This window comes from Vagococcus sp. WN89Y (assembly GCF_052220145.1).
In the GTDB taxonomy this organism is placed as follows: domain Bacteria; phylum Pseudomonadota; class Gammaproteobacteria; order Enterobacterales; family Enterobacteriaceae; genus Kosakonia.
On sequence record NZ_JBQPOM010000059.1, the window covers coordinates 1 to 55049 of the forward strand.

Sequence of the window (55049 nt, forward strand, 5' to 3'; positions counted from 1 at the left end):
ATTACATCGAAATGTTTTATAACAGTAAGCGTCGGCATGGTTCGAGTGATCAGATGCCACCGACGGAATATGAAAATCAATATTATCAACGGCTCGGAAGTGTCTAGATTATCCGTGGCGATTCAATTTCGATTTTTATACTAGTTTTCCTTTGTAGCATACTCAGAACCTTTAGTACTTGGGGTGCATACTTCTGTCCACGTTCAAAAACAATACTCAGATATTCGCGAATGGTGGGGTTCGCAGAAAAGCATTCCACTCTTTTTGCTTCAAGACCAACGCTGTCGCATTCATCTATGAAGCTTTGCTTAATTCCTTCGGAAATAAAGAATTCAAGCGAAGAATACCTGGATTGACTTTGAGATGCCACAGAAATGGTTCCTTATATGTACAGCACAAAGCGCTGTCGCCATTATGTCGCCAAAGGCTACGCAGTGTATGCGTAACCTCATGATTTATATGACCAATAATAACAGGCAATAAAAAACCCATCAACCTTGAACCAAAATGGCGGGGTTGATGGGCTCCACAAAATGGGGACATCAAAGAAAAGCAGTGGCACTAGTTATGACTGATACGTTTGAAAAAAGTTCTGTCATAAGTGAAATAATTTTCAGCTTCAGATTTATCCTGGCTAAGGCCAGATAATAATGATCAATGTACCCGCCAGTGTCAGTAAAACGTTAGCAATCGCATAGGTGCCCGCATAGCCCAGCGCCGGAATATTACTGCGCGCGGTATCGCTGATGATCTCCATTGCAGGTGCGCAGGTGCGCGCGCCCATCATTGCGCCAAACAGTAACGCACGATTCATTTTCAGCACATAAGCGCCGAAAAGAAAACAGATCAGTACCGGCACCAGACTGACCAGCAAACCGGCGATCAGCATCTGCCCGCCGATAGCGCCAAGACCATTACCAAGACCGCTACCCGCGCTCAACCCGACGCCCGCCATAAACACCATCAGACCAAACTCTTTCACCATCATCAGCGCGCCCTGGGGGATATAGCCGAAGGTAGGATGGTTGGCGCGCAGGAAGCCGAGCATAATCCCGGCAAACAGCAGCCCGGCTGCGTTACCGATACCAAAACTGAATGTGCTGAACTGGAAGGTGATCATGCCGATCATCAGGCCGACAATAAAGAAAGCGCAGAAGGCAAGTAAATCAGTAACCTGGCTATGAATAGAGATAAAGCCGATACGATCGGCGATGGTTTTTACCCGGCGGGCATCGCCGCTTACCTGCAACACATCTCCTTTATTCAGCACAATATTGTCGTCGATCGGCATCTCAATCTGGCTGCGGATCACGCGGTTCAAAAAGCAGCCGTGATCGGTCAACTTTAATTGTGCGAGGCGGCGGCCCACGACGTTATGGTTTTTCACCACCACCTCTTCGGTGACGATGCGCATGTCCAGGAGATCGCGGTCGAACACCTCTTTCCCGTTACGGAAACTGGGGTCAAGGCGTGCATGTGCGTCGGGATAGCCCACCAGCGAGATCTCATCGCCCATTTGCAGCACCGCATCGCCATCGGGGCTGGCAAGAATACCGTTACGGCGGATCCGCTCGATATAACAACCCGTCTGGCGATAAATCCCCAGCTCGCGCAGATTTTTGCCATCGGCCCAGGCCACCAGCTCCGGCCCCACGCGATAGGCGCGGATAACCGGCAGATAGACCTTACGATGTGCATCGGTATCCAGACCACGCTCGCGGGCGATTTGCTGGGCGCTGGTCTGCAAGTCCTGGTGCTGGAGCTTTGGCAAATAGCGTGCGCCGAAAATCAGGCTCACCAGACCAATCAGGTAGGTCAATGCATAACCGAGGCTGAGGTTGTCCAGGGCGCTGTTAAGCTTGCCGCTTTCCATACCCAAATGCCGCAGCGTATCGCCTGCGCCGACCAACACCGGTGTCGATGTCATGGAGCCTGCCAGCATCCCGGCCGTCAGGCCGATATCCCAGCCGAATAATTTGCCCAGCCCCAGGGCAATCAACAGCGCGCTACCGACCAATACCAGCGCCAGCATCAGATAATTTTTGCCATCACGAAAAAAAATGGAAAAAAAGTTGGGACCGGCTTCAACACCGACACAGAAAATAAACAGCATAAAGCCCAGATTCAGCGCATCAGTGTTTATGCTGAAGTGCTGCTGGCCCAATAATAAAGAAACCACCAAAACGCCAATGGAATTACCGAGTTGTACTGAGCCCAGGCGTAATTTACCAAGACAGAGTCCAAGAGCCAGGACGACAAACAATAACAGTATGTAATTCCCGTTTAACAAATCTGCGACGTTTATATTCACGGAGTCTAACTTCTTGTTTACTTGTAAGCTGTTGAAAGAAAGAGTGATTTGAGCTAGTGTTTTGCTTAGGTGAAGACCGCTGAAAAAAGTGTTGCCACCCCTGAAATTCCACACAAAACAAAAACAGGCCGTTAGTTTAATCGTATCAGATTATAACGGCTAGTGAGAATCGCGTATTAACGCGGGTGTTTTATCGGCAAGGATTGCTGCAACGCTTTATCTGTCCGGACATTCTTTTGAACGAATGAGTTGTACTTCAGGAAAAGTCAGGAGGATTGTTTGAAGAGCAGACGAAGTTGGATGGGTGTAATTTGCTGCTGTTTACTATTTGTTGCTATTTGTTTTGCTCTGGTTATCGATAAAAAGTGTGTTTTCCATGCGCACTCGCATCCGCAATTCGGTTTGCTGCTGTTTGTTCTGCCCGGTGTGATAAGTAGCCTGATGCTACAACAACGACAGGTTGTTTTATCACTCGCGGGAGCCGTGCTGGCTTTACCATTCTGTTATCTGCTGATTCATCTGTGCATTACGCCGTTGCGGCCGTTCTGGCAGGAGGTAGCATGGTTGTTCAGCGCCGTGTTCTGGTGTGGGATTGGCGCGCTTGCCTGCCTGTTTGTGCGTAATTTGCTGCGTTTACCGCGGGCTGCGCAAAGAATAAAACGCCCTCGCAGTTGAGGGCGCTGTTTTCAGGCGAAAAGGCCGAGATGCGCTTTGGCGTACGCTTCAAAATCAGTAAAACCACCGATATGCTTTTGGTCGAGAAAAATCTGCGGCACGGTTTCAACCGGTTTACCCACGGTCTTTTCCAGATCGGCCTTGGTTATCCCTTCCGCGTGAATATCAACATAGCGATAGCTAAAATCATCACGCTCTTTAGACAATTTGTCGGCAAGCTCTTTAGCGCGGACACAATAAGGGCAACCAGGACGACCAAAAATAACAGCAAACATATTTCTCTCCTTAACCTTTAAGAATCTACTGATATCCTGGCAATAACGTTAGGCAATGAAAAGCAGGTTATGCCTGTTGGTTTAATCTTTGTTACCTTTCAGCGCAACGAGGGGTAATTTTCTAATGGCAGGTTGACTTATACTGCTGTTCTTGTTTTCCAGGGGAATATTCAACATGACACCAACGATTGAATTGCTGTGCGCCCACCGTTCCATTCGCCACTTCACCGACGAGCCGATTACCAAAGAGCAGCGCGAGGCGATCATTGCCAGCGCGCAAGCGACATCCAGTTCCAGTTTTTTGCAGTGCAGCTCAATAATACGAGTGACGGATCCTGCGATGCGCGAGCAGCTGGTAACCTTAACTGGCGGGCAGAAACATGTGGCGCAGGCGGCAGAATTCTGGGTATTTTGCGCAGATTTTAATCGTAACCTGCAAATTTGCCCGGATGCGCAATTGGGGCTTGCGGAGCAATTATTGCTGGGCGTGGTTGACACCGCGCTGATGGCGCAAAATGCCTTTACCGCTGCCGAATCGCTCGGCCTGGGCGGTGTCTATATTGGCGGTATACGTAATAATATCGAAGCGGTGGGTGAGCTGCTGCAGGTGCCAAAATATGTGTTGCCGCTGTTTGGCTTGTGCCTCGGCTGGCCGGCGGATAAACCGGATTTGAAACCACGGCTGCCTGCTGAACTGGTGGTGCACGAAAATCATTACCAGCCGGTCGATAACGCGTTGCTCGAAAAGTATGACGAACAAATCGCGAATTATTACCTCTCGCGTGACAGCAACACGCGCCGCGATACATGGACTGACCATATCCGCCGCACGATCATTAAAGAGAATCGACCGTTTATTCTCGACTATTTGCACAAACAAGGGTGGGCAACACGCTAATTCCCGTTCATCCTGCACGTCGCTGCGTGTATGATACGCGGGCGTTGACTGGTCTTGTCAGAGAGGTGCAGGGTGAAAATAGCCATATTGTCCCGGGATGGAACGCTCTATTCATGTAAGCGGCTGCGGGAAGCGGCGATGCAGCGGGGCCATCTGGTTGAAATCCTTGACCCGTTGTCCTGTTATATGAATATCACCCAGGCGGCCTCGTCGATGCATTATAAAGGCCGCCAGCTTCCTCATTTTGACGCGGTGATCCCGCGGATAGGTTCGGCTATCACCTTTTATGGCACCGCAGTGCTGCGCCAGTTCGAAATCCTTGGCAGTTATCCCCTCAATGAATCCGTCGCTATTACGCGCGCGCGTGACAAGCTGCGCTCGTTGCAACTGCTTGTACGCCAGGAGATAGACTTGCCTGTCACCGGGATAGCGCATTCGCCCGACGATACCAGCGATCTTATCGATATGGTTGGCGGCGCGCCGCTGGTGGTGAAACTGGTGGAAGGCACGCAGGGTATTGGCGTGGTGCTTGCAGAAACGCGCCAGGCGGCGGAGAGCGTGATTGATGCGTTTCGTGGGCTAAACGCCCATATCCTGGTGCAGGAGTATATAAAAGAAGCGAAAGGCTGCGATATTCGCTGCCTGGTGGTGGGCAACGAAGTGGTGGCGGCCATTGAGCGGCGGGCGAAGCCGGGGGATTTTCGCTCCAACCTGCACCGTGGCGGCGTCGCGGTTATTGCGAATATCACGCCGCGTGAGCGGGAGATTGCTGTTTCCGCTGCGCAAACGCTGGGTCTGGATGTTGCCGGGGTGGATATTTTACGCGCAAATCGCGGCCCGCTGGTTATGGAAGTGAACGCTTCGCCAGGGCTGGAAGGTATTGAAAAAACCACCGGTATCGATATCGCCGGGCGCATGATCCAGTGGATTGAGCGTCATGCGACGCCGGGATTTAGCCTGAAAACCGGCGGCTAGGGCGAATTTCACCGCTATTAATGGTACCGTGCCGCCTTTTTGCGTAAGCTAGGGGCAATTTTTTTCTGTCAGAGAGTCGTGTTTTATGGATTCACTCGTCGTTCCTGTGCTGGACACGCTTCGTCAATGGCTCGACGAACTGGGTATCAACTTTTTTGAGTGTGATAACTGCCAGGCCTTGCATCTGCCGCATATGCAAAACTTTGATGGTGTGTTCGATGCAAAAATAGACCTGGTCAATGACATCGTACTGTTTACCGCGATGGCGGAAATCCGGCCCACGGCGTTGCTGGCGCTCGCTGCCGATCTTTCTGCGATCAACGCCAGCTCATTAACGGTGAAAGCATTCATTGATATTCAGGATGATAATTTACCGAAGCTGGTGGTGTGCCAGTCGTTTGCGGCCGGAGCCGGGCTGTCATTTAATCAGTTCGCGTGGTTTATGCGCCAAAGCGAGGAGCAGATTTCGATGGTTATCCTCGAAGCGAGCGCGCACCAACTGTTGATCTCTCCCGGCGAGGAAGAGCAGGCAATTGTTGAAGAAGCGCACAATTTTCTTCACTGACTCCCCCGCAGCATCAGCGCAGTCGCTGCCAGCGCGACTGCATAATAAATGTTTTTATGCTGCAATTAACCTTTCTTTAAAGAATTATTCACTCTCTTTCCCGCCGTTCTGGCTTATCACATAGACATAATCTGCATAAAAAATTGATAAAAGGCGTTTTTTGATCTCACCTCTGGCCTCAAACCCTGGCTACAGTTATTCTTGCGCAGCTTTAAAAACAGCATGCGGTGCCTGCCGGAAGTCAGGTTTTTTCCGGTTTGTGTAGAGTGACAAAATATGCACGGTTTTTGCATATCCTGAATGCGTACATTTAGTCCGTATGTTAATGGGCTTTCCAGAAGGAATAAGATATGACCGCCTTGAGCAAAAAATGGGTATCGGGTCTTGTTGCGGGTGCGTTGATGGCTGTCTCTGCCAGCACGTTTGCCGCGGAGCAAAAGACGCTGCATGTTTATAACTGGTCTGATTATATTGCGCCGGACACCGTCGCAAACTTTGAGAAAGAGACCGGCATCAAAGTCGTTTATGACGTGTTTGACTCCAATGAAGTGCTGGAAGGCAAACTGATGGCGGGCAGTACGGGTTTCGATCTGGTGGTGCCATCGGCAAGTTTCCTTGAGCGCCAGATTGCCGCAGGCGTGTTCCAGCCGCTGGATAAAAGCAAACTGCCGAACTGGAAAAACCTCGATCCGAAAGTGCTGGAGCTGGTCGCCAAACACGATCCGGAGAATAAATACGCTTTCCCGTATCTGTGGGCCACCACCGGCATTGGCTATAACGTCGATAAAGTGAAAGCGGCGCTGGGTAAAGATGTGCCGCTGGATAGCTGGGATCTGGTGTTAAAACCGGAGAATCTCGCCAAACTTAAAAGCTGTGGCGTCTCCTTCCTTGATGCGCCGGAAGAGATCTTCGCCACCGTGCTGAACTATTTGGGTAAAGATCCGAACAGCAGCAAAGCGGATGACTACACCGGTGCGGCCACCGATCTGTTGCTGAAACTGCGGCCAAATGTTCGCTATTTCCACTCGTCCCAGTACATCAACGATCTGGCTAACGGCGATATCTGCGTAGCGATTGGCTGGGCAGGGGATGTCTGGCAGGCGGCGAACCGGGCAAAAGAAGCGAAGAATGGGGTGAACGTTTCTTATTTTATTCCGAAAGAGGGCGCGCTTGCGTTCTTTGATGTGTTCGCGATGCCTGCGGATGCGAAAAATAAAGATGAAGCGTACCAGTTCCTCAACTATCTGATGCGCCCGGACGTTATCGCCCATATCAGCGAGCATGTTTTCTTCGCCAATGCTAACCAGGCCTCTGTGCCGCTTATTAGCGCAGAAGTGCGCGATAACCCAGGTATTTACCCGCCGGAAGCGGTATTCGCCAAGCTGTTTACGCTAAAAGTGCAGGAACCGAAAATCGACCGCGTCAGAACGCGTGCCTGGACCAAAGTAAAAAGCGGTAAATAAAACAAATGGCCGGGCAGGGGAAAACTGTCCGGTTTAGTGCACCACGCGTGTGCAACTGCACCGTTACGTACTGCGTATGGCAACCGGGCCATGCTGTCTCGTGTTACACCGGAGAGCACTTGAGTGAATGACGCTATCCCCCGCCCACAGGCGAAAAACCATAAGGCGCTGACACCGTTACTGGAAATCCGCAACCTGACCAAGTCGTTTGACGGCCAGCATGCTGTGGACGACGTCAGTTTGACGATTTACAAAGGCGAAATCTTTGCGTTACTGGGCGCGTCCGGCTGTGGTAAATCCACGCTGCTGCGTATGCTCGCGGGTTTTGAGCAACCGACGCAGGGGCAAATTATGCTTGATGGCGTGGATCTGGCCCATGTGCCGCCCTACCTGCGCCCTATCAATATGATGTTCCAGTCTTACGCGTTATTTCCGCACATGACCGTCGAGCAGAACATCGCTTTTGGTCTTAAACAGGACAAACTGCCGAAAAGTGAAATCACCAGCCGCGTCGCCGAGATGCTGCAACTGGTGCATATGAGCGAGTTTGCCAAACGGAAACCTCACCAGCTTTCCGGCGGTCAACGTCAGCGCGTGGCACTGGCGCGCAGCCTGGCGAAACGGCCAAAACTGCTGCTGCTTGATGAACCGATGGGGGCGCTTGATAAAAAACTGCGCGACCGTATGCAACTGGAAGTGGTGGATATCCTGGAACGCGTCGGGGTGACCTGTGTGATGGTCACGCATGACCAGGAAGAGGCGATGACCATGGCCGGGCGCATAGCGATTATGAATCGCGGCAAGTTTGTGCAGATTGGCGAGCCGGAAGAGATCTACGAACACCCGACAACCCGCTACAGCGCTGAATTTATCGGCTCGGTGAATGTCTTCGAAGGGCTGTTAAAAGCGCGTCAGGAAGATGGCCTGGTGATAGACGCGCCGGGATTAGTGCACCCGTTAAAAGTGTCGTCGGATGCATCGGTCATGGACAATGTGCCGGTGTTTGTTGCGCTGCGCCCGGAAAAAATCATGCTGTGCGACGCGCCGCCCGCTGATGGGTACAACTTTGCCGTGGGCGAAGTGGCGCACATTGCTTATCTTGGCGATCTCTCGATTTATCACGTGCGTTTGCACAGCGGGCAGATGATCAGCGCCCAGTTGCAAAACGCGCATCGCTACCGTAGAGGCACCCCGACGTGGGGCGACGAAGTGCGCCTGTGCTGGGATGCGGACAGTTGCGTGGTGTTGACGGTTTAAGGAGCGATGATGAGTACTCTGGAGCCTCCGGCCCATGCCGGAAAACCGGGCGGCCTGACGCTGTGGCTGGCGCGTTTACAGATGCGTCATGGCCGCAAGCTGGTGATCGCGCTGCCTTATATCTGGCTGATTCTGCTGTTCCTGCTGCCGTTTTTGATTGTTTTTAAAATCAGCCTGGCGGAGATGGCGCGGCAGATCCCGCCCTATACCGACCTGCTTGAGTGGGCGGACGGGCAGCTTACCGTCACGCTAAATCTTGGCAATTTCCTGCAATTGACCGACGATCCGCTCTATTTCGAAGCCTATTTGCAGTCATTACAGATTGCGGGCGTCTCAACACTATGCTGCCTGCTGTTGGGCTATCCGCTGGCCTGGGCGGTCGCGCACAGCAAGCCATCAACGCGTAATATTCTGCTGTTGCTGGTCATTTTGCCGTCGTGGACGTCGTTTCTGATCCGTGTGTATGCATGGATGGGGATCCTGAAAAATAACGGCGTGCTGAATAACGTGCTGCTATGGCTGGGTGTGATTGATGAGCCGCTGGTTATTCTGCACACCAATCTGGCGGTCTATATCGGCATCGTCTATGCCTATTTGCCGTTTATGGTTTTACCGATCTATACCGCGCTGACGCGTATCGATTATTCCCTGGTGGAAGCGTCGCTGGATCTCGGCGCCCGGCCATTAAAAACATTTTTCAGCGTTATCGTTCCGCTGACCAAAGGCGGGATTATCGCCGGGTCGATGCTGGTGTTTATTCCGGCGGTCGGCGAATTTGTTATTCCGGAGCTGCTCGGCGGGCCGGACAGCATCATGATTGGCCGCGTGCTATGGCAGGAGTTTTTCAATAACCGTGACTGGCCGGTGGCCTCGGCAGTGGCAATTATCATGCTGCTGTTATTGATTGTGCCTATTATGTGGTTCCACAAACATCAGCAAAAACAGATGGGAGACAATGCATGAACACCTTGCCGGTTGTGCGCTCTCCCTGGCGCATTCTGATCCTTGTCATCGGTTTTACCTTTCTTTATGCGCCGATGCTGATGCTGGTTATCTATTCGTTTAACAGCTCAAAACTGGTGACGGTATGGGCCGGTTGGTCTACACGCTGGTATAGCGCGTTATTCCACGACGATGCGATGATGCGTGCAGTGGGGCTGAGTCTGACCATCGCGGCGTGTGCGGCGACGATGGCGGCAGTTTTCGGCACCATCGCCGCGGTGGTGATGGTGCGCTTTGGTCGCTTTCGCGGAGCGAACGGCTTCGCTTTTATGATAACCGCGCCGCTGGTGATGCCGGATGTTATCACCGGGCTGTCTTTGCTGCTGCTGTTTGTGGCTCTCGCTCACGCTATTGGCTGGCCGTCGGATCGTGGGATGCTGACCATCTGGCTGGCACATGTGACATTCTGTACGGCCTACGTCGCGGTGGTGATTTCCTCGCGTTTACGTGAACTCGATCGCTCGATTGAAGAAGCGGCAATGGATTTAGGCGCGACGCCGCTGAAAGTCTTTTTTGTTATCACGCTACCGATGATCATGCCGGCCATTGTCTCCGGCTGGCTGCTGGCGTTTACCCTGTCGCTTGATGATCTGGTGATAGCCAGTTTTGTCTCAGGTCCTGGTGCGACCACGCTGCCGATGCTGGTGTTCTCCAGCGTGCGGATGGGGGTCAACCCGGAGATCAACGCGCTGGCGAGCATTATTCTCGGCGTGGTCGGGATTGTGGGGTTAATTGCCTGGTATTTGATGGCGCGCGCAGAAAAGCAGCGAATGCGCGATATCCAGCGTGCAAGACAAAGCTGAACTTATTAGAATCAGGAAATTCTGTCACAGATGCCGCGCGTGAGCGGCATCTTTTCATCGGGAAGCGACGAGCTTGGGAGCGTTAAGGGAATCACCACATCACGCGCGTTTAAATGTACCGGCGCTGGTACAGGTGGCTGCTATTGCCATCATCATCATCCGCTGCGTTGATTTTTTGATGATTTCCGAACTGCTCGGCCTGCATGGTTTGCTGGAATTCGTGCGGCGCAGCGCCCAGACCTGGAGCCTGACGCTGATCTTCCTCGGCAGTCTGCTGCTGGTGTTTATTGAAATCCTTTGCGCGTTTTCGCTGGTGAAAGGGCGCAACTGGGCGCGATGGCTCTATTTCACGACGCAAATCATCGCGGCCAGTTATTTATGGGCCGCATCGCTCGGCTACGGTTATCCTGAGCTTTTCAGCATCGCTGGCGGATCGCGGCGCGAGATTTTCCACTCGCTGGTGATGCAAAAAATGCCTGATTTACTGGTGCTGTTCCTGCTGTTTATCCCTTCGCCCAGCCGACGCTTTTTCCGCTTGCAATAACGGTGGTACAATCCCGGCCCCGCAAAACGAAAGGTTTTATTATGCAGTGCGCTCTCTATGACGCTGGCCGTTGTCGCTCCTGTCAGTGGCTGGAACAACCGTTACCCTCGCAACTTACCGCGAAAATGCACGATCTCCGGGCGTTACTGGCGGGGTTGCCTGTGGGTGAATGGCGCGCGCCTGTCAGCGGCCCTGAACAGGGGTTTCGTAATAAAGCGAAAATGGTGGTCAGCGGCAGCGTCGAAAAACCGCTGTTCGGTATGCTGCACCGTGACGGCACGCCGGAGGATTTGACCGCCTGCCCACTCTATCCGGCCTCTTTTGCCCCGGTGTTTGATGCATTGAAACCGTTTATCGCCCGTGCGGGCCTGACGCCTTACAACGTGGCGCGCAAACGCGGCGAATTGAAATACCTGCTACTGACCGAAAGCCAGCTCGATGGCGGCATGATGCTGCGTTTTGTGCTGCGCTCGCACGCCAAGCTCGATAAGCTTCGCGCTGCGCTGCCTGAGTTACAGGCCCGGTTGCCGCAACTGAAGGTGATTTCGGCGAATATCCAGCCGGTGCATATGGCCATTATGGAAGGGGAGGAGGAGATTTTTCTCACCGACCAGCAGGCGCTGGCGGAAAATTTTAACGGCGTGCCGCTGTGGATCCGCCCGCAAAGCTTCTTTCAGACCAACCCTGTGGTCGCCAGCGCGCTTTACGCCACCGCCCGCGACTGGGTTCGCGCTCTGCCGGTCAGCCATATGTGGGATCTGTTTTGCGGCGTCGGCGGTTTCGGCCTGCACTGCGCCACCCCTGACATGCGCCTGACGGGGATCGAAATTGCCCCGCAAGCTATTGCCTGTGCGACGCAGTCGGCGCAGGCATTAGGGCTGCATAACCTGCGTTTTCAGGCGCTGGACTCCACGCAGTTTGCCACGGCGCAAGAAGATATTCCGACGCTGGTGCTGGTCAACCCACCGCGCCGGGGTATCGGCCCGGCGCTCTGTGACGACCTCAGCAATATGGCTCCGCCATATATTATTTATTCCAGTTGTAATGCCGCGACAATGGCAAACGATATCCGTATGTTAGCCGGGTATAAAATCGAGCGGGTGCAGCTGTTCGACATGTTCCCTCATACCGCCCATTACGAAGTGCTGACGCTTCTTTCACGGGTGAATTGATTCTCATACAAACAGCTTTACCCTGTTGTGGCATAATGCGCCGGATTTTATCATTCAGGGATAATTCGATGAAAATAAAAGCATTATTGCCGGTGTTTGCTGTCGGTCTGGTCGGCTGTACCTCTGTGAAGGTTGCGCCTTTACCCAAAACGGAAGCCATAAACCGTATCTGCATTCAAAAAAATGATGCGGTGAAAGTCAGCGATCTGTTGCCGGTGGTGCAACAGCGGCTGAAATATCACAATATCGAATCGGTCGTTTTTACCGACACTCGCCCGGAAAATTGCCCGTGGATTATGAATTACACCGCGCGTCGTACCTGGGATGTGGTGCCGTATCTTTCGTTCGCGGAGTTTACGGTGAATCGCGACGGGGTGCAGGTGGCGTCGGCGCATTTCCACTTACGGGCGGGCGGCGGATTATCATTAATGAAATGGCGGGGGACGGCGTACAAAATTAACCCGGTCATTGACCGCCTGGTCGGCAGCGGCGGCTAAAAGAAATATGCCCACCGGCGGGTGGGCATAGAGAAAGCGTTCAGCTTATTGCGGGAACCACTGGTCGCTGATTTTCTGGTAAGTCCCGTCGGCTTTGATGGCTTTCAGCGCCGCGTTGAGTTTTTCCAGCAGGGCCTTGTTATCCGGGCGCACGGCGATGCCTAAACCGGTGCCGAAGTATTGCGCATCGGTTACTTTTGGCGTTGCCGGGCCGAGCTGCGGGTTTGTTTTCAGCCACTCATTCACCACCGCCGTGTCGCCAAATACCCCGTCGAGGCGGCCATTTTTCAAATCGATAATGGCATTCTGGTAGCTGTCATACGCCACTGTTTTCACTTCCGGGTGCTTATCCTGCAAATATTTCTGGTGCGTCGTGCCGTTTTCCATACCGATACGCTTGCCTTTCAGCTCATCGAATGACGTGAAGGTGTCTTTCTTCGCGATTACGAGCGCAGAGTTGGCATAGTACGGGTCGGTGAAAGCCACCTGCTTGCTACGCTCCGGCGTAATATCCATGCCGGAAACGACGGCATCATATTTCTTAAATTTCAGCGCCGGAATAAGACTGTCAAAGGCGTGATTGGTAAAGGTGCACTCTGCCTGCATCTGTTTGCACATCGCATTGACCAGATCGATATCAAAACCGACAATTTTATTGCCCGCATCCAGCGATTCAAATGGCGGATAAGTGGCGGAAACACCAAAATTGATTTTGTCGCCAGCCAGTGCGCCAGTCGCAAAAGCGGTGAGCAGGGTAGCCAGTAGCAGTTTTTTCATTATCGAACTCCTGTCAGTCTTTCTTATCGTTAACGCTGTATTGTCAGTCCAGAAATAACAATGCCACCATATGAATTTATATGCAATATAAATGAGTATATATTTCATATGGGATATAAAAAAGGCGAGTGATTAAGAGATTACTCGCCTTTGGGTTTGTTAGTTATGCAAATCAGTTGCGGCGTTCAAAAGCCAGCGCTTTCCGTTCGATCAGGCGCATCATTAGCGTTAACAGGCCATTCACCACCAGGTAAATCAGTCCTGCGGCGCCAAACACCGCCACATCGTAAGTGCGACCGTACATCAACTGGCTGTAACCCATTACTTCCATCAATGTAATGGTATAGGCCAGCGAGGTACTTTTGAACACCAGCACCACTTCGTTGGAATAGGATGACAGGGCGCGTTTGAATGCATAAGGCAGCAAAATCGCCAGCGTGTCTTTCTTGCTCATTCCCAGGGCGTGACAGGACTGCCACTGGCCATCCGGGATAGCGCGGATAGCACCGTAAAACAGCAGGGTGGTGTAGGCCGCGCTGTTAAGCGACAGCGCAATGAGCGCACACAGCCAGGGCTCCGACAGCAGATGCCAGAGTACCGGGTAGTCCTGCAAACCCGGAAATTGCCCCGGTCCATAATAGATAAGGAAAATCTGTACCAGCAGCGGCGTACCGGTAAAGAGCGTAATGTAGCCACGGACAATCAGCGACAGCACCGGCGTTTTTAGCGTCAGGATGACGGTAAAGAGCAGCGCTAAGATAAGCGCCACCACCAGTGAGGCGACGGTCAGCGTCAGGCTGGTATGCAGGCCTTTGAACAGCTCCGGTAAATACTCAAGCATCAGTCCGGCCTCCGTTCAAAACGCGTCGCACGCAGGTCAATGCGCTTGAGGATCCACTGACTGAACAGTGTAATTACCAGGTAAATCGCCGCAGCCACAATGTACCAGGTAAAAGGTTCCTGGGTACGGGTGGCAATGCTTTTGGTCTGCAACATCAAATCGTTCACGCTGATAAGCGACACCAGCGCGGTATCTTTTAACAACACCAGCCACTGGTTACCCAGCCCTGGCAGCGCATGGCGCCACATTTGCGGCATCACCAGGCGAAAGAAGATAGCGCTTTTCGACAGCCCCAGCGCCTGGCCTGATTCACGCTGCCCATCGGGCACGGCTTTCAGTGCACCGCGCAGCGTTTGCGAGGCGTAGGCCGCATACAGCAAGGAGAGCGCGATAACACCGCACAGGAACGGGCTGACGTCGAAATTTTCAATCTCCATCTGTACCGGGATCTGCACAATGCCCAGGTTAATGGTGAAGCCATCAGAAAGGATCAGCAGCAGCTGGGAGGAGCCAAAATAGATAAACAGCACCACGAGAATTTCCGGCAAGCCACGCAAAAGCGTGACCAGCGCGGTGCCAACCCATGCCACCGGCCGCCATTTCACCGATTCCCAGACTGCAAAGATCATTGCCAGCGCAAGGCCTGCGATCAGCGCACAAACGGCAAGGCCGACGGTCATCCCGGCGGCGCTTGCTAAAGGAAACAATTCATTCATTAAGTATTACTTCTGGAACCATTTGTTATAGATGGTTTCGTAAGTCCCATCTTTCTTCACTTTCTCCAGCGCTGCATTGAACTTCTGTTGCAGCTCGGTATTGCCCTGGCGTACCGCGATGCCAAGACCGGTGCCGAAGTAGTCTTTATCCGTCACTTTATCGCCCACAGCGGCCAGTTTCGGGTTGGCTTGCAGCCACTCGGTTACTACAGCGGTATCGCCAAACACGGCATCAATACGGCCATTTTGCAGATCCAGACGCGCGTTCTGATAGCTGTCGTAAGGCACGGTGGTGATTTCCGGGTGCTTATCGTTAATGAATTTCTGGTGGGTGGTACCGTTCTGCACGCCCACTTTTTTGCCTTTCAGCTGATCAACGCTGGTGTATTTGCCCTGCTGACCAATAAACAGCGCGGAGTTATCATAATAGGCGTTGGTGAACAGCACCTGTTTTTCACGTTCCGGCGTGATATCCATCCCGGCCATCACCGCCTCAACACGGCGAAACTTCAGGCTTGGGATCAGGCTATCGAAAGACTGGTTAGTAAATGTGCAGGTCGCGTCAATTTCTTTACACAAGGCGTTAGCCAGATCGACATCAAAACCGACGATGTTGTTGTTCGCGTCGGTCGATTCAAACGGAGGATAGCTCGCTTCGGTGGCGAAACGGATGGTCTGGGCTGCTGTAGCGCTAAGGCTGACGCTTGCAAGTAGCGCGGCAATCAGTACTTTTTTCATTGTCATTATTCCTGGTCTTCAGTGAGATAGGTAGTATTTAAACGCGTCGGTTTGCGGCGCGGCAAAGCAGCTCGCATCCCCTTGCTCAACAATGTGACCGTTTTCCATATACACCACGCGACTGGCCGTCTTGCGCGCCACTTCCACTTCGTGGGTCACGATAACTTGCGTAATACCGGTGCCCGCCAGTTCACGAATGATGCTGACAATCTGTGCGGTAATTTCCGGGTCGAGTGCGGCGGTTGGCTCGTCAAACAGCAGAACCTGCGGCTCCATCATCAGCGCACGGGCGATAGCCACGCGCTGCTGCTGCCCACCGGACAGGTGCAGCGGATAGCGATCGCTGTACGGTTTGAGGCGCAAACGCTCAAGCAGTTTCTCCGAGCGCGCCAGCGCCTGATCTTTGCTAAGCCCCAGCACGCGGCACGGGGCTTCAATCAGGTTCTGCTGCACGGTGAGGTGTGGCCAGAGATTATATTGCTGGAACACCATACCCACGTTCTGACGCAATTCACGGATCGCTTTATCAGACGGGGGTTTTGCAAAATCGAAATGATTGCCTGCAATGCTGAGCTGGCCGGAGCGGGGCATTTCCAGCAGGTTAAGCACGCGCAATAGCGAACTTTTACCCGCGCCGCTTGGGCCGAGCAGTACCAGGGTCTCGCCCTGCGGGCAATCCAGCGTAATGTCGAACAGCGCCTGGTGAGCGCCGTAAAAGCAGTTGATGCCGTTTAATTTAATACTCATCGAAGCAATCTGGTAGCAATTGAGGCCGCAAATAGTAACGTTGGCAGAATAGTTATGCAATATTAGTGCGTTAAAACTTAAAAAGAAACCACTTTACTACATAAAGTTAGCACAAAATGCCGAAGCGCAAGGGAACCAGGCATAATTGTCGGCATTCTGCAAAGAACGCCGGACAATTTATGGGGGTTATCGATTAAGCGCTGAAACGATTAGCGATGTTCAACCGACTGGCGCAGGGTACCTGCCGGTGCGTGCACCGTACCGCCGAGATAGCGCACATCATCCACCGCCCAGCACTGGCCTTCGCGGATCATTAACACTTCATCCTGCCAGCTCTGATTGCCGCTACTGAGCGTGACGCGCAAGGGGATGTTGCGGGCATCGGTGTTCGGGATGCGGGACGCGCTGGCGACGTTTGCCTCCTGCGGCGCGACGCTTCGGCTGGAGAACGGATCGGCTTTCAACAGCGTGGCATTACGCGTATCGCGGCTGGCGGCGGTTAACATTTTGGCTAAATCATCGCTCAGCCACGGGCGCAGGGCGGTGAAGTCACTGTTTGGGTTGGCGATACGGTAGTCATAAAATTTTTGCGCGACGGTATCAGGCCCGCCTTCCACGCAAGGGCCGGAACGGGTACCGATATCTTTAAACGCGGGAGAAACGGTCGTACAGGCGCTTAACAGCAAGGCGCACGGCATTACAAATGTCAAAACTGAATAGCGCATAGTGATTTCCTTATTTCTCATCAGATGTAACTACTTTTAAAGAATAGTGTATTGATCCCATAATGGGGCGGGTAAACCGTTGATGCTCATCAGGAGAAGACTATGCAATTTTCTACAACACCGACGCTCGAAGGACAACCCATTGTCAAGTACTGCGGCGTCGTGACCGGGGAAGCCATTCTCGGCGCGAATATTTTTCGCGATTTTTTTGCCGGGATCCGCGACATCGTGGGCGGGCGTTCCGGCGCGTATGAAAAAGAGCTGCGCAAAGCGCGGGAAATTGCATTCCAGGCGATAGGTGAAAAAGCCGGCGCGCTTGGGGCGAATGCGGTCGTGGGTATTGATATTGATTATGAAACCGTGGGCAAAGATGGCAGCATGCTGATGGTATGCGTCAGCGGTACCGCGGTGAAAACACGCTAATGAAAAAGTATGGATTGCTGTTGCTGGCGCTGCTGCTCGCAGGCTGCACCGGGGAGAAAGGGATAATCGATAAAGGCGCGTATGAGCTGGATACCCGCCACCCGGCGCACGAGGCCTGGCCGCGTATCAAAGTGCTGGTGCTGCACTACACGGCGGATGATTTTGACGTTTCGCTGGCTACCCTTACCGGCAGGCAGGTCAGCGCGCATTATCTGATTGCGCAAAATCCGCCGCTGCATCGCGGTAAGCCGCGCATTTTACAACTGGTGCCGGAGCAGGCGCTGGCCTGGCATGCGGGCGCGAGTTTCTGGCGCGGCGCGACACGTATTAACGATACCTCTATTGGTATCGAGCTGGAAAATCGCGGCTGGCAGCACACGCCAGCAGGGAAACAATTCGCCTCTTTTGCGCCTGCGCAAATTAATGCATTGATTCCTCTGGTAAAAGATATTATCACGCGTTACAACATCAGCCCGCAGAACGTGGTGGCGCATGCAGATATCGCGCCGCAGCGTAAGGACGATCCGGGGCCGCTGTTTCCCTGGCAGGCGCTGGCCGCGCAAGGGATCGGCGCGTGGCCGGATGCACAGCGGGTCGCCTTTTACCTGAACGGACGCTCGCCTTACGAGGCGGTGGACACGGCCTCACTGCTGGATTTGCTGGCACGTTATGGTTATGACGTGAAACCGCAGATGACGCCTGCGCAACAAAAGCGGGTCATCATGGCGTTTCAGATGCACTTTCGCCCGGCGCTATGGAACGGCATCGCTGATGCCGAAAGTCTCGCCATTGCCGAGGCATTACTGGAAAAATATGGTCAGGCGAACTGACCTGATATCACGAGGCTGACATGGTTCGCATATTCACCGGGGCACTGCTGGTGGCAGCGTTTGCTGCGCACGCTGCGCCCGACCCGGTATACCCTTGCTCATACTGGGACAAACAAACCGACGCGGTTGAAAAACTGCCCCGCTGCGTTGAAAAGCAGGGGGAGAAGCTGGTGTTTTTGCCGGAACTGTTTAAAAAAACCGCCAGCGTAGAAGGCATGTCGTGGGTCGGTTTATATGATTATGCCCGCGAGGCCGGGCTGCCGGACGCGGATTTTTACGTGCTCAATAGCGGGCATTATCTCTCTGTCCTCCACTATGACAACGGGCCGGACTGGTTTGTTGAAGGGCTGGTGCGTTCGCGCCAGCAGGGTAAGGTGGGGTATTGGGACGACACTTTTCGCAACCGTATCCCGCCACAGTTCGACTACGCCTCGCAGTTTGAAGAGGGCAGAGCGCTGGTGTGCAACGGCTGCAAACCCCAGCGCGACGGCGAGCATGTCGCGCTCAGGGGCGGCGAGTGGTTCTACATTGATAAGAGCGGTAAACGGGTGACAGAGGCTGCCTCCGCGCCGTTTTAAGGCGCTCAGCGATGCAGCTTGCCGTGATCTTTTAACCAGAACGCCGTGCGTCGAATGCCTTCATCCAGCGTCACGATGGGCGTATACCCCAGCTCCTGCTGCGCCCGGGTGATATCCAGCGTAAAGTCAAAATTGAGTTTCGATACGCCATAGTGGGTGAAAGAAGGCTCTTTCGCCCGTTTGTCGCCAAAATGCTCCATGCTGCGCGCCACCATATCCAGCATGGCGTAAGGCACCGAGCGGATACGGCAGTGGATATTCAGCTCATCAATTAATTTCTGCACGATAGTGCGCAGGGGGCGCGGCTCGCCGTTGGTGATGTTGTACGCCCGCCCGGACGGCAGGCTATCGCACAGCTCCTGGCTTGCCAGCCACATCGCGTGCACGGCATTTTCATAGTAGGTCATATCCACCAGCGCATTACCGCCGCGCGGTAAAAGTACGCTGCGGTAGTGCTGCATCATCTGCGCCAGACGCGGGATAAACACTTTATCGTGCGGGCCAAACAGACTCTGCGGGCGCAAAATCGTAAAGCGGGTGTTGGGGTTCGCCTGCGCCAGAAAATCAATCACCTGTTCACTGGCGGCTTTGCTGCGCGCAAACTCGTTAGCGAAGCGCGACGGGCGAAAATCCTCGTTGATATCCCGGTGATGGTGGTAATCGAAATAGAGTGAAGGGGAGGAGATATGAATAAAGTTACGCACGCCCCAGGCAACGGCCCACTCACCGAGGCGGCGGGTGGCGCGCACATTGGCCAGGTCGAACGCCTCCTGAGTTCCCCAGGGTGAGGTGAAGCTGGAGCAGTGCCACAACGTATCAACGCCAGCAAGCATCACTTTTGCCTGCGACGAAACCAGCTCGGTCAGATCCGCATGCACAAACTCTGCACCCAGTTTGGTAAGCAGCTTGCCCATGGCTTCATTGCGCCCGGTCGCCCTGACACTGATGCCTTTCAGGCGCAAATATTCGACCGCGTTTCGGCCTAAACCGCTGGTTGCGCCCGTGACCAGTACCTTCATATTATTCCACTATGTTGAGAACGGTTATCTGGCGCATTCTTTCGTGAATAACGACGCTATGCAATGGGTTAGGGTAAAGAAAGCGGGTTAAAGTCAGATTTTTTCACTGTTTTGCTCCGCCAGACGCGCAATGCGCTGCGCCATGCCGCGAAAAATAAACAGATGCGCGGGGAACATTAAAAGCCAGTAAAAAAGGCCGGGCATACCGTGAGGGTGCCACCAGGCGCGCACATCCAGTAACCGGTGGCTGCCTTTATCCGTTAAGGTAAAGCTCAGGCGGCCAAGCCCTGGCGCTTTCATGCCAAACAGCAACGCGAGCTGCTGTTCCGGCTCGACGATGATCACTTTCCAGCTGTCCACCGTATCACCGACTTGCAGAAATGGCCGCTCAGGGCGACCGCGCGCTAAGCGATGACCTGCCAGCACATCCAGCGCCGCGCGGGTTTGCCATAACAGGTTGCCGAAAAAGTAGCGCTCTTTGCCGCCAATTTGGTTCACCACTTCCCACAACGCGCTCAGGCTGGCGGTGGTTTTCACCGTATAACCCGCCTGCTTAGGGTAATAACCGTATTGCGGCCGCCAGCGCGAGAACGCCTGCGGGTCATAGCCCCAGTCGGCGGAGTTCACCAGCTTCTGCTCCTCTTCCAGCGTCTGGCGCACCGCATCATCAAACGTGATTAGCGTTTGTGGGATCAGGCGGCGCAGCGTGCGATCGTCAGCCAACAGATCGTGCTTTAGCCCCTGGATAAGCGCTTTGGCGATGCCCGGCGGCACCGAGGTGATGAGATGTAAAAACCAGACTGAGATAAACCGGGTAGGCAGCGGGACAGGCAGCAAAGGGCGGTGCACGCCGCTGACCTGCATAAAACGGATAAACTGCTGCTGATAGCTCAGCACTTCCGGCCCGGCGGCTTCAAACACGCGATGCGCCTGCGCGGGGTGATGCAAAAGCGCAAGCAGGTAGTGCATTAAATTGCTCAGCGCGATAGGCGTGGTGCGGGAGCGCACCCAGCGCGGCGGCGTCAGTACCGGTAAATTGAAGACCATATCGCGCATCACTTCAAAGGCCGCCGAACCTGCGCCAACAATAATGCCAGCGCGAAGCTCGGTGACCGGCACGCCTGAGGATCGCAGCAAAGAGCCGGTGTATTGCCGCGCCAGCAGATGATCGGAGTCGGTCGTCTCTTTTGCCTGCAAGGAGCTTAGAAAGATAACCTGCCTCACCGGCGCTTCGCGTAGCGCATCGCGCACATTGAGGGCTATCTGGCGCTCATGGGCAACAAAATCACCGCTCTCGCCCATACTGTGCACCAGAAAGTAGAGCGTATCGGCACCGGCAAACAGCGCCGGCAGCGCGGCAGGCCAGTAGAGATCAACCGAATGGCAGCTTACCCCCGGCAACTGCTGTTTTTCTAAGCGGGAGAGCCGCCGCGCCACCGCTTTGACCTGATGGCCTTGCTGGCTTAATGCCTCGACGAGCCGCTGCCCGATATACCCGCTGGCACCCAGCACCACAATCCGCTGCGCCACGTCCTTCTCCTTAACGCTGTAAAAAAGCCTGCCAGTGATTAATGACTGTCTCCAGTTGCTGGCGACTCACATCCAGATGTGTCACCAGACGCACGATCGGCGAAGCATTTATCAGTACGTCGCGCGCGCGCATAAACTCGCCCAGCTCGCTTGCCTGTTCCCCCACGCGAATAAACAGCATATTCGTATCCTGGCGCAGCATATCCGCACCGGCTTCGCGCAGCTTTTGCGCCAGCCACGCGGCGTTTTCATGATCGTCACGTAAACGCATGACGTTATTTTTCAGCGCATAGAGGCCAGCCGCCGCAAGCACTCCCGCCTGGCGCATACCGCCTCCGGCCATTTTGCGCCAGCGGTTAGCGCGGGCAATATACGCGCTATCGCCGACCAGAAGCGAGCCAACCGGCGCGCCCAGCCCTTTGGATAAACAGACGGTGAAGGAGTCGCAATAGCGGGCAATATCACGCAGTTCGCCGCCATATTCCACCAGCGCGTTAAAAATACGTGCGCCGTCAACATGCAAAGCCAGCCCGTGCTCACGGGTGAATTCCCACGCCTGTTGCAGGTATTCGCGCGGCAGCACTTTACCGTTGTGCGTGTTTTCCAGACTCAGCAGCCTGGTGCGGGCAAAATGGATATCGTCAGGCTTGATTTTTTGCGCCACTTTATCCAGCGGTAGCGTGCCGTCGGCCGCCGCGTCTATCGGCTGCGGCTGGATGCTGCCCAGCACCGCTGCGCCGCCCGCTTCATACAGGTAGTTGTGCGCGCCCTGGCCTGCAATGTACTCCTCGCCGCGCCCGCAGTGGGTGAGCAGGGCCACCAGGTTGGCCTGGGTGCCGGTGGGTAAAAACAGCGCGGCCTCTTTGCCGCTCAGCTCAGCGATATAACGCTGAAGTTCATTGACGGTCGGGTCATCCCCGTACACATCGTCCCCGACCGGCGCGGCGATCATTGCCTCAAGCATCGCGCGCCCCGGGCGGGTGACGGTATCACTGCGTAAATCAATCACGGCATTTCCTGAAAATAAATGGATAATGCCTTCTGTTTTACCTGAGCCAGTTCGTTTTCGCCAGTTCCAGTACCTCGTCGCCGCGCCCGCTAATAATGGCGCGCAGCATGTAGAGGCTAAAACCTTTCGCCTGCTCGAGCTTAATTTGCGGTGGGATCGCCAGCTCCTCTTTGGCAACGGTAACATCCACCAGCACCGGGCCGTCGATAGAGAACGCGCGTTGCAGCGCTTCATCCACATCCGCTGATTTTTCCACGCGAATACCTGTAATGCCGCACGCTTCGGCGATACGCGCGAAGTTGGTATCGTGCAGCTCCGTGCCGTCGGTTAAATAGCCACCCGCTTTCATCTCCATCGCCACAAAGCCAAGCACGCTGTTATTAAACACCACGATTTTTAGCGGCAGCTTCATCTGCGCAACCGAGAGGAAATCCCCCATCAGCATGCTGAAGCCGCCGTCACCGCACATCGCGACCACCTGCCTGTCCGGGTAAGTGGCCTGCGCGCCCAGCGCCTGCGGCATGGCGTTTGCCATCGAGCCGTGGTTAAACGAGCCAAGCAGGCGGCGTTTGCCGTTCATTTTCAGATAGCGCGCCGCCCAGACGGTGGGCGTCCCGACATCGCAGGTGAAAATCGCGTCATCGGCGGCAAAATGGCTGATTTGCTGCGCAAGATATTGTGGATGAACTGCTTTTTCGCTCGGTTTTGCCAGGTCATCCAGGCCTTTGCGGGCTTCGCGGTAATCATCCAGCGCTTTATCAAGAAAACGGCGGTCGGTTTTTTCCTCCAGCAACGGGAGCAGTGCCGCCAGCGTGTGTTTAATATCACCCACCAGCGCCATATCGACTTTGCTGTGCGCGCCGATGCTGCCAGGGTTGATATCAATCTGGATGATTTTGGCATCCGTGGGGTAAAACGCGCGATAGGGGAATTGCGTGCCGAGCAGTATTAAGGTGTCGGCATTCATCATGGTGTGAAAACCTGACGAAAAACCAATCAAACCGGTCATGCCCACATCGAAGGGGTTGTCATACTCCACATGCTCTTTACCGCGCAGAGCATGAACCACTGGCGCTTTAAGCTTCCCGGCAAAGTCCAGCAACTCTTTGTGCGCGCCCGCGCATCCGCTGCCGCACATCAGCGCAATGTTGCTTGAATAGCGCAGCAACTGCGCCAGTTTTTTCAGCTCCTCTTCGGCGGGCACGACGACCGGTTCCGGGGCGTGATACCAGTGGCTGCTGGCCCCTTCGGGCGCCGGTTTCAGCGCAACGTCGCCTGGCAGTACTATGACCGACACGCCTTTATTTAACACGGCTTTACGCATGGCGATAGCCAGCACCTGCGGGATTTGCTCCGGGGAGGAAACCAGCTCGCAATAATGGCTGCATTCGCGAAACAGCTCTTCAGGATGGGTTTCCTGGAAATAGCCGCTGCCGATTTCGCTGGAGGGAATATGAGCGGCAATCGCCAGCACCGGAACACGGTTGCGGTAGCAGTCAAACAGACCATTAATCAGATGCAGGTTGCCCGGCCCACAGGACCCGGCGCACACCGCCAGCTCGCCGGTGAGCTGCGCTTCGGCACCTGCTGCAAAAGCGGCGACCTCTTCATGGCGCGTGGACATCCAGTCAATCGTGCCCATACGGTTCAGGCTGTCGCTCAGCCCGTTGAGGGAATCCCCTGTGACACCCCAAATGCGTTTTACGCCTGCCTGTTCCAGGGTTTTGGCAATATATGCGGCCACTGTTTGTTTCATCATCAGGCTCCTTTTTGTGATCTTGCTTACAAGCTTAGACAAAGCTTGCTGTGCTGCTGAGAAATATGCTGCTCTTATCTGAAACAGGGGTTTATTTAATCAGCCGATAGGAATAGTCTGAAGACCGCAAATAAAAACAGGAATCATTTCAAATGGTTAAAACATTGTTAAATAAAGTTAATGATGTGTGCTCTCATGAGGATTTCGGCAAGCTGCTGCTGCGTTTAGCGGTGGGCGGGTTGATGCTATTCCACGGCGTACACAAGCTTATCGATGGTGTGGGAGGCATTGCCGGTATGCTGGCGGCGAAAGGATTGCCTGGCTTTATCGCTTACGGCGTGCTGGTGGGCGAAGTGCTGGCGCCGGTGTTGATAGTCATCGGTATTCTGACGCGCCCGGCAGCGCTGGTTCTGGCTTTCACCATGGTGGTAGCGTGGCTGATGGTTGGCGTTGGCAAAACGGGGGCGCTGGATGTGACGGGTGCCTGGGCGATTGAAAGCATTGTTTACTTCTTCCTCGGCGGTCTGGCGGTTGCGTTTATTGGCGCGGGCCGTTACTCTCTGGCACCAGCCTGGAAGTGAAGCAATAACGCCCTTCGTTATGCAAGGGCGTTATTTTACTCAGGCCAGTACTAAATCCCCCTGCGGATGGCATGAGCAGGCCAGCACATAGCCATCGGCAATCTCTTGCTCCGTCAGCGTCATGGTGCTGCTGACCGTATACTCCCCGGCGATCACCTGCGTTTTACAGCAGCCGCAAACCCCGGCGCGGCAGGCGGCGTTCACCGGCTCTTTGTTACTTTCCAGCGCGTCGAGCAGCGTGGTGCCCACCGGCGCATAGAAACTTTTTTGCGTTGAAAAACGCGTGAATTTCAGCCCGTCGGTTGCGGCTTTGGCGACCGGGGTGAAGAATTTTTCTTTAAAGAAGCGCGTCACGCCCAGCGCTTTCACCTCTTTTTCCACCCACTCCATATAGGGTGCCGGGCCACAGGTCATCACCGTGCGCTGCGAAAGCTGCGGCACGTTTTGTAGCATTTCGCGCGTCAGGCGACCGGATGCGAAGCCTGCTGAGGCGTTGTTTTCCGCCACCAGCGTCACCGGGTAGTTGCGCCACTCATCGGCAAAAATCACATCCTGCGGTGAACGCACGTTAAAGATAACCTGCACATCCGCCTGCGGGCGGTATTTCGCCAGCCAGCGGCGCATCGACATAATCGGCGTCACGCCGCAGCCTGCCGCCAGCAGTAAGAACTTATCGTTGGGTTCGCTATCACAGGTAAATTCGCCCTGGGCATCGGAAAGCCAGAGGTAATCACCGCGTTTGACCTCCTGCGTCAGCCAGCCGGAGCCGACTCCCTCGTTGAGGCGACGGATAGTCAGGGTAATGTATTCACTGACGCCAGGCGTCGAGGAGAGGGTGTAGGCGCGCAGCGTTTCGGCGCTGTTACGAATACTGACCAGCGCATACTGCCCGGCGCGGTAAGGGTAAAAATCGTGGCATAACAGTGACAGCGTCCAGACATCCGGCGTCTCCTGCCGGATGTGGTGAACCTGCATACGCCACGGACACTGAGGGGTAGGCATCGTCATGATTGGCTCCTTATGCACTCAGCAACTGCTGCATATCCTGTTCAACGGTAGTGACCTGGCGCAGGCCAAACTTCTCGTTCAGTACCGCCAGTAAATCCGGCGTCAGGAAGCCTGGCGCGGTCGGCCCGGTAACGATATTGGTTACGCCCAGCGAAAGCAGCGTCAGCAGAATAACGATAGCTTTTTGCTCAAACCAGGAGAGCACCAGCGACAGCGGGAGGTCGTTTACGCCGCAGCCCAGTTTTTCCGCCAGCGTGACCGCAAGAATAATGGCCGAGTAGGCATCGTTACACTGACCGGCATCAACCAGACGCGGCAGCCCTTCGATGTTACCGAAATCGAGTTTGTTAAAGCGGTACTTGCCGCAGGCGAGCGTCAGGATCAGGCAGTCGTCCGGCACCTGGGTGGCAAAATCGGTGAAATAGCTGCGCTCGGTGCGCGCCCCGTCGCAACCGCCAACAAGGAACACATGGCGCAGTTTTTCACGGCTGACCAGATCGATAATCGTATCGACCGCGCCAAGCAGCGTCTGGCGGCCAAATCCAACGGTAATCAGGTGCTCAATTTCACTGTACGGGAAGCCGGACATCTGTTGCGCCTGGCGGATAACCGGCGTGAAATCGTCATCGTCCAGGTGGTTAACGCCCGGCCAGCCGACGATGCTGCGCGTCCAGATCCGGTCATCGTAAGACCCGACGGTAGGATCGATAATACAGTTAGAGGTCATCACGATGGGGCCGGGGAAGCGGGCAAACTCAACCTGCTGGTTTTGCCAGCCGCTGCCGTAGTTCCCGACCAGGTGTTTATATTTGCGCAGCTCCGGGTAGCCGTGCGCGGGCAGCATTTCACCGTGGGTATAGACATTGACGCCGGTGCCTTCGGTTTGTTGCAGCAGGTTGTGGAGATCTTTTAAATCATGTCCGGAGATAAGAATGCATTTCCCGGCGACGGCTTTAACGTTGACCTGGGTCGGCGTAGGGTGACCGTAGGCGCTGGTTTCACCGGCATCAAGGATACGCATGACGCTGAAATTCATCTGGCCGATTTCCATCGCGCACTCAAGCAGCGCATTCATATCCGCAGGCCAGGTACCCAGCCACGCCATGATTTTATGATAGCTGGCATAAATCGCGTTATCGTACTGGCCCAGCACGTGCGCGTGTTCCATATAGGCGGCAGCGCCTTTCAGACCATACAGGCACAGCAGGCGCAGGCCGAGAATATTTTCACCGATGGCTGCCTTGTCTTTGTTCGGGGTGAATTCTGCCGCCTGGCACTGTAGCTCGCCGAGGTCGTCACTCACCAGTTGCAGCTCGGCCATTGGGTTCTCGACGCGGCAGTTTGCATCAATGGTCAGGCAGAGCGCTTTCAGCGCTTCGCGCTTCTCTATGGCTTCACGGGCGTAACCGACGATACGCACCGAGTCAAAGTTAACGTTCGTCAGCGTGGAGAAAAACGCGCGGGGCGCGAAGCTATCCACCGCGTGATCGATAATATCGTACTCGCGCGCTTTGCAGGCCCAGGCTGAAAGCCCCTGTAACGCAGCAATCAGCAAATCCTGAAGGTCGGACGTTTCGGCGGTTTTCCCGCACATCCCCTGCGCGTACGCACAGCCATTCCCCGCCGGGGTTCTGATGGTTTGTTCACATTGCACACAAAACATGGTTGCACCTTTAAAGTTATATTTAAAATACATGTTTAAGATTATGCTGGTGTGGGAGGGCTTGAAAGTGCTTTTACAGGCTACTTAGCGGGAGATTGATTTAGCGCAATTTTGGCGGCAGAAGCCTACCGCCAAAGGGGTATCAGGCGGTGAAAAACGCCATCAGGACAGGTACCAGCAGACTTAGCATAAAGCCATGAACAATAGCCGCAGGCACTAGCTCAACACCGCCTGTGCGTTGCAGCACCGGCAGGGTAAAATCCATCGACGTTGCGCCACACAAGCCCAGCGCAGTTGAACGGCTGCGGCGCACCAGGCCCGGGATAAGCATGATAGCGATGAGTTCGCGTGCGAGGTCGTTAAAGAAGGTCGCACTGCCAATCACCGGGCCATAGGCTTCGGTCAGCAAAATGCCTGACAGAGAGTACCAGCCAAAGCCGGAGGCCATTGCCAGCCCGGTTTTCAACGGCAAGCCGAGCAGCAAAGCATTAATCGCGCCGCCTGCCAGCGAACTTAGCGCCACCACGACCGCAATTATCATACCGCGCCGGTTAAGCACAATCTGCCTGAGGGTCATCCCGCTATTGCGTAGCTGAATACCTACCAGCAACAGCAGGAAAATCAGCGTGTATTCGCTGGCTTCGGTCGCATGTTGCAAAAAATCCAGCCCGCTCAGACCCAGCACAAAACCCAGCAGTACCACACCGCACAGGCGCAGGGATTCGAGCGCCATAGCAATACGCGAAGGCAGTTTTTCCTGCTGGTGCTGATGCCGCCACGGCATGCTGCGCTCCAGCCACAGCAGTGCGAGCACATTGCACAGCAAAATGACCACCACGCTCACAGTGGAATAGTGCAAAATTGACAGCAAATTTGCGCTGAGATTATCCAGGAAGGCGAGGCTTATCCCCATAAAAAACAGGATCACATAAACAATCCAGCTCAATAATTTATTAATAAGCGTGAGGGTGTTGCGGTGATGCAGGGGAATAAGGTAGCCGGTAATCAACGGCAGCAGAATAATTAACAGTCCTGAGAGCATGAACAGTCCAATCCTTGCGAAATAAAAACATCCGGCATCACACTACCGAAAGGCAGGTATTGAGTAAAGCGATGAAAATTCAGGGTAACAAATAAAAAAGACCCGTTTTATTACCGGGTCTTTCGGCGTGTTCAGATACGCCTTTCCAGTAAAGTGCGATAAAGAATACCGCCGAGGATACCGCCAACGACAGGAACCACCCAGAAAAGCCATAATTGTTCCAGCGCCCAGCTTCCCTGGAAAATAGCCACTGCCGTACTGCGCGCCGGGTTAACAGACGTATTCGTGACAGGAATACTAATCAGGTGAATAAGCGTCAGGGCAAGGCCGATAGCAATAGGGGCAAAACCGGCGGCGGCGAATTTATCTGTCGCGCCGTGAATAACCAACAAGAAACCGCAGCTCAATACTAATTCGACGACAATCGCTGAGGTCATGGAATAATGGCCAGGAGAGTGCTCGCCATAGCCGTTCGCCGCGAATCCACTGGCCATGACATCAAAATCGCTTTTACCACTGGCAATAATATACAGCACGCCAGCGGCAATTATTCCACCCACTAATTGCGCAATGATATAACCAGCAATATCTTTACCAGCAAAACGGCCACCGGCCCACAGTCCAAGCGTAACCGCCGGATTAAAATGGCCGCCGGAAATATGCCCCACAGCAAATGCCATGGTCAGTACCGTTAAACCAAATGCCAGCGCCACTCCGGCAAAACCAATCCCTGTTTGCGGAAATGCCGCGGCCAGTACCGCGCTACCACAGCCACCAAATACCAGCCAGAATGTACCAAAACATTCCGCCGCTAATTTTCTCAACATAGCTACCTCGATATAATTTCAGCGGGCGCAAGCCCATTCCGTGAGTGAAAATACCTGCTGAAATGCGCAGATATTTAAAAACCATCACGATGATTTAGCCAGTTAAAGTCACTCATAGTTTGATTTTCAGACAGATATTATTTGCAACATCTTGCTTTGTATCGGTGTTTTATTTTTATATTTACGACAAGGTCAGGCGATGTGCTAACCAATGCATCGGGTTATCACTTTTGGTGTTGACGGGAATAATTTTCAGGAAAATTTTGCACTTAGCATATTTTTTGCCGCTTTTCATCCGGCTATACTTTTCTAAGGATAGATGGAAAAGCCCAGAGATGCCGGAGGAAAAATGATTCTGGAACGCGTGGAGATTGTCGGTTTTCGCGGCATAAATCGTTTATCGCTGATGCTTGAGCACACCAATGTGCTTATCGGTGAAAATGCCTGGGGGAAATCGAGCCTGCTGGATGCGCTAACGCTACTGCTCTCTGCGCAAACCGAGCTTTACCATTTTGTGCATGATGATTTCTGGTTTCCGCCAGGCGACCTCAACGGGCGCGAGCGCCATTTGCACATTATCCTGACCTTTCGTGAAACGGAACCGGGGCGTTATCGTATGCGGCGCTACCGCCCGCTTGCCGATTGCTGGGTGGCGGGAGATGACGGCCACCGGCGGTTATTTTACCGCCATGAAGGGGAGCTATCGGAGGATGGCAGCGTGATGACGTTGCGCAGCTTTCTGGATGCGCAAGGGCATCCCCTGGCGCTGCCGTCGGTCGATGATATCGCCCGCCATCTGATACGCCTGATGCCGGTACTTCGCCTGCGCGACGCGCGTTTTATGCGCCGTATCCGCGACGGTTCAGTGCCTGCGTTGCCTGAGCTTGAAAGCACCGCCCGCCAGCTTGATTTCCTGGCCCAGGAACTGGTCTCGCGCCCGCAGAATCTCTCCGACGGGCAAATTCGCCACGGTTTGTCGGCAATGGTTCAACTGCTTGAGCACTATTTCGCCGAGCAGAGCGGGGGCGCATCGCATCAACGGTTGATGCGGCGTCGCTCCCAGGATGAGCAACGTAGCTGGCGCTATCTCGATATTATTAACCGTATGATTGATAAACCCGGCGGGCGCATGTACCGGGTGATCCTGCTGGGCTTTTTCGCCACCTTGCTCAAAGCAAAAGGCAGCGTGCATCTCGACAGAGACGCGCGCCCGCTGCTGCTGGTTGAAGACCCGGAAACCCGGCTGCATCCCATTATGCTTTCGGTGGCCTGGCAGCTGTTGAACCTGCTGCCGTTGCAACAAATCACCACCACGAATTCTGGCGAGCTGCTGTCACTAACGCCGGTAGAGCACGTTTGCCGCCTGGTCCGCGAGTCATCACGGGTGGCGGCGTGGCGGCTTGGCCCCGGCGGTCTGAATGCAGAAGATGCGCGGCGCATTGCTTTTCATATCCGCTTTAATCGCCCTTCTTCGCTGTTTGCCCGCTGCTGGTTGCTGGTGGAAGGCGAGACCGAAACCTGGGTGATTAACGAACTTGCTCGCCAGTGCGGCCACCATTTTGATGCCGAAGGGGTGAAGGTGATTGAATTTGCCCAGTCGGGGCTTAAACCCCTGGTGAAATTCGCCCGCCGTATGGGGATCGAGTGGCATGTGCTGGTGGATGGCGACGAAGCCGGGAAAAAATATGCCGCCACCGTGCGCAGCCTGCTGAATAATGAAAGCGATAGCGTTCGCGATCATCTGACCGAACTCCCGGCGCTGGATATGGAACATTTTATGTATCGCGAAGGGTTCGCCGGGGTCTATCACCGGGTGGCGCAAATCCCTGAAAATGTGCGTATGAATATGCGCCGGGTCATTATCAAAGCCATTCATCGCTCCTCCAAACCAGACCTGGCGATAGAAGTGGCGATGGAGGCGGGTAGACGCGGCACAGAGTCCGTGCCGCCGTTGCTGCGTAAGATGTTTTCCCGCGTACTGTGGCTGGCGCGCGGGAGAGCGGATTAAGCGTGAAAATGGTTTTCGATTTGCGCGCGCAGGCTGTCCAGGAGCACATAGCGGCGGCGGTATTCGGCGCGCTTTTTACTGGCTATCTCCGCCATCGGTTTTCGCGCGATGGCATGCGGCAGAATATAGTCGCCATTGTCGCTGGCAATGGCACCTAATGATTCCCAAAAGCAGTTATAATCTGCCAGTAATTTTTCTTTCTTTTTCTTGCGGTAACGTAAGCTGCGATAAATATGGGTTTCGTTACTGACCGCACGGACAGCCTCGACGTCGAGAAATTCAGCCAGCGTCATCAGGCTTTCAAGCAGCAGACGTTTAGGAAAAAGCCCGTGGCAGGCTTTGGTCGCGCTCTGGATAACCTCGTGCGGGACGTTCGCTTTCGGCCCTTGCAGGCCGCCGATATAGAGCGTGTTTTTGCCCGCGTAGTGGCAGAGGGCAAAGGTGACTTTCGCCAGCGTATTATGCTGTGCATTGCAGAGCAGCAGCGTGGCTTCGCCCTCTCTGTCCAGTCCCTCATCGGCGCGCAGCGTCAGCGAAAAGAGGCTCTCATCTTTACCCGCCAGGACGGCAAGAACGGTTCCGGTTCTGCTGAAATAACCATTAGCAAGTTTTGCAGGCAGCAAACGAAGCATATTTTCATAGTGCCAGAAAATGGATTCGGCGGTCTGCTTTTGATTCATGACGGTGGAGAGCCAGGGGCGGTGCACCCGGCACGGCAGGCCAGGCTGGATATGCAGTAATTGCGGGTAGAGCGGCTGGCGGGCGAGCAGGCGTAAATAATTAAAGGTGGAAAAGGGCATGGCGAGCGAGCGTATCAGAAAGCGGCGACGGTATGCCGGGTTTTCCCAGACCCAACCCGGCGTCAGCTTGCCCGACGTTAACGCACGAAAAAGTTGCCAGCCGGATACAGGCAATGATGAATCAGGACACGTAACATCGGTAATTCTCGACATAGTAAAATCCGTTCGTGAAAAGAAAGGACTATTTCAGCAGGCGGATCCTTAACTCTGAATCAATGAAAAATGGAGAGAATCGTCTGAGAGGGTTTCGTTGAGCTTTTGTTTGGTTAAAATCGGTCATCGATGCAACGCGCGGACAACTCGCTGGAAAATTTATGAAACCGAAGGGAAAACGCAGGACTTTAATGATTGCGCTGGCAGTGTGCGTGTTACTGGCAGCGTTTTGGCTATGGGGAAAATTAACGGCGCCGGTCGTGCAGTATCAGACGTTAATAGTGCGCTCTGGCGAACTTCAGCAGAGCGTGCTGGCAACCGGAAAACTGGATGCGTTGCGTAAAGTGGATGTGGGCGCTCAGGTCAGCGGGCAGTTGAAAACCCTGTCGGTGAATATTGGCGACAAGGTTAAAAAAGATCAGTTGCTTGGGGTTATCGATCCTGAACAGGCCGAAAACCAGATCAAAGAAGTAGAAGCGACGCTGATGGAACTGCGGGCGCAGCGGCGTCAGGCGCTGGCCGAGCTAAAGCTGGCGCAGGTTACGCTGTCCCGCCAGCAACAGCTGGTGGCGCGAAACCTTATCTCACGTCAGGATCTGGATACCGCGGTCACCGAGCTTGCGGTTAAAGAGGCGCAGGCTGGCACTATCGAGGCGCAAATCAAGCGCAATCAGGCGACGCTGGATACGGCCAAAGCCAACCTGGAGTACACGCGTATTGTCGCGCCGATGGCCGGTGAAGTGACGCAAATCACCACCTTGCAGGGGCAGACGGTGATTGCCGCGCAACAAGCGCCAAATATTCTGACGCTTGCCGACATGAGCACGATGTTAGTGAAAGCGCAGGTATCAGAAGCGGACATCATCCATCTTAAACCGGGTCAAAAAGCGTGGTTTACCGTGCTTGGCGATCCGGGTACGCGTTACGAGGGCGTGCTGAAAGATATTCTGCCCACGCCTGAGAAAGTGAACGATGCCATTTTCTACCATGCGCGCTTCGAGGTGCCCAATCCGCAAGGGGTATTGCGCCTGGAGATGACCGCGCAAGTGCATATCCAGCTGACCGGCATGAAAAATGTGCTGACCATTCCGCTGGCCGCGCTGGGAGAGCCGGTGGGTGATAACCGTTACAAAGTAAAATTACTGCGCAACGGAGAAGTACGCGAGCGCGAAGTTGTGCTGGGCGCGCGCAACGATACGGATGTGGTGATAACCAAAGGCTTAGAGGCTGGCGATGAGGTGGTGACGGGAGAAATGCGTGACGGAGCGGCGAAATGACGGCGCTGCTGGAACTGAAAGAGATTCGTCGCAGCTATCCGTCCGGGGAAGTGCAGGTCGAGGTGCTAAAAGGCATCACGCTGCGCATTAATGCGGGCGAAATGGTGGCGATTGTTGGCGCTTCCGGCTCCGGTAAATCCACGCTGATGAATATTATTGGCTGCCTTGATAAGCCCACCAGCGGGATCTACCGTGTGGCGGGCGTCGATGTCTCCACGCTGGGTAGCGATGCGCTGGCGCAGCTGCGTCGCGAGCATTTTGGTTTTATTTTCCAGCGCTATCATTTGCTCTTGCATCTCACGGCTGCGCAAAACGTTGAAGTCCCGGCGGTCTACGCCGGTACGGAGCGCAAGGCGCGGCTGGCGCGCGCCAAAGAATTACTGGAACGCCTGGGCCTGGGCGATCGGGCAGATTACCAGCCTTCGCAACTCTCCGGCGGGCAGCAGCAGCGCGTCAGTATCGCCCGCGCGCTGATGAATGGCGGTCAGGTTATCCTTGCGGACGAACCGACCGGCGCGCTGGACAGCCGGTCGGGTGAAGAGGTGATGGCTATCCTTCATCAGCTGCGCGATCGCGGGCATACGGTGATCATTGTGACCCACGATCCGCAGGTCGCCGCGCAGGCCGAGCGGGTGATCGAGATACGCGATGGCGAGCTGATTACTAACCCTCCGGCAAAAGAAGGCGCGGCGGCGGCGAACCATGATGCGGTCGTCGGGCAGGCCGGTGGCTGGCGGCAATTTGTCAGCCGTTTTCACGAAGCGCTAAATATGGCCTGGCGAGCAATGGCCGCTAACAAGATGCGCACGCTATTAACCATGCTCGGCATTATTATCGGTATCGCCTCGGTGGTGTCGATTGTGGTGGTGGGCGATGCCGCGAAACAGCTGGTGCTGGCGGATATCCGTTCAATCGGCACCAACACGATTGATGTGTATCCCGGCAAAGATTTTGGTGATGACGATCCGCAGTATCAGCAAGCGCTGAAGTATGACGATCTGCTGGCTATCCAGAAGCAGCCCTGGGTGCTCTCCGCCACGCCATCGGTGTCGCAAAATTTGCGGCTGCGCTACGGCAATATTGACGTGGCCGCCAGCGCCAACGGGGTGAACGGGCAGTACTTTAACGTTTATGGTATGACCTTCAGTGAAGGGACGTCATTTAATAACGAGCAGCAAAATGGTCGCGCGCAGGTTGTGGTACTGGACAGCAACACGCGTCGCCAGCTCTTTCCGGGCGAGGCAAAGGTCGTCGGTAAAGTGATTCTGGTGGGGAATATGCCCGCAACGGTTATTGGCGTGGCCGAAGAGAAGCAATCGATGTTTGGCAGCAGCAAAATTTTGCGCGTCTGGCTGCCTTATACCACGATTTCCGGGCGCATTATGGGGCAGTCGTGGCTGAACTCTATCACCGTTCGTGTGAAGGACGGCTACAGCAGCGAGCAGGCCGAACAGCAGCTCACCCGTTTGATGAATTTACGGCATGGCAAAAAAGATTTCTTCGTCTGGAATATGGACGGGCTCTTGAAAACGGCGGAAAAGACCACACGTACTTTACAGCTGTTCCTGACGCTGGTGGCAGTGATCTCCTTGCTGGTCGGAGGCATTGGCGTGATGAATATCATGCTGGTATCGGTGACGGAGCGTACCCGTGAGATTGGTATCAGGATGGCGGTCGGCGCCCGCGCAGGCGATGTCCTGTCGCAGTTTCTGATTGAAGCGGTATTTGTTTGCCTGGTGGGCGGCGCGCTCGGTGTGACGCTGTCGATGCTGATTGCGTTTACGCTTCAGCTGTTCTTACCCGGCTGGGAGATCGGTTTTTCACCGGTGGCGCTGTTTACCGCGTTTTTGTGCTCCACGTTTACCGGTGTGCTGTTTGGCTGGTTGCCAGCGCGTAATGCCGCACGGCTGGATCCGGTCGATGCACTGGCGCGGGAATAGCCAGAATAAGAAAATGCCAACCGAGATTCGGCTGGCATTTTATCCGAGGTATGTACACAATGAAATAAGAGGCGTCAGGCCACGGCTTCCGCTTCAACGGGCACGATGACGCTTGCATGATTGCCCTTCGGGCCCTGGTGTACATCAAACCGGACAGTCTGCCCGGCTTTTAGCGTTCTGTAACCATCCATTTGAATGGTGGAATAATGCGCGAAGATATCTTCGCCGCCGCCTTCAGGGCAGATAAAACCGAACCCTTTGGCATTGTTGAACCACTTAACAGTACCCGTTTCCATGCTTCGACATCCTTCGTAAATCTTATTTAAGTAAGATGGAATGAACCGGTGGTAGAGTGTGGGGTTTGTTCAAAACCTCGCCAACTCACGACTGTACAATTTAGATAAATCGAATAACGCGTCAAGCGTTTGACAAGGGTTCTGGGAGGCGGCGCATCAAAATTTTGAAGCAGTTAACGCTATTGCAAAGAATGTGACTGCCGTCGCGAATAGCAATGATAGATGATAGTTATCTGACATCTGATGTAGATTAAAAATACATCTGGATTCATGTAATCGGCCGATTAACCAACGCCGGAACCTGTAACCTAAGATGAAACGCAACGATGGGTAAGAGCAATCACTGGCTGGATTTTGACCAGTTGGCGGAAGATAAAGTGCGTGATGCGCTAAAACCGCCATCTATGTATAAAGTTATGTTAATGAACGATGATTACACGCCAATGGAATTTGTTATTGACGTGCTACAAAAGTTCTTTTCTTATGATGTAGAACGTGCAACACAACTGATGCTCACGGTTCACTATCACGGCAAGGCCATTTGCGGGGTATTTACCGCAGAGGTCGCAGAGACGAAAGTCGCTCTGGTGAACAAATATGCACGGGAGAATGAGCATCCGTTGCTGTGTACGCTGGAAAGAGCCTGAATGCAGGCATAAAACTTGGGGAGGTGCCTATGCTCAATCAAGAACTGGAACTCAGTTTAAACATGGCTTTCGCCAGAGCGCGCGAGCACCGACATGAGTTTATGACCGTCGAGCACTTGTTACTGGCCCTGCTCAGTAACCCATCGGCCCGCGAAGCGCTGGAAGCATGCTCTGTGGATCTGGTGGCGCTGCGACAAGAACTCGAAGCCTTCATCGAACAAACCACGCCCGTTCTGCCCATGAGTGAAGAAGAGCGCGACACACAACCGACGCTCAGCTTCCAGCGTGTGCTACAACGTGCGGTGTTTCACGTCCAGTCTTCCGGTCGCAGTGAAGTGTCCGGTGCCAATGTGCTGGTTGCCATTTTTAGCGAACAGGAGTCGCAAGCGGCTTACCTGTTGCGCAAACACGAAGTGAGCCGCCTCGATGTGGTGAACTTTATCTCTCACGGCACGCGTAAAGACGAGCCGGGATCGCCATCCTCTGACGCAGGTAGCAGCAGCCAGGCGAATAGCGAAGAGCAAGCAGGCGGGGAGGAACGTATGGAAAACTTCACCACCAACCTAAACCAGCTTGCTCGCGTTGGCGGAATAGACCCGCTGATTGGGCGTAGTAAAGAGCTTGAGCGCGCCATTCAGGTTCTCTGCCGTCGGCGCAAAAACAACCCGCTGTTGGTGGGGGAGTCGGGCGTAGGGAAAACCGCGATCGCCGAAGGGCTGGCCTGGCGGATTGTGCAGGGCGACGTGCCGGAAATCATGGCCGACTGCACAATTTATTCGCTGGATATTGGCTCGCTGCTGGCAGGCACCAAATACCGTGGTGATTTCGAAAAACGTTTTAAAGCGCTGCTCAAACAGCTTGAGCAGGACAGCAACAGCATTCTGTTTATTGATGAGATCCATACTATCATCGGCGCAGGTGCCGCTTCCGGCGGGCAAGTGGATGCTGCCAACCTGATTAAACCGTTGCTCTCCAGCGGTAAAATCCGGGTGATGGGTTCCACGACCTATCAGGAATTCAGCAACATTTTTGAGAAAGATCGCGCGCTGGCGCGTCGCTTCCAGAAAATTGATATCACTGAACCTTCCGTTGAAGAAACCGTGCAGATAATCAATGGCCTGAAGCCGAAGTATGAGGCGCATCACGATGTGCGTTATACGGCGAAAGCGGTGCGTGCGGCGGTAGAATTAGCGGTGAAATATATCAACGACCGCCATTTGCCGGACAAAGCCATTGATGTGATTGATGAAGCGGGTGCCCGTGCGCGCCTGATGCCGGTTAGCAAGCGCAAGAAAACCGTTAACGTGGCGGATATCGAGTCGGTGGTGGCGCGAATCGCGCGAATTCCTGAGAAGAGTGTTTCTCAAAGCGATCGCGATACGCTGAAAAACCTTGGCGATCGTCTGAAAATGCTGGTGTTTGGCCAGGATAAAGCGATCGAGGCGTTAACCGAAGCGATTAAGATGAGCCGCGCCGGGCTGGGCCAGGATCATAAACCGGTTGGTTCCTTCCTGTTTGCCGGTCCTACTGGCGTCGGGAAAACCGAGGTCACGGTTCAGTTGTCAAAAGCGCTGGGTATTGAGCTGCTGCGTTTCGATATGTCTGAATATATGGAGCGTCACACCGTCAGCCGTCTGATTGGCGCGCCTCCGGGATATGTGGGCTTCGACCAGGGCGGCTTGCTGACCGATGCGGTCATTAAGCATCCTCACGCGGTACTGCTGCTTGATGAGATCGAAAAAGCGCACCCGGATGTCTTTAACCTGCTGTTGCAGGTGATGGATAACGGGACGCTGACCGACAACAATGGGCGCAAAGCAGACTTCCGCAATGTGGTGCTGGTGATGACGACCAACGCCGGGGTGCGGGAAACCGAGCGCAAATCCATTGGTCTTATCCATCAGGATAACAGCACGGATGCGATGGAAGAGATCAAGAAGATCTTTACGCCGGAGTTCCGCAACCGTCTGGATAATATTATCTGGTTTGATCATCTGTCTGGCGACGTTATTCATCAGGTGGTGGATAAGTTTATCGTCGAGCTACAGGTGCAGCTGGATCAGAAAGGCGTGTCGCTGGAAGTCAGTCAGGAAGCACGCGACTGGCTGGCAGACAAAGGTTACGATCGGGCAATGGGCGCACGTCCGATGGCGCGCGTCATCCAGGACAACCTGAAAAAACCGCTGGCTAACGAGTTGCTGTTTGGTTCGCTGGTAGACGGTGGTCAGGTGACCGTCACGCTCGATAAAGAGAAAAATGAGCTGAAATATGATTTCCAAAGTGCGCAAAAGCACAAACCGGAAGCTGCACATTAATCTTTGCCGTTAAAACGTAAAAACCGGGTTCCTGTGGACCCGGTTTTTTTATATCTGCGAGCAAGCATCAGGCTGTTGTCAGCCGTGAATCGAAAACAAAAGGCAGCTCTTTTACAGTTTTTAACTGGCTACTGAAGTGCTCATGCTGAGGATTTAAAATCGCGTTATTTTCCATCGGGATAACGCAGGACGGCAGCACCAGCGCGATGGCGCTTCTGGCTTCCAGCCAGGCGGTACCCAGATCCATGGTGGAAAGCGGGGCGGGGTTTTCCTGCCAGTCAGGCGGCAGCCACTGCTTATCCAGATGCTCGATATGCTTGTCTGCTATCTCAATGCTGAACAATTTATAACGGGCAAGAAGGCGCTCGCTATGCACATGCACCAGCATTTCAAGCGCGGCAAGAGAAACAGAGGTGGCGACATAAACCGCCGGATGTCCTTTATGGTTCCACCGACCGCCGAACTGATTCGCGCCACCTCCTGTCCAGGCTTCGCTGGCGAAGCGGCGCGTAACGAGGCGGTAGAAAATCAAGCAAACACCCCATGTTCCAGCCGACCGAGAAGGTCGGTCACTTCGAGCGCACCGCTTTCCGTGGCGATAAGCGAAATAGGGGCGACATTGCCAAGCCCGCGAACCGGGGTTTGTAACCACTCCCAGGCCATTTTTTTGCTGCCAAAAAATTGTACCGCGGTGTCCACGACGCGAACCAGACGGGCGATCCTTTCGCTCTCTTCCGGGGTCAGCGTATGACCGGCGCTTTTACGGCGGGCGACATTGCGTTCATTAATGCCCGTTACGCGCAAAATATCGGCACGCGACATCTCTGTCCATTCATGAATATTATCAAGAATGCTGACCGGCAGGCCTTCATTCAGCATCTGTACCAGCTTTATGCCTCGGTTGGCGGGAAAACCGGCGAAACGCCAGAGCGCATTCTCAGCCGGTTTGTTTTCCGGGCTCCAGGTTCTCATGTTTCCTCCGGGTTAAGACATTTGTCATTACCCAGTATAGACATTTGTCCGCAGCGGTGAAAGGTGGGGGGAGGCAAAAAACAAAAAAGGCCGGGAATAACCCGACCTTTAAACGTGAAGCACTTAAGTGCGCTGGCGGAAAATCTTAGCGGCTACGGAAGACAATGCGGCCTTTGCTCAGGTCGTACGGGGTCAGTTCCACAGTCACTTTATCGCCCGTCAGGATACGGATGTAGTTTTTACGCATTTTACCGGAAATATGCGCAGTGACCACGTGACCGTTTTCCAGTTCTACGCGGAACATCGTATTAGGCAACGTTTCAAGCACGGTGCCCTGCATTTCAATATTGTCTTCTTTGGCCATCTAATCCTCGGGGGTATCACTACCATAATTTTTGAATCGGCAAGATAATGCCGAAGTTCGTCAGTTAAGTAAAGATTTGTGCTGATAAAACGCAGCAAAACGACTTTTGCATATTGCCCTCACGCCACTACCACGGCGCGCATGATAAGCGCAGCCGAAAAGGGGAGCATTGAGATAAAACGAAGGGCATCCCTGATACAAACAACTCCCGGGCAGGGCGGGGCAACAGGCAAAAGCTGCTCTGAGCGACCATTATAACACCCTGACACAAAATGTGCCGAAAACATTGTTCAGGGCAGTAAAAACAACGACCTCGGCACCCAGAAATGCGATGGCATGGGCACTTTACGCAACTCTGCCAGCTGGAGCAGATAATCCCGGCGAGGAATTTCCACCGCGCCGAGGGATGCGGTGTGATTATTTAACACCTGACAATCGAGCAGCTTACCACCGTGGTGTACAAATTCTGCGCAAAAAACAAGCAGTGCCGTTTTGGAGGCATTTTCCCGGCGGCTGAACATGGACTCACCACAGAACAGACCGCCCTGAGAAACACCGTACATCCCGCCCACCAGCTCCTTGCCGTGCCACACTTCGATGGAGTGCGCATGGCCAAGCTCATGCAGACGCTGATACGCTTGTACAACATCAGGCGTAATCCAGGTGCCTTCGTCACGCTCCCGCGAGCAGCCGTCGATAACCTGATCGAACGCGTGATTGAGCGTCACCTGATACGGCGACGTTTTATGAAAACGCTTCATGCTACGGCTGATATGAAAACGCTCCGGCCACAGCACGGCACGCGGATCGGGTGACCACCAGAGAATCGGATCGCCGGGAGAGAACCAGGGAAAAATGCCGCGTTGATAGGCAACCAAAAGCCGCGCCGGGCTGAGATCGCCACCCAGCGCCAGCAAACCGTTGGGTTCACGCAACGCCGCTTCTGGCGAAGGAAAAGCGATAGAGTGACGAGATAGCTGAACCAGGCGCATGACTTATAACTCCACAACGTAACTCAAACGCAACAAAGGAACATAGCACTCTTCAGGCCGCCCTGGGTAAGTCACAGTTTTAGCGCATCCTGAATGATGTGTACTACTATCGTCATCTTGCCTGTTTGACTTTAGCGTTGCCGATAAATAAGCGGCAAAATGACGACTATCCGCTACAGACGCTGCTTAAACTGGTAGTACCGACCCTGTTTCGCCATTAACGCTGCGTGATTACCTTGCTCAATAATTTGCCCGTTGTCCATCACAATTATCCGATCGCAACGTGCCAGGCCACGCAGACGGTGCGTGACCATTAAGAGCGTTTTTCCTTCCATTACTTCATCAAGTAATTCAAGGATTTGACTCTCGGTAGACGCATCCAGCCCTTCGGTGGGTTCATCCAACAGCACCAGCGGCGCGTCGCGTAACAGTGCGCGGGCTATCGCCAGGCGGCGCAGCTCGCCGCCGGATAATTGGCGACCGCCTTCACCGAGCCAGGCATTAAGGCCGCTATCGTCGAGCAGGTTTTCCAGCCCGACGCGCCTGAGCATAGTGCTGAGCGCTTCGTCGCTGGCCTGGGGGGACGCGAGCAGTAAATTATCCCGTAGCGTGGCGCTAAACAGATGAACGCGCTGCGGCACCATACTAATGAATTTACGCAGGTCTGATTCGGCAACATCAGCCAGCGGCTGGCCGCCGAGGCGAATAGTGCCTTGTTGCGGGTCCCACGCACGGGTCAGTAGCTGTAACAGGGTGGATTTACCGCAACCGGTGCGGCCAAGAATAGCGACATGCTCCCCGGCGGCAATGGACAGCGAGATATTCTCCAGCGCCCGCAGCGGCTGGCCAGGGTAGCTAAAAGAGACCGCATCGAATTGCACGGAGGCCTGCTCCGGCGCAGCGCAAGCGTTTTTCACAAATGTCACTTCCGGCTGGCACTCGGTAAGTTGCGTGATGCGCGTTGCGGAAGCTATGACCTGGCCTAAATGCTGGAAAGCGCCTGTAACGGGTGCCAGGGCTTCAAAGGCGGCGAGCGCGCAGAAAACAAACAGGGCGATTAACGCACCGGGTTCGGGATTACCGCCCACGCCTCCGGCGGCGAACCACAGCATTGCTATCGCTGCCACGCCGCTAATCAACAGCATCAAGGCCTGGGAGGTAGCACTAAGATCGGACTGGCGGCGCTGCGCTTCGTGCCAGCTTAGTTCGGTATTATCCAGCTGCTCGCGATAACGCTGGCTGGCGGCGAAAAGCGTTAGCTCCGCCTGGCCCTGTAACCAGCTAGTTAATTGCTGGCGATAGCGACCACGCAGCGCAGTCAGCTTCTCGCCGGTGGGTTTCCCCGCACGATAAAAGAGCGGCGGCAGGAAAAATAGCGTTGCCAGCATGATCCCACCGAGCAGCAGGGCGAGCGGAACATCCAGTACGCACAACCCCAGGGTGACCACAACGATAACCACCAGCGCGCCCACTAACGGCGAAATGACCCGCAGGTAAAGGTGGTCAAGGGTGTCTACGTCGGCAACCACCCGGTTGAGCAACTCAGCCTGGCGAAAACGCGCCAGCCCGCCCGGCGAGAGGGGCAGCAGCTTGCTGAAGGTTGAAACACGTAAATGTTCCAGTACGCGGAAGGTGGCGTCGTGGCTGACCAGACGCTCAAAATAGCGCCCGGCGGTGCGCGTAATCGCAGCACCACGCACGCCCGCCGCAGGCAACATATAGTTAAAGCTATACAGCCCGGCGAAACCCGCCAGCGCAGAGGCGGACAAGAACCAGCCGGAGAGCGTGAGCAGACCGATACTGGCCAGCAGGGTAATGATGGCGAGGATCACGCCCAGTGCCAGCATCCATTTATGGCGCTTATAAAGTGCGAGATAAGGCAGCAGCGCGCGCATTTAAATCTCCTCCTGACGATGCGCAAGCAGCTCAGCAAACGCCCCTTGTGCGTGGGATAACTCAGCAAAACTGCCTTGCTCAATAATCTGCCCCTCGCGCATAACCCAGACAGCGTCCCAGTCGGCAAGGTTTTCCAGTTGATGGGTCACCATCAGCGTCGTTTGCTGGCGGGAAGCGTCGGTCAGCACCTGCATCACGCGCTGTTCGCTATGGGCATCAAGGCTGGCGGAAGGTTCGTCCAGCAGCAGCAGTTTACAGGGAGAGAGCAGCGCACGCGCCACCGCGATGCGTTGTGCCTGGCCAACCGAAAGCCTGACGGCCTGATCGCCAGGCTGCGTCTCCAGCCCTTCGGGCAAAAGCGGCAGAAACTCGCTAACCCAGACCTTGTCCAGCACCGCCTGGAGCTCCGCTTCGCTGGCATCCGGGCGCGAAAGCAGGACGTTCTCACGCAGAGTCGCGGCGGGCAGCTGCGGGTTTTGCCCCACCCAACTGATAAGCTTGCGCCAGCTCTCTGCATCCAGCTCGCGCAGCTCTGTGCCATTGACCTGCAGCGAACCCTCATAGGGTAAAAAGCCAGATAACAGATTAATTAAAGAACTTTTCCCCGAGCCGCTGCGACCAACCAGCACCACGCGCTGCCCGGCAGGTAGGGAGAAATCAAGCGGCCCGGCAAGCACCGCGCCTTCAGGGGATTTGATAACCAGAGCGCGGGCCTCAAGCGAAACCGGCTCGTCGCTAAGCGTAACCGTGCCGCGCTGCGGATGCGCCAGCGGCGCTTCCATAAACGTTTTCAGACTATCCGCTGCGCCAATAGCCTGTGCTTTGGCATGGTAAAACGTGCCGAGATCCCGCAGCGGCTGGAAGAATTCCGGCGCCAGCACCAGCGCAAGAAAACCGGCAAACAGCGTCACGCCCGTACCATAATGGCCAAAATTCAGCTCGCCGAGGTAAGAGAAGCCGAAGTAGACCGCCACCACGGCAATCGACAGGGAAGCGAAGAACTCCAGCACACCGGAGGATAAAAAAGCAAGACGCAGCACTTCCATGGTTCGGCTGCGGAAATCCTGAGAAGCCTGGCGGATAGCGTCGGTTTCGGCGTCGCCGCGACCAAAAATTCGCAGTGTGTCCATCCCGCGCAGGCGATCGAGAAAATGGCCGCTCAGGCGCGCCAGCGCCTTAAAATTGCGACGGTTAGCATCGGCTGCACCCATGCCCACCAGCGCCATAAAAAGAGGGATAAGTGGCGCGGTGGCAAGCAGTATCAGCGCCGCGGCCCAGTTGATGGGGAAAAGGGTTATCACAATCAGCAGCGGCACGCTCCCGGCCAGCGCCATTTGCGGCAAATAGCGGGCGTAGAAGTCATGCATGTCATCAATTTGTTCCAGCACGAGCGTCGCCCAGCTTCCCGCCGGTTTTCCCTGAATCCACGCAGGCCCGGCCAGATGCAGCCTGTCCAGTACCTGGCGGCGAATTTCAAAACGGATATGCGCGCCAGCATGGAAACCGACACGCTCACGTAACCAGATAACCCAACTGCGCAGAACAAAAATCAGCGCCAGCAAAGCAAAAGGCAGCAGGAGGGCTTCACGCGGGATATTTTCCATAATGATATGGTTGAGAATGCGCGCCATTATCCACGCTTGCGCCACAATCAACACGCCGCTGACCACGCCCAGAAGGCGTGACAGGGTCAGCCAGCGCCGGGAAATAATACTTTGCTGTTTTAACCAGCGGGTGAGTTCTTGCTGACGAGTTTTATTCATTGCACGCTTTGCTGGTGAAGTTATCGAATTTTTAGCCGGTGCAATGTTACAACGCAGGCAAAATAAAGGCGACTTATAGTCGCCTTTTTTACCTTTGTTGCTGAGATGTAAAGATTATTTACTTTCAGCTAACCCATCAAGATACCGTTCAGCATCCAGCGCGGCCATACAGCCGGTACCGGCGGAAGTGATAGCCTGACGGTAGATATGATCCATCACGTCGCCTGCGGCAAAAACGCCCGGAATGCTGGTTTGTGTCGCGTTGCCATGGATACCGGACTGGACTTTAATGTAGCCGTTTTCCAGCTCCAGCTGCCCTTCAAAAATCGAGGTGTTCGGGCTGTGGCCAATGGCGACAAACAGACCAGCCACATCCAGCGTCTCTACATTTTCTGTATTATGTGTATCGCGCAGGCGCAAACCGCTAACGCCCATCTGATCGCCCGTGACTTCTTCAAGCGTACGGTTGGTGTGCAGCACAATATTGCCGCTTTCCACTTTATCCATCAGACGTTTGATCAGGATTTTTTCCGCACGGAAGGTGTCACGGCGGTGGATCAGATGCACTTCAGAAGCAATGTTCGCCAGATACAGCGCTTCTTCTACGGCGGTGTTGCCGCCGCCGATAACGGCCACTTTCTGGTTGCGGTAGAAGAAACCGTCACAGGTTGCGCAGGCAGAAACGCCACGGCCTTTAAACGCTTCTTCAGAGGCCAGGCCAAGGTAACGGGCTGAGGCGCCGGTGGCGATGATTAATGCATCGCAGGTGTACTCGCCGCTATCGCCTTTCAGACGGAACGGACGGTTTTGCAAATCAACGCTGCTGATATGATCGAAGATGATTTCAGTGTCGAATTTGACGGCATGCTCATGCATGCGCTCCATCAACAGCGGTCCGGTCAAATCGTGCGGGTCGCCCGGCCAGTTTTCAACCTCGGTGGTGGTGGTGAGCTGGCCACCCTTTTCCATACCGGTAATCAAAACTGGCTGCAGGTTGGCGCGTGCGGCATAGACCGCAGCGGTATAACCGGCAGGGCCTGAACCAAGGATAAGCAGCTTACTGTGTTTGGCCGTACCCATGAGATCCTCATTATTGTGTGGCAGACATTGGGCTGGATTGTAGGGAATTTACCGGCGTAAAAAAAGGGCGCTGCGATTATGTTAACGATATGTGTGATAGTAATAACCGATGATACCAGGAATTTTCATGCCGAAATATAATAATTTCTACTGAAAAAGGTTCGGTTATAAGGTGATAAAATGAGGATTCCTGAGCGCCAGTGATGAATATCTGGCATGTTGTACTAAAAAAAGATGTTTTGCTTTGACAATCCCCTGCGCATTTGCGAAAACATCAAATAGAGAAAAAGCCGTGTTTCACGCATGATTGAAATTCATGCATGTAAATACCATTTTACCGTGCTAGCGAAATCTACGCATGGCGTGGACAGACGCCATCCGTGATATCGATAGTGGCCTGTGGCAACGGTCTTCTCAATGCAAACCCTGGGATTACGCGCCGTGTTCACTCTGTAATATGCGGTACGTAACGTGACGGGTTAAGACTCTGAACAGTGAAGTGCACAGAGTTTAGACAGGAGTAGGGAAGGAATACAGAGAGACAATAATAATGGTAGATAGCAAGAAACGCCCAGGTAAAGACCTCGACCGTATCGATCGTAATATTCTTAACGAATTGCAAAAAGACGGGCGTATTTCCAACGTCGAGCTTTCTAAACGAGTGGGGCTTTCCCCGACGCCGTGCCTTGAGCGCGTGCGCAGACTGGAAAGGCAAGGGTTTATTCAGGGCTATACCGCGCTGCTGAACCCGCATTATCTGGATGCATCACTTCTGGTTTTTGTTGAGATTACTCTGAATCGTGGCGCGCCGGATGTGTTTGAACAATTCAATTCTGCAGTACAAAAACTTGAAGAAATTCAGGAATGTCATCTGGTATCAGGTGATTTTGACTATCTGTTGAAAACGCGCGTACCGGATATGTCCGCTTACCGTAAACTGTTAGGGGAAACCCTGCTACGTCTGCCGGGCGTGAATGACACCCGTACGTATGTCGTGATGGAAGAAGTCAAGCAGAGCAACCGTCTGGTAATTAAGACGCGCTAATACGGAACAGGTGCAAAATCGCTATTTTTTGATTACACTCCTGTTAATCCATACAGCAGCAGTGCCGGATAACCGGCGCTGCTGTCCGTTTTAGCATCAAGGACCTGGAGAGCCTGTCTTGAGCCAGGAATATACAGAAGACAAAGAAGTCACACTGACAAAGTTAAGCAGCGGGCGTCGACTCCTGGAGGCGTTGCTGATCCTCGTTTCACTTTTTGCCGTTTGGTTAATGGCGGCGCTCCTCAGCTTCAACCCGTCGGACCCTAGCTGGTCACAAACGGCCTGGCATGAACCTATCCATAATCTGGGCGGTGCGCCCGGCGCATGGCTTGCCGACACGCTATTTTTCATTTTCGGCGTGATGGCCTATACCATCCCGGTGATTATCGCTGGCGCCTGCTGGTTTACCTGGCGTCACCGCACCAGTGAAGACTACATCGATTATTTTGCCGTCTCGCTGCGGCTTATCGGCGCGCTGGCTCTGATCCTGACCTCCTGCGGTCTGGCCGCTATCAATGCCGACGATATCTGGTATTTCGCCTCCGGCGGCGTCATCGGCAGCCTGCTGAGCACGACGCTGCAACCATTGCTGCGCAGCAGCGGCGGCACGCTCGCGTTACTTTGCATTTGGGCGGCCGGGTTAACGCTCTTCACCGGCTGGTCGTGGGTGACCATCGCGGAGAAAATCGGCAGCGTCATTCTCAACATCCTTACTTTTGCCAGCAACCGCACCCGTCGCGATGACACCTGGGTTGATGATGAAGAGTATGAGGACGACGACGAGTACGAAGAAGAGCAGCCGCGAGAGTCTCGCCGCGCGCGGATTTTACGCGGTGCGCTGGCGCGCCGTAAGCGGGTTGCCGAGCGATTTATTAACCCTATGGGCCGCAAGACCGATGAAGCGTTATTTTCCGGTAAGCGCATGGACGATGAAGCCGAAGAGATTGCTTACAGTGCGCGCGGCATTCCTGCCGATGCTGACGATGTGCTTTTCTCCGGCCATCGCGCCACCGAAGCAGACGAGTACGATCCGCTGCTGAGCGGGCGTAGCGTTACGGAGCCGCTGGTTGCCGCTGCCGCCGCAACGACCGCGGCCCAGGCCTGGGCTGCGCCCGTCGAACCTGTAGCTCCTGATGTTTCACAACCCGCAGCCTGGCAGCCTTCAACGCCTGCGCCTGAGGGAAATAGCGGCTACCCGCAGCAGGTTGTGCCGCAGTGGCAGCAGCCGGTGGCTGATGAAAGCTGGGCGCCGGACGCGCCGGTAACGCCGCAGCCGCAACAAGAGAACGTTTATGCGCAGGCAGAACCGCAGATAGCACCTGCGCCAGAGCCGAACATTGAGCCGCAACCTGACGCATTGAGTGAAGAGGCGAAGCAGGCGCGCCCGCCGCTTTATTATTTTGAAGAGGTGGAAGAGAAGCGCGCGCGTGAGCGTGAGCAGCTCGCGGCCTGGTATCAGCCGATTCCGGAACCGGCCAGCGCCGAGCCGGTAAGCAAACCTGTCATGCCTCCAATGCCTGCCAGCGACGTTTCTGTCGTGGCGGGAGTTGTAAGCGCGCCGCAGGCGTCGGGTAACGCGGCAGCCAGCGCCGCCGCAGCAGCAGCGCCAGTATTCAGCCTGGCCGCAGGCGGTGCGCCTCGTCCTCAGGTAAAAGAAGGGATTGGCCCGCAGTTGCCGAGGCCGAATCGTGTACGCGTGCCGACGCGTCGCGAGCTGGCGTCATATGGCATCAAGCTGCCTTCGCAGCGTATGGCTGAAGTGCGCGCACGCGCGGAAGATGCATCGGATGATAGCGATGTGCAGCAGCAGGATGAGCTGGCGCGCCAGTTTGCCGCTTCACAGCAGGATCGTTACGGCGACGCCTATCAGCACGATACTACGCATAATGACTCACCGCATAGCGGGCAGGATGATAACGACGCGGCCGAAGCCGAGCTAGCTCGTCAGTTCGCCGCATCGCAGCAGCAGCGTTACGCCGGTGAACAACCGGACGGAGCGCAGCCCTTTAAGCCGGAGGATTATGAATTCTCCCCAACCAAAGTGCTGGTGGATGACGGCCCGCATGAACCGATGTTTACACCGGGTGTCGCGCCGGAGCCTGAAGCGCCGGTACAACCGCACTATCAGCAGCCTGCGCCGCAGCAGTATCAACAACCGGTACAGCAACCTGTTTCGCCTGCTCCTTCGCAGCCAGTGCTGCAACAAAACCGGCAGCCTGCACCGCAGCAGTATCAACAACCGGTGCAGCAACCTGCCGCGCCTGCACCGCAGGAAAGCCTTATTCATCCTCTGTTGATGCGTAACGGCGACAGCCGTCCGGTGCAAAAACCGACGACGCCGCTCCCGTCGCTGGATCTGCTGACGCAGCCTCCGGCAGAAGTCGAGCCGGTAGACACCTTCGCGCTTGAGCAGATGGCGCGCCTGGTGGAAGCCCGGCTGGCGGATTTTCGCATCAAGGCCGATGTGGTCAACTATTCGCCAGGCCCGGTTATCACGCGTTTTGAGCTAAACCTGGCGCCAGGCGTAAAAGCCGCACGTATTTCTAACCTCTCCCGCGATCTGGCGCGTTCACTCTCTACCGTTGCCGTGCGTGTGGTGGAAGTTATCCCCGGCAAGCCTTATGTGGGGCTTGAGCTGCCGAACAAAAAACGTCAGACCGTCTATCTGCGCGAAGTACTGGACTGCGCGAAGTTCCGCGAAAGCCCGTCGCCGCTGACCGTTGTGCTGGGTAAAGACATCGCGGGCGATCCGGTGATTGCCGACCTGGCGAAGATGCCGCACCTGTTGGTGGCCGGTACCACCGGTTCCGGTAAGTCCGTCGGCGTTAACGCCATGATCCTCAGCATGCTCTATAAAGCGACGCCGGAAGAAGTTCGCTTTATTATGATCGACCCGAAAATGCTGGAGCTCTCGGTCTACGAAGGCATTCCGCACCTGCTCACCGAAGTGGTGACAGATATGAAAGACGCCGCCAACGCCCTGCGCTGGAGCGTCAATGAAATGGAGCGTCGCTATAAACTGATGTCGGCGCTTGGCGTGCGTAACCTGGCCGGTTACAACGAGAAGATTGCCGAAGCCGCGCGGATGGGAAGGCCGATTCCTGACCCGTACTGGAAACCGGGCGACAGCATGGATGTTCAGCATCCGGTGCTGGAGAAACTGCCGTACATCGTGGTGATGGTGGATGAGTTCGCCGACCTGATGATGACGGTTGGTAAGAAGGTGGAAGAGCTGATTGCGCGCCTGGCGCAGAAAGCGCGTGCCGCCGGTATTCACCTGGTGCTGGCAACCCAGCGTCCGTCGGTCGATGTGATAACCGGGCTTATCAAAGCGAATATCCCGACGCGTATTGCATTTACCGTATCGAGTAAAATTGATTCGCGCACCATCCTCGATCAAGGCGGTGCGGAATCGCTGCTTGGCATGGGGGATATGCTCTACTCCGGTCCGAACTCTACCTCTGCGCCGACGCGTGTTCACGGCGCGTTTGTTCGCGATCAGGAAGTGCATGCGGTCGTGCAGGACTGGAAAGCCCGAGGGCGTCCGCAATATGTTGATGGCATCACCTCCGAAAGCGAAAACGAAGGCGGTGGCGGTGGTTTTGATGGCGGCGAGGAGCTTGATCCGCTGTTCGATCAGGCCGTTAACTTTGTGACTGAAAAACGCAAAGCCTCCATCTCCGGCGTACAGCGTCAGTTCCGTATCGGCTACAACCGTGCGGCGCGTATCATTGAACAGATGGAAGCGCAGGGTATCGTCAGCGAGCAGGGCCATAACGGTAATCGTGAAGTGCTGGCACCGCCGCCGTTTGAGTAAGGATCTTGCCTGTTCTGCCTCTGGTTTAGCAAATGAACCAGAGGCAGAACCATTCAGGTATTAATCTTTCTCTGCTCTTTGAATATTGTGCTGTAACTCAACTTTTTCTTCTATTAAATCATCAAAGCCCGGATAGTATTTATCGTAAGGATTATTACCACAGGCTGCAGGTTTAGATACTATGCGAATTCTATGGTTTAAATCGCCGTCTGAGTTGAGCGAGAGATAGATATATTTATAAGAAGGATGCGCCAGTATTTCATTTGCCTCTTTGTCGATCTCAATAAGCCTTTTCTTATCTTCAGCGATCTGCTCTTCTGAACGCCATGTAATCCTTAATTTATACGTACGTACTATTTCCATGTCGAAGCTGAGCATGTACTGATCTAAAACGTTTACCCTTATCATGCCGCTTTCTGTGTGGTTGTCCGCAAAAGTAAAGACACCCTTACATTTCATGGGTACCTGGACGGAGTCGTTATATTCTGGCCCCTCAATAACGATCCTAGTTTGGGCAGGAAAAAGGTCGAGGCATTTATGTTTTCAGAATATCCAGAAGGGTATAACTTAACACATCCTGTTAGCAAAAAAGGCAGCGTAAAAATTAATGCTTAAGGTTCATTAATATTCCTTATTTACAGCTAAAAATATATTTTGAGAGCAGGAATTTGCTTTAAGTATTATTGTGTGAATGGTTTGAAGATAGCGCTGTTATTATGATCCTGTTTCAGGAAATATACTACGTTATTAAGTGCCACAAAGTCACGGTTTAATTTTATGCAAGATTTAGTCAGCCAGCGATTAATTTTTTTACAAATAGCATCGTCATTGATTGGCGCTTTTCAGTTTTTTTACCAGGAAAATGCATGGCTGAATTGGTATAGTAAAGGCTGTATTCGCCTTAGTCTGTCGACTGTCAGTATGGAAGAGTGAAGGAATCAAAATGAAAAAAATTGCTATTACCTGCGCCTTACTGGCCAGCTTTGCCGCCAGCCAGGCCTGGGCAGATGCAGCAAGCGATCTGAAAAGTCGTCTGGATAAAGTGAGCAGCTTCCACGCAAGCTTCACGCAGAAAGTCACCGACGGTAGCGGCAACGCCGTGCAGGAAGGTCAGGGCGATTTATGGGTGAAACGCCCGAACCTGTTTAACTGGCATATGACCGCGCCGGATGAAAGCATCCTGGTGTCTGATGGCAAAACGCTCTGGTTTTATAATCCTTTTGTTGAGCAGGCCACGGCGACCTGGCTGAAAGATGCCACCGGCAACACACCGTTTATGCTAATAGCCCGCAACCAGGCGAGCGACTGGCAGCAGTATAATATTGCACAGAAGGGCGATGACTTCGTCCTGACGCCGAAAAACAGCAGCGGCAACCTGAAACAATTTACCATTAATGTCGGCCGTGACGGCACCATTCATCAGTTCAGCGCGATTGAACAGGATGACCAGCGCAGCAGTTATCAGCTTAAAGCGCAGCAAAACGGCGCGGTGGAAGCATCCAAATTCAGCTTTACCCCGCCGCAGGGTGTAACGGTTGATGACCAACGTAAGTAAGAGGCATGTGTGAGCAACCTGTCGCTCGATTTTTCCGATAATGCTTTCCAACCTCTGGCCGCCCGTATGCGGCCAGAAAATTTAGCGCAATACATTGGTCAGCAGCATCTGCTGGCAGCGGGTAAACCCTTGCCGCGCGCTATAGAAGCCGGGCATTTGCACTCCATGATCCTGTGGGGGCCGCCGGGCACCGGCAAAACAACGCTTGCCGAAGTGATTGCCCGCTACGCCAGCGCGGATGTCGAGCGCATTTCGGCCGTGACTTCAGGCATCAAAGAGATCCGCGAAGCGATAGAACGTGCGCGGCAAAACCGCAACGCCGGGCGGCGCACCATCCTGTTTGTTGATGAAGTCCATCGCTTTAATAAAAGCCAGCAGGATGCGTTTTTGCCGCATATCGAAGACGGCACCATCACCTTTATCGGCGCGACCACCGAAAACCCCTCGTTTGAACTCAACTCGGCGCTGCTCTCCCGTGCGCGCGTCTACTTGCTGAAATCCCTCACCACGGAAGATATTGAGCAGGTACTGACGCAGGCGATGGAAGATAAAGCGCGTGGCTACGGCGGGCAAAATATTGTTTTACCGGATGACACGCGGCGCGCGATTGCCGAACTGGTCAATGGCGACGCGCGCCGGGCGCTGAATACGCTTGAGATGATGGCCGATATGGCCGCCGAAGATGATGCCGGGAAACGTGTGCTCAAACCCGAGCTGTTACGGGAGATTGCCGGCGAGCGCAGCGCGCGCTTCGACAATAAAGGCGATCGCTTTTACGATTTGATCTCGGCACTGCATAAATCCGTGCGCGGCAGCGCGCCGGACGCGGCGCTTTACTGGTATGCGCGCATCATCACCGCCGGGGGAGACCCGCTGTATGTCGCGCGTCGCTGCCTGGCCATCGCCTCGGAAGATGTAGGCAACGCCGACCCCAGAGCGATGCAGGTGGCGATTTCTGCCTGGGATTGTTTTACCCGCGTCGGTCCGGCTGAAGGGGAGCGCGCCATCGCCCAGGCCATTGTCTACCTTGCTTGTGCGCCAAAAAGCAACGCGGTCTACACCGCCTTTAAAGCAGCGCTCGCCGATGCGCGTGAACGGCCTGATTATGACGTACCGGAACATCTGCGTAACGCGCCGACCAAACTGATGAAAGAGATGGGCTATGGTCAGGAGTATCGTTATGCTCATGACGAGCCAAACGCTTATGCCGCTGGCGAAGAGTATTTCCCGCCAGAATTAGCACAAACGCGCTATTATCAACCCACCAACAGAGGCCTGGAAGGCAAGATTGGCGAAAAGCTCGCCTGGCTAACCGAACAGGATCATAAAAGCCCTATAAAACGCTACCGCTAGTGCGGGTGTTGCGGTAAGGTTATTGGTGTATCTCATCGGTCGCAGGCTGCGGCCGCTTACTTTTTATTTCAATTCGATAAGCACAGGAAAAGCATGCTCGATCCCAATCTGCTGCGTACCGAGCCAGACGCAGTCGCTGAAAAACTGGCACGCCGGGGCTTTAAGCTGGATGTAGATAAATTACGCGCGCTCGAAGAGCGTCGTAAAGTACTGCAGGTCAAAACTGAAAACCTGCAGGCTGAACGCAACTCGCGATCGAAATCCATTGGCCAGGCGAAGGCACGCGGGGAAGATATTGAGCCATTACGCCTGGAAGTGAACAAACTGGGCGAAGAGCTGGACGCGGCGAAAGTAGAGCTGGAGTCCCTGCTGGGCGAAATCCGTGATATTGCGCTTGCTATCCCGAACATCCCTGACGACGACGTGCCGCCGGGCCGTGATGAAAACGACAACGTTGAAGTCAGCCGCTGGGGCACGCCGCGCCAGTTTGATTTTGAGGTGCGCGATCACGTCACGCTGGGCGAAATGCATGGCGGGCTGGATTTTGCCGCAGCGGTAAAACTCACCGGTTCCCGTTTCGTGGTCATGAAAGGGCAGATTGCCCGCATGCACCGCGCGCTGGCGCAGTTTATGATAGACCTGCACACCGAGCAGCACGGTTATGCCGAAAACTACGTCCCGTATCTGGTTAATCAGGATACGCTGTACGGCACCGGGCAGCTGCCGAAATTTGCCGGCGATCTGTTCCATACCCGCCCGCTGGAAGAGGAAGCCGACAGCAGCAATTACGCGCTGATCCCGACTGCCGAAGTGCCGCTGACGAACTTGGTGCGCGATGAGATCATCGATGAAGACGATCTGCCTATTAAGATGACCGCACATACGCCATGCTTCCGTTCTGAAGCCGGTTCTTACGGGCGCGATACCCGAGGCCTTATCCGTATGCATCAGTTCGATAAAGTCGAAATGGTGCAGATTGTTCGCCCGGAAGACTCAATGGCAGCGCTGGAAGAGATGACAGGCCACGCAGAGAAAGTGCTGCAGCTTCTGGGTCTGCCATACCGCAAAGTGTTGCTGTGCGCGGGCGACATGGGCTTTGGCGCGCGTAAAACCTACGATCTGGAAGTCTGGATCCCGGCGCAGAATACCTATCGCGAAATCTCTTCTTGCTCGAACGTGTGGGATTTCCAGGCGCGTCGTATGCAGGCGCGCTGCCGTAGCAAGGCTGATAAGAAAACCCGGCTGGTGCACACCCTGAATGGCTCCGGCCTGGCAGTGGGGCGTACGCTGGTTGCCGTGCTGGAAAACTACCAGCAGGCAGACGGGCGTATCGAAGTGCCGGAAGTACTGCGCCCTTATATGAAGGGGCTTGAGTACATCGGCTGAGTTCTGCCAGACTAAAAAAGCGCCTGCGGGCTAATGCCGGTCACTTAAGGTGACCGGCATTGTTTTTAACAGGATATTTCGGCCTTTTTTGCCTCACTTCCCTTTCATATTCCCGTTCCCTCCTCGGCGGTAGTTTCAGCATC

General features: G+C 54.5%; 51 protein-coding genes. 25 read left to right on the forward strand and 26 right to left on the reverse strand.

What is annotated here, in order from left to right:
* Nucleotides 1-634: 634 nt before the first annotated feature.
* Nucleotides 635-2311 (reverse strand): aspartate:alanine antiporter, encoded by a 1677-nt coding sequence (locus tag ACTU3N_RS16585; protein ID WP_443087223.1) that lies wholly within the window; start codon nt 2309-2311, stop codon nt 635-637.
* Between the two features lie 279 nt (nt 2312-2590).
* On the opposite strand from ACTU3N_RS16585, the gene ybjM reads away from it, so the two are divergent.
* Nucleotides 2591-2986: an inner membrane protein YbjM gene (gene ybjM / locus ACTU3N_RS16590; RefSeq protein ID WP_443087224.1), complete on the forward strand. Its 396-nt coding sequence runs from the start codon at nt 2591-2593 to the stop codon at nt 2984-2986.
* An 11-nt stretch (nt 2987-2997) separates the two neighbouring features.
* On the opposite strand, the gene ACTU3N_RS16595 is transcribed toward ybjM, so the two are convergent.
* The gene (locus tag ACTU3N_RS16595) at nt 2998-3261 is read right to left on the reverse strand and encodes a GrxA family glutaredoxin (protein ID WP_443087225.1); all 264 of its coding nucleotides are present in this window, start codon (nt 3259-3261) and stop codon (nt 2998-3000) included.
* 175 nt (nt 3262-3436) lie between these two features.
* Here ACTU3N_RS16595 and nfsA point away from each other — a divergent pair, with 175 nt between their 5' ends.
* The 10 genes from nfsA to ACTU3N_RS16645 all read left to right on the forward strand — a co-directional run bounded on the left by nfsA (nt 3437) and on the right by ACTU3N_RS16645 (nt 12437).
* The gene (gene nfsA / locus ACTU3N_RS16600) at nt 3437-4159 is read left to right on the forward strand and encodes an oxygen-insensitive NADPH nitroreductase (RefSeq protein ID WP_443087226.1); all 723 of its coding nucleotides are present in this window, start codon (nt 3437-3439) and stop codon (nt 4157-4159) included.
* Nucleotides 4160-4231: 72 nt separating this feature from the next.
* Nucleotides 4232-5134 carry a 30S ribosomal protein S6--L-glutamate ligase gene (gene rimK / locus ACTU3N_RS16605; protein ID WP_443087227.1) on the forward strand — a complete coding sequence of 301 codons (903 nt, stop codon included), beginning with the start codon at nt 4232-4234 and terminating at the stop codon, nt 5132-5134.
* 85 nt (nt 5135-5219) lie between these two features.
* On the forward strand, nt 5220-5699 hold the full coding sequence (locus ACTU3N_RS16610; protein ID WP_443087228.1) for a YbjN domain-containing protein: 480 nt from the start codon (nt 5220-5222) through the stop codon (nt 5697-5699).
* Nucleotides 5700-6049: 350 nt separating this feature from the next.
* Entirely contained in the window at nt 6050-7162 is a 1113-nt protein-coding gene (potF, locus tag ACTU3N_RS16615) for a spermidine/putrescine ABC transporter substrate-binding protein PotF (RefSeq protein WP_443087229.1), read from the forward strand.
* 123 nt (nt 7163-7285) lie between these two features.
* Nucleotides 7286-8419: a putrescine ABC transporter ATP-binding subunit PotG gene (gene potG / locus ACTU3N_RS16620; protein WP_443087230.1), complete on the forward strand. Its 1134-nt coding sequence runs from the start codon at nt 7286-7288 to the stop codon at nt 8417-8419.
* A gap of 6 nt (nt 8420-8425) precedes the next feature.
* Nucleotides 8426-9382 carry a putrescine ABC transporter permease PotH gene (gene potH / locus ACTU3N_RS16625; protein ID WP_443087231.1) on the forward strand — a complete coding sequence of 319 codons (957 nt, stop codon included), beginning with the start codon at nt 8426-8428 and terminating at the stop codon, nt 9380-9382.
* Nucleotides 9379-10224 carry a putrescine ABC transporter permease PotI gene (gene potI / locus ACTU3N_RS16630; RefSeq protein WP_443087232.1) on the forward strand — a complete coding sequence of 282 codons (846 nt, stop codon included), beginning with the start codon at nt 9379-9381 and terminating at the stop codon, nt 10222-10224. The genes potH and potI overlap by 4 nt, the downstream gene beginning before the upstream one ends.
* A gap of 73 nt (nt 10225-10297) precedes the next feature.
* Complete coding sequence (locus tag ACTU3N_RS16635; RefSeq protein WP_443087233.1) at nt 10298-10768, forward strand: YbjO family protein; 471 nt, start codon at nt 10298-10300, stop codon at nt 10766-10768.
* Between the two features lie 41 nt (nt 10769-10809).
* The gene (gene rlmC, locus ACTU3N_RS16640; protein ID WP_443087234.1) at nt 10810-11940 is read left to right on the forward strand and encodes a 23S rRNA (uracil(747)-C(5))-methyltransferase RlmC; all 1131 of its coding nucleotides are present in this window, start codon (nt 10810-10812) and stop codon (nt 11938-11940) included.
* Between the two features lie 68 nt (nt 11941-12008).
* Nucleotides 12009-12437, forward strand: a complete 429-nt coding sequence (locus tag ACTU3N_RS16645) for an Sbal_3080 family lipoprotein (protein WP_443087235.1) — start codon at nt 12009-12011, stop codon at nt 12435-12437.
* A 45-nt stretch (nt 12438-12482) separates the two neighbouring features.
* Here ACTU3N_RS16645 and artJ read toward each other — a convergent pair whose 3' ends face one another.
* The 6 genes from artJ to ACTU3N_RS16675 all read right to left on the reverse strand — a co-directional run bounded on the left by artJ (nt 12483) and on the right by ACTU3N_RS16675 (nt 16981).
* A complete protein-coding gene (gene artJ / locus ACTU3N_RS16650; RefSeq protein ID WP_443087236.1) occupies nt 12483-13214 on the reverse strand; it encodes an arginine ABC transporter substrate-binding protein ArtJ in 732 nt (243 codons plus the stop codon).
* A 172-nt stretch (nt 13215-13386) separates the two neighbouring features.
* Complete coding sequence (gene artM, locus ACTU3N_RS16655) at nt 13387-14055, reverse strand: arginine ABC transporter permease ArtM (protein ID WP_443087237.1); 669 nt, start codon at nt 14053-14055, stop codon at nt 13387-13389.
* Nucleotides 14055-14771 carry an arginine ABC transporter permease ArtQ gene (gene artQ / locus ACTU3N_RS16660; protein WP_443087238.1) on the reverse strand — a complete coding sequence of 239 codons (717 nt, stop codon included), beginning with the start codon at nt 14769-14771 and terminating at the stop codon, nt 14055-14057. The genes artM and artQ overlap by 1 nt, the downstream gene beginning before the upstream one ends.
* Nucleotides 14772-14777: 6 nt before the next feature.
* Entirely contained in the window at nt 14778-15509 is a 732-nt protein-coding gene (gene artI / locus ACTU3N_RS16665) for an arginine ABC transporter substrate-binding protein ArtI (RefSeq protein WP_443087239.1), read from the reverse strand.
* A gap of 18 nt (nt 15510-15527) precedes the next feature.
* Nucleotides 15528-16256, reverse strand: coding sequence for an arginine ABC transporter ATP-binding protein ArtP (artP, locus tag ACTU3N_RS16670; RefSeq protein WP_443087240.1), 729 nt, complete (start codon nt 16254-16256; stop codon nt 15528-15530).
* Between the two features lie 209 nt (nt 16257-16465).
* On the reverse strand, nt 16466-16981 hold the full coding sequence (locus ACTU3N_RS16675; protein WP_443087241.1) for a lipoprotein: 516 nt from the start codon (nt 16979-16981) through the stop codon (nt 16466-16468).
* 102 nt (nt 16982-17083) lie between these two features.
* On the opposite strand from ACTU3N_RS16675, the gene ACTU3N_RS16680 reads away from it, so the two are divergent.
* Genes ACTU3N_RS16680 through ACTU3N_RS16690 form a run of 3 tightly spaced genes read left to right on the forward strand, consistent with a single transcriptional unit; the run spans nt 17084 to nt 18812 of the window.
* Nucleotides 17084-17404: a heavy metal-binding domain-containing protein gene (locus ACTU3N_RS16680; RefSeq protein ID WP_443087242.1), complete on the forward strand. Its 321-nt coding sequence runs from the start codon at nt 17084-17086 to the stop codon at nt 17402-17404.
* Nucleotides 17404-18234 carry an N-acetylmuramoyl-L-alanine amidase gene (locus tag ACTU3N_RS16685; protein WP_443087243.1) on the forward strand — a complete coding sequence of 277 codons (831 nt, stop codon included), beginning with the start codon at nt 17404-17406 and terminating at the stop codon, nt 18232-18234. Before ACTU3N_RS16680 ends, ACTU3N_RS16685 begins: the two co-directional genes overlap by 1 nt.
* Before the next feature lie 20 nt (nt 18235-18254).
* A complete protein-coding gene (locus ACTU3N_RS16690) occupies nt 18255-18812 on the forward strand; it encodes a WG repeat-containing protein (RefSeq protein WP_443087244.1) in 558 nt (185 codons plus the stop codon).
* Nucleotides 18813-18817: 5 nt separating this feature from the next.
* On the opposite strand, the gene ACTU3N_RS16695 is transcribed toward ACTU3N_RS16690, so the two are convergent.
* From ACTU3N_RS16695 to poxB, 4 genes are all read right to left on the reverse strand, one after another.
* Nucleotides 18818-19831: an NAD-dependent epimerase/dehydratase family protein gene (locus ACTU3N_RS16695; protein ID WP_443087245.1), complete on the reverse strand. Its 1014-nt coding sequence runs from the start codon at nt 19829-19831 to the stop codon at nt 18818-18820.
* Between the two features lie 93 nt (nt 19832-19924).
* Nucleotides 19925-21361 carry a DUF2867 domain-containing protein gene (locus ACTU3N_RS16700; RefSeq protein ID WP_443087246.1) on the reverse strand — a complete coding sequence of 479 codons (1437 nt, stop codon included), beginning with the start codon at nt 21359-21361 and terminating at the stop codon, nt 19925-19927.
* 10 nt (nt 21362-21371) lie between these two features.
* Nucleotides 21372-22370: a low-specificity L-threonine aldolase gene (gene ltaE, locus ACTU3N_RS16705; protein WP_443087247.1), complete on the reverse strand. Its 999-nt coding sequence runs from the start codon at nt 22368-22370 to the stop codon at nt 21372-21374.
* A gap of 37 nt (nt 22371-22407) precedes the next feature.
* The gene (poxB, locus tag ACTU3N_RS16710) at nt 22408-24129 is read right to left on the reverse strand and encodes a ubiquinone-dependent pyruvate dehydrogenase (RefSeq protein WP_443087248.1); all 1722 of its coding nucleotides are present in this window, start codon (nt 24127-24129) and stop codon (nt 22408-22410) included.
* Between the two features lie 149 nt (nt 24130-24278).
* Here poxB and ACTU3N_RS16715 point away from each other — a divergent pair, with 149 nt between their 5' ends.
* A complete protein-coding gene (locus ACTU3N_RS16715) occupies nt 24279-24707 on the forward strand; it encodes a DoxX family protein (RefSeq protein ID WP_443087249.1) in 429 nt (142 codons plus the stop codon).
* A gap of 39 nt (nt 24708-24746) precedes the next feature.
* Here the strand turns inward: ACTU3N_RS16715 and hcr are convergent, their stop codons facing one another.
* The 4 genes from hcr to aqpZ form a co-directional block, all read right to left on the reverse strand.
* A complete protein-coding gene (hcr, locus tag ACTU3N_RS16720) occupies nt 24747-25715 on the reverse strand; it encodes an NADH oxidoreductase (RefSeq protein WP_443087250.1) in 969 nt (322 codons plus the stop codon).
* A 10-nt stretch (nt 25716-25725) separates the two neighbouring features.
* On the reverse strand, nt 25726-27378 hold the full coding sequence (hcp, locus tag ACTU3N_RS16725) for a hydroxylamine reductase (protein ID WP_443087251.1): 1653 nt from the start codon (nt 27376-27378) through the stop codon (nt 25726-25728).
* A 142-nt stretch (nt 27379-27520) separates the two neighbouring features.
* Nucleotides 27521-28420: a lysine exporter LysO family protein gene (locus tag ACTU3N_RS16730; protein WP_443087252.1), complete on the reverse strand. Its 900-nt coding sequence runs from the start codon at nt 28418-28420 to the stop codon at nt 27521-27523.
* 131 nt (nt 28421-28551) lie between these two features.
* Complete coding sequence (gene aqpZ, locus ACTU3N_RS16735) at nt 28552-29247, reverse strand: aquaporin Z (RefSeq protein ID WP_443087253.1); 696 nt, start codon at nt 29245-29247, stop codon at nt 28552-28554.
* A gap of 349 nt (nt 29248-29596) precedes the next feature.
* Between aqpZ and ACTU3N_RS16740 the strand changes: the two genes are divergently transcribed.
* Nucleotides 29597-31255, forward strand: coding sequence for an ATP-dependent endonuclease (locus ACTU3N_RS16740; protein WP_443087254.1), 1659 nt, complete (start codon nt 29597-29599; stop codon nt 31253-31255).
* Here ACTU3N_RS16740 and ACTU3N_RS16745 read toward each other — a convergent pair.
* Nucleotides 31252-32208, reverse strand: coding sequence for a VirK/YbjX family protein (locus tag ACTU3N_RS16745; RefSeq protein ID WP_443087255.1), 957 nt, complete (start codon nt 32206-32208; stop codon nt 31252-31254). The genes ACTU3N_RS16740 and ACTU3N_RS16745 overlap by 4 nt on opposite strands.
* 161 nt (nt 32209-32369) lie before the next feature.
* Between ACTU3N_RS16745 and macA the strand changes: the two genes are divergently transcribed.
* Complete coding sequence (macA, locus tag ACTU3N_RS16750) at nt 32370-33485, forward strand: macrolide transporter subunit MacA (RefSeq protein ID WP_443087256.1); 1116 nt, start codon at nt 32370-32372, stop codon at nt 33483-33485.
* The gene (gene macB, locus ACTU3N_RS16755; protein WP_443087257.1) at nt 33482-35425 is read left to right on the forward strand and encodes a macrolide ABC transporter ATP-binding protein/permease MacB; all 1944 of its coding nucleotides are present in this window, start codon (nt 33482-33484) and stop codon (nt 35423-35425) included. The genes macA and macB overlap by 4 nt, the downstream gene beginning before the upstream one ends.
* A 74-nt stretch (nt 35426-35499) precedes the next feature.
* Here macB and cspD read toward each other — a convergent pair whose 3' ends face one another.
* Nucleotides 35500-35721 (reverse strand): cold shock-like protein CspD, encoded by a 222-nt coding sequence (cspD, locus tag ACTU3N_RS16760; RefSeq protein WP_443087258.1) that lies wholly within the window; start codon nt 35719-35721, stop codon nt 35500-35502.
* 326 nt (nt 35722-36047) lie between these two features.
* Here cspD and clpS point away from each other — a divergent pair, with 326 nt between their 5' ends.
* Both clpS and clpA read left to right on the forward strand, forming a co-directional pair.
* Complete coding sequence (gene clpS / locus ACTU3N_RS16765) at nt 36048-36368, forward strand: ATP-dependent Clp protease adapter ClpS (RefSeq protein WP_443087259.1); 321 nt, start codon at nt 36048-36050, stop codon at nt 36366-36368.
* A gap of 29 nt (nt 36369-36397) precedes the next feature.
* On the forward strand, nt 36398-38683 hold the full coding sequence (clpA, locus tag ACTU3N_RS16770; protein ID WP_443087260.1) for an ATP-dependent Clp protease ATP-binding subunit ClpA: 2286 nt from the start codon (nt 36398-36400) through the stop codon (nt 38681-38683).
* Nucleotides 38684-38750: 67 nt separating this feature from the next.
* On the opposite strand, the gene ACTU3N_RS16775 is transcribed toward clpA, so the two are convergent.
* From ACTU3N_RS16775 to trxB, 7 genes are all read right to left on the reverse strand, one after another.
* The gene (locus ACTU3N_RS16775; RefSeq protein WP_443087261.1) at nt 38751-39215 is read right to left on the reverse strand and encodes an RES family NAD+ phosphorylase; all 465 of its coding nucleotides are present in this window, start codon (nt 39213-39215) and stop codon (nt 38751-38753) included.
* The gene (gene parS / locus ACTU3N_RS16780) at nt 39212-39655 is read right to left on the reverse strand and encodes a type II RES/Xre toxin-antitoxin system antitoxin (RefSeq protein WP_443087262.1); all 444 of its coding nucleotides are present in this window, start codon (nt 39653-39655) and stop codon (nt 39212-39214) included. The genes ACTU3N_RS16775 and parS overlap by 4 nt, the downstream gene beginning before the upstream one ends.
* A 145-nt stretch (nt 39656-39800) precedes the next feature.
* Entirely contained in the window at nt 39801-40019 is a 219-nt protein-coding gene (infA, locus tag ACTU3N_RS16785; protein ID WP_001040187.1) for a translation initiation factor IF-1, read from the reverse strand.
* Nucleotides 40020-40309: 290 nt separating this feature from the next.
* Complete coding sequence (aat, locus tag ACTU3N_RS16790) at nt 40310-41011, reverse strand: leucyl/phenylalanyl-tRNA--protein transferase (protein ID WP_443087263.1); 702 nt, start codon at nt 41009-41011, stop codon at nt 40310-40312.
* A 173-nt stretch (nt 41012-41184) separates the two neighbouring features.
* The gene (gene cydC, locus ACTU3N_RS16795) at nt 41185-42906 is read right to left on the reverse strand and encodes a heme ABC transporter ATP-binding protein/permease CydC (RefSeq protein WP_443087264.1); all 1722 of its coding nucleotides are present in this window, start codon (nt 42904-42906) and stop codon (nt 41185-41187) included.
* On the reverse strand, nt 42907-44670 hold the full coding sequence (gene cydD / locus ACTU3N_RS16800; RefSeq protein ID WP_443087265.1) for a heme ABC transporter permease/ATP-binding protein CydD: 1764 nt from the start codon (nt 44668-44670) through the stop codon (nt 42907-42909).
* Nucleotides 44671-44784: 114 nt separating this feature from the next.
* A complete protein-coding gene (gene trxB, locus ACTU3N_RS16805; protein WP_443087266.1) occupies nt 44785-45750 on the reverse strand; it encodes a thioredoxin-disulfide reductase in 966 nt (321 codons plus the stop codon).
* A 550-nt stretch (nt 45751-46300) separates the two neighbouring features.
* Between trxB and lrp the strand changes: the two genes are divergently transcribed.
* Both lrp and ftsK read left to right on the forward strand, forming a co-directional pair.
* Complete coding sequence (gene lrp, locus ACTU3N_RS16810) at nt 46301-46795, forward strand: leucine-responsive transcriptional regulator Lrp (RefSeq protein ID WP_002439523.1); 495 nt, start codon at nt 46301-46303, stop codon at nt 46793-46795.
* Between the two features lie 118 nt (nt 46796-46913).
* The gene (gene ftsK / locus ACTU3N_RS16815) at nt 46914-50612 is read left to right on the forward strand and encodes a DNA translocase FtsK (protein ID WP_443087267.1); all 3699 of its coding nucleotides are present in this window, start codon (nt 46914-46916) and stop codon (nt 50610-50612) included.
* Between the two features lie 60 nt (nt 50613-50672).
* Here ftsK and ACTU3N_RS16820 read toward each other — a convergent pair whose 3' ends face one another.
* Entirely contained in the window at nt 50673-51071 is a 399-nt protein-coding gene (locus ACTU3N_RS16820; protein ID WP_443087268.1) for a hypothetical protein, read from the reverse strand.
* Nucleotides 51072-51555: 484 nt separating this feature from the next.
* On the opposite strand from ACTU3N_RS16820, the gene lolA reads away from it, so the two are divergent.
* From lolA to serS, 3 genes are all read left to right on the forward strand, one after another.
* A complete protein-coding gene (gene lolA, locus ACTU3N_RS16825) occupies nt 51556-52167 on the forward strand; it encodes an outer membrane lipoprotein chaperone LolA (protein ID WP_443087269.1) in 612 nt (203 codons plus the stop codon).
* 9 nt (nt 52168-52176) lie between these two features.
* The gene (rarA, locus tag ACTU3N_RS16830; protein WP_443087270.1) at nt 52177-53520 is read left to right on the forward strand and encodes a replication-associated recombination protein RarA; all 1344 of its coding nucleotides are present in this window, start codon (nt 52177-52179) and stop codon (nt 53518-53520) included.
* Nucleotides 53521-53613: 93 nt separating this feature from the next.
* Entirely contained in the window at nt 53614-54906 is a 1293-nt protein-coding gene (serS, locus tag ACTU3N_RS16835; RefSeq protein ID WP_443087271.1) for a serine--tRNA ligase, read from the forward strand.
* Nucleotides 54907-55049 lie beyond the last annotated feature (143 nt).

Coding starts and splice junctions, on each gene's coding strand:
- ACTU3N_RS16695 (WP_443087245.1), bottom strand. CDS start 19,831: ATGAAGGTACTGGTCACGGGCGCAACCAGCGGTTTAGGCCGAAACGCG.
- potH (WP_443087231.1), top strand. CDS start 8,426: ATGATGAGTACTCTGGAGCCTCCGGCCCATGCCGGAAAACCGGGCGGC.
- macB (WP_443087257.1), top strand. CDS start 33,482: ATGACGGCGCTGCTGGAACTGAAAGAGATTCGTCGCAGCTATCCGTCC.
- ACTU3N_RS16685 (WP_443087243.1), top strand. CDS start 17,404: ATGAAAAAGTATGGATTGCTGTTGCTGGCGCTGCTGCTCGCAGGCTGC.
- lolA (WP_443087269.1), top strand. CDS start 51,556: ATGAAAAAAATTGCTATTACCTGCGCCTTACTGGCCAGCTTTGCCGCC.
- artQ (WP_443087238.1), bottom strand. CDS start 14,771: ATGAATGAATTGTTTCCTTTAGCAAGCGCCGCCGGGATGACCGTCGGC.
- poxB (WP_443087248.1), bottom strand. CDS start 24,129: ATGATGAAACAAACAGTGGCCGCATATATTGCCAAAACCCTGGAACAG.
- ACTU3N_RS16820 (WP_443087268.1), bottom strand. CDS start 51,071: ATGAAATGTAAGGGTGTCTTTACTTTTGCGGACAACCACACAGAAAGC.
- ACTU3N_RS16680 (WP_443087242.1), top strand. CDS start 17,084: ATGCAATTTTCTACAACACCGACGCTCGAAGGACAACCCATTGTCAAG.
- ACTU3N_RS16740 (WP_443087254.1), top strand. CDS start 29,597: ATGATTCTGGAACGCGTGGAGATTGTCGGTTTTCGCGGCATAAATCGT.
- clpS (WP_443087259.1), top strand. CDS start 36,048: ATGGGTAAGAGCAATCACTGGCTGGATTTTGACCAGTTGGCGGAAGAT.
- cydD (WP_443087265.1), bottom strand. CDS start 44,670: ATGAATAAAACTCGTCAGCAAGAACTCACCCGCTGGTTAAAACAGCAA.
- macA (WP_443087256.1), top strand. CDS start 32,370: ATGAAACCGAAGGGAAAACGCAGGACTTTAATGATTGCGCTGGCAGTG.
- clpA (WP_443087260.1), top strand. CDS start 36,398: ATGCTCAATCAAGAACTGGAACTCAGTTTAAACATGGCTTTCGCCAGA.
- ACTU3N_RS16610 (WP_443087228.1), top strand. CDS start 5,220: ATGGATTCACTCGTCGTTCCTGTGCTGGACACGCTTCGTCAATGGCTC.
- ACTU3N_RS16745 (WP_443087255.1), bottom strand. CDS start 32,208: ATGTCGAGAATTACCGATGTTACGTGTCCTGATTCATCATTGCCTGTA.
- artM (WP_443087237.1), bottom strand. CDS start 14,055: ATGCTTGAGTATTTACCGGAGCTGTTCAAAGGCCTGCATACCAGCCTG.
- artI (WP_443087239.1), bottom strand. CDS start 15,509: ATGAAAAAAGTACTGATTGCCGCGCTACTTGCAAGCGTCAGCCTTAGC.
- ACTU3N_RS16715 (WP_443087249.1), top strand. CDS start 24,279: ATGGTTAAAACATTGTTAAATAAAGTTAATGATGTGTGCTCTCATGAG.
- hcr (WP_443087250.1), bottom strand. CDS start 25,715: ATGACGATGCCTACCCCTCAGTGTCCGTGGCGTATGCAGGTTCACCAC.
- hcp (WP_443087251.1), bottom strand. CDS start 27,378: ATGTTTTGTGTGCAATGTGAACAAACCATCAGAACCCCGGCGGGGAAT.
- serS (WP_443087271.1), top strand. CDS start 53,614: ATGCTCGATCCCAATCTGCTGCGTACCGAGCCAGACGCAGTCGCTGAA.
- ACTU3N_RS16730 (WP_443087252.1), bottom strand. CDS start 28,420: ATGCTCTCAGGACTGTTAATTATTCTGCTGCCGTTGATTACCGGCTAC.
- aqpZ (WP_443087253.1), bottom strand. CDS start 29,247: ATGTTGAGAAAATTAGCGGCGGAATGTTTTGGTACATTCTGGCTGGTA.
- cydC (WP_443087264.1), bottom strand. CDS start 42,906: ATGCGCGCGCTGCTGCCTTATCTCGCACTTTATAAGCGCCATAAATGG.
- parS (WP_443087262.1), bottom strand. CDS start 39,655: ATGAGAACCTGGAGCCCGGAAAACAAACCGGCTGAGAATGCGCTCTGG.
- nfsA (WP_443087226.1), top strand. CDS start 3,437: ATGACACCAACGATTGAATTGCTGTGCGCCCACCGTTCCATTCGCCAC.
- trxB (WP_443087266.1), bottom strand. CDS start 45,750: ATGGGTACGGCCAAACACAGTAAGCTGCTTATCCTTGGTTCAGGCCCT.
- infA (WP_001040187.1), bottom strand. CDS start 40,019: ATGGCCAAAGAAGACAATATTGAAATGCAGGGCACCGTGCTTGAAACG.
- cspD (WP_443087258.1), bottom strand. CDS start 35,721: ATGGAAACGGGTACTGTTAAGTGGTTCAACAATGCCAAAGGGTTCGGT.
- potF (WP_443087229.1), top strand. CDS start 6,050: ATGACCGCCTTGAGCAAAAAATGGGTATCGGGTCTTGTTGCGGGTGCG.
- artJ (WP_443087236.1), bottom strand. CDS start 13,214: ATGAAAAAACTGCTACTGGCTACCCTGCTCACCGCTTTTGCGACTGGC.
- lrp (WP_002439523.1), top strand. CDS start 46,301: ATGGTAGATAGCAAGAAACGCCCAGGTAAAGACCTCGACCGTATCGAT.
- artP (WP_443087240.1), bottom strand. CDS start 16,256: ATGAGTATTAAATTAAACGGCATCAACTGCTTTTACGGCGCTCACCAG.
- aat (WP_443087263.1), bottom strand. CDS start 41,011: ATGCGCCTGGTTCAGCTATCTCGTCACTCTATCGCTTTTCCTTCGCCA.
- ACTU3N_RS16595 (WP_443087225.1), bottom strand. CDS start 3,261: ATGTTTGCTGTTATTTTTGGTCGTCCTGGTTGCCCTTATTGTGTCCGC.
- ACTU3N_RS16690 (WP_443087244.1), top strand. CDS start 18,255: ATGGTTCGCATATTCACCGGGGCACTGCTGGTGGCAGCGTTTGCTGCG.
- ACTU3N_RS16645 (WP_443087235.1), top strand. CDS start 12,009: ATGAAAATAAAAGCATTATTGCCGGTGTTTGCTGTCGGTCTGGTCGGC.
- potI (WP_443087232.1), top strand. CDS start 9,379: ATGAACACCTTGCCGGTTGTGCGCTCTCCCTGGCGCATTCTGATCCTT.
- rlmC (WP_443087234.1), top strand. CDS start 10,810: ATGCAGTGCGCTCTCTATGACGCTGGCCGTTGTCGCTCCTGTCAGTGG.
- ACTU3N_RS16675 (WP_443087241.1), bottom strand. CDS start 16,981: ATGCGCTATTCAGTTTTGACATTTGTAATGCCGTGCGCCTTGCTGTTA.